This is a genomic window from Veronia nyctiphanis (assembly GCF_004116385.1).
Taxonomy (GTDB): Bacteria; Pseudomonadota; Gammaproteobacteria; order Enterobacterales; family Vibrionaceae; genus Veronia; species Veronia nyctiphanis.
Genome location: NZ_PEIB01000011.1, coordinates 1 through 56,795, shown reverse-complemented (window position 1 = coordinate 56,795; position 56,795 = coordinate 1). Strand labels below are relative to the sequence as shown.

Sequence of the window (56,795 nt, the reverse complement as noted above, 5' to 3'; positions counted from 1 at the left end):
TAGTGAAAACAACCGGGCAACTTGAACAAATGCTTTATGCGAAATGTAAGAGGCTGACTCTTTGGTTCTTGGGCACTATTGGTGTGGTGAGTGTCTGGCTTCCCATCATGTCAGAACCTATTGCTCAGCGCTGGTTTGCCTTCCCAAATTCGTTGCTCTTTTTCGTCATACCGGCGGTTTCTGCCGCTTGCGCTTACCAACTATGGCATTCGTTAAACAAGCAAAAACCTCTTCGAGCGTACTGTTGTACGCTGGGGTTATACCTAATGGCTTTTGCTGGTTTCGCTATCAGTGTTTTTCCGTATTTGGTACCCAGAGAAATCACCTTATGGGAAGCAGCTGCGCCCGATAACAGCCTGAAATTCCTTCTCGCTGGTGCAGTCATTCTGTTACCGATGATCATCGCCTATACCGCATATTCGTACTGGGTGTTCCGGGGCAAAGTCAGCTCAGATGAAGGGTACCACGAATGACAACGATGAAAATGAAACCTTGGATGTGGTTTGTTCTTCTTTGGGTTGGTGGGGTTGTCGCCTTTAGCAGCTTAGGTTACGCCTTCCGTTGGTTTTTCTTTTCTTTGATGCAGATAAGCTAGCGAAGTTGCTGTCCTCTGTAACAATCAATAAGCCCGCGAGAATCGTGGGCTTGTCGTTTCCGGGTTACTTAATTGAGGGTTATTTTACTTCGGGTTAGGGCGTTGTTGGGCTTGGCTTGAGTTCCGGCTCTCTTTGATAAAGGACAGTGAAAAGAGAAAAGCCGAGAATAGCAACGGTAGTATCAATACCCACGGATACAAGAATTGGTCCCTCTGTTGTTTGGGTACTCCAAAATACGCCTCCTAATACAGGGCCAAGAATTGCGCCCATGCTGCTCACTACAGATAATGCCCCAAGTCCATTCTCAACACGGTTTGGTGAGAGTTCAGAAACTAACTTAATCAGCAAGATTCCGACTGAGACAATGATGGTCGAATCAATCATGAACAGTAGCTGACTTGCCAAAGTGAATCGGTCTGAACCAAAAGCCAGCTGGAGGCTGCTCCCAAACCGCCGAAGACCGCGAAGAAACGGGCAGGTTGCATGTTATCAACCAGTTTGCCCAGTTTTTCTGCGAATAAGAGTGACAACATCGCTCCCGGTACGTATGCAAGGGACAATTGTGAAATATCAGTAATGTTTAGCTTTTCTAATAAGTGCATTTCGAGGAAAGGAGCGACCATTGAGCCGGAGGTGTGGCCCAATAGTACGAGCGCCAGCAAACCTGTGAGCAAAAGATTACCAACGTTTTTCTGTTTGCCCTGAACTGGTGTAGTTAACTGTTTGGTTTTGCCAGCGAGTGGCACTGATGGTGACATAGCTAATCGGCCGAATACTGCCGCCAGGCCGCTTGATACAGCAAACAGAATAAGCCCCGCAACTTGAGCGCTTTGAGGAAGAGCCAGATCATGACCGGCACCCATCAGGGTAAACGCCATGGTAGATCCTGCCATTTGGCTTATACCAATCCATTTAAAGCATCGACCAATCAACCGACCTTTATCACTGTCTCTCGCATTATCCGTAATCTCAGTTTCCCAGCAAAGAGTAAAAAGTGCTGAGCTGGCGCCAAGCACAATCAATGCAATTGCGATGGGCATCAACTCCTTACTTAAAATACCGAAAAACAAGGTCACATAAGCAAGACATTTAATAGCAGATGCTATTGATATAATATTTTTTCGGCTGAGGATTTTACTGAATATCAAGACAAAGCCAGCAGATGCGGAGCTGCGCCGACTGCTTGAAGACAAAAAACAAGGCCAAGTTGCCAACCGGATAAATTGAACTGTTGATGCATGACAACGGGAATGATGAAGTTAGCGAAGAATAGTCCCGGGGAATCGAGAAAGATTGCCGTGAGTAGTTTTTTGTTTGATTGCGTCATTTCTCTAACTCAGCGTTGGTTGATTTAATAGCTATGCTATCGGCTCATACGTCACTGAATGTTATGTTGCGATGAACGGGCATATGTTTCGATGAACGGTTCAATATCAAATTGAATGAATTTACTTTTTTTTAAAAGGGAACACCATGCGCGCATTTTTGTTAAATACACTGCAGCTTTGTTTATTGCCGCTACTGCCAGTGATCATTCATCAGGGTAAACGAGTAAAGAAGGACACGATCCGTTTGCCGGAAGCGTCTGGCAGCAGGACGATTGGAAATAGAGGTGACGTTTCAATACTTCATATTGGCGAAAGTACTGTCGCTGGTGTAGGTGTTGAAGATATTAATGATGGATTGACTGCCAATATTGTTAAATCTCTTGAGACTGAGGGGAATATTGAGGCAAAAGCGTACATTGTCGGACAGAACGGTTCGAAGATTTCTGACATACTGCGATTGCCGATGGTTGATGAACGGATAGATGTGTTGGTCATCACCTTGGGTGTGAACGACACCGTTGGTTTGACACCCGAGAAAAAATGGCGATTCCGGATTGACCAATGTGTAGAAAAATTTGGCAGGTCTCCCGCGCGTATTTTTATCACTGAAGTACCGGACATGACGAAATTCCCTGCTTTGCCTGCACCATTAAGTTGGTTCCTCGGGGTGAGAGCTAAGATGTTGAACCTTGTACTTAAGGATCTATGTCAACAGAAAGGCTGGTACTTTATCAGCTCAAATACGCCTATCACAACAGATTGGATGGCGATTGACGGATACCACCCTAATGGAAAAGGTTACCAAGCTTGGGGAGCCGCAGTCGGTGAGATCATCGGTAAAGAACTATCAAACAGGTAGAAAGACATTCTTTCTTCCAACACGACATCAACAAGGAGTGAAAAGTGACACTTAGCCTATGGTTTCTCTATGTGATCACATTTGGCGCAGCAATCGCATTGCCTGGCGCTAATGCGGCATATGCGATTGCTCAGGGAATGACAAACGGCGTGCGTGGAGGACTGATGGCAGCCTCCGGGTTTGCGCTGGCAACAGCCTTAAATCAGGGAATTGTGCTGGCAGGCCTCGGATTACTATTATCCAGCCATATGGATATTTTGATTTACCTTAAATGGGCCGGTGTGGCTTACATGCTTGTCTTAGCTACAAGGCATGGAGTGCGAAACCTTCAACTGAGCAGCAGGCTGAATCGATTAGTCGTGCAAGGATCTTCTTTACTGCCATTCTGGTGTCGCTATCTAACCCTAAGGTGATACTGGTAAATATGATGCTGCTTCCCGTTTATATTTCTGCCGACAAACCCCTGGCGACACAGGCGGTAACGATACTCTGTACGGGCGCTTTTATCTCATTTAGTGTCTACGCCAGCTATGCTTTCTTTGCGTCTAAGTTTATTACTCGGTTGAAATCGAAGGCAGCGAATAGTGTCGTTGCATCTATTTATGCCTCAGCGGCTGGTGCATTGGCCATGGTCAATCGGTGAGTCAACGTCGATTTTATTGCAAATGGTGTGGGGAAGTGAGCTTGAAAAATAATTACGTTGCGTTGTTCTCGTTTTTTATTTGTTTTCACGTGTACGCGGGTGAAACTTCTATTGATTGTGACAAGGCGATCTCGACTTATGACTTGGGTCAATGCGCACTCAAGGAAGTGGAGCAAGCAGAGCAACAACTTGAGAAGTATTTGGCTGAAGCTCTGGTCTTCAACCAAGAGGATAAAGAGTTAGTCGCAAGTATTAAAGTCGCGCAGGAAAAATGGCAGGTGTATGCGAAATCTCATTGTGATTCTGTATACACCCAATATCGACAAGGCTCTATTCGCGGAATGATGGCATTAGATTGCAAGAAAATGCTGATTAAGCGAAGAACTCATGATATTTGGTCTAATTTCCTCACTTATATGGATAGTTCACCTCCTGTTTTGCCTGAGCCAAAGTAACCAAATTATTCAAGGACGATTCAAGGATGAATCAAGATAAAGTTGTATTGGTCACGGGTGCTGCTCGTCGCCTCGGAAAAGTGATTACTGAGACATTTCATCAGGCCGGATTTAAGGTTGTTATTCATTGCCGTAGCTCATTAGAGGAAGGCAAGAGCTTAGCAGCTGCATTGAATGCTCAACGCGAAAACTCTGCGGTTGTTGTTCAGGCAAATTTGAACATAGATGACGATGTAAAGCGCTTAGCCGTTGAAAGTATCAGCAACTGGGGCCGTCTAGACTGCCTTGTAAATAGCGCGTCGATGTTCTATCCAACCCCTGTCGACTCTGCGACCTCAGAAGATTGGGATGTACTGTTTGACAGTAACCTTAAAGCACCTTATTTCCTCATTCAGGCTTGTGTTGCTGCATTGCGCGACTCAGGCGGCAGCATCATTAACATTGCTGATATTTATGCTGATCGTCCGTTAAACGAACATAGCCTGTATTGCATGGCAAAAGCTGCTAATGTGATGATGACGAAATCACTGGCCGTCGAGCTTGGGCCTGAAATTAGAGTGAATGGTATTGCCCCCGGTGCGATCTTGTGGCCAGAGAATGGCATGGATCAGGCAGAAAAAGAGAACATCCTCAATACAGTACCACTAGCAAGAAAGGGTACAGCTGAGGACATTGCAAGTGCGATACTTGATTTACAATCCAGCCGTTATATCACAGGCCAGATCATTGCTGTTGATGGCGGTAGAAGTCTGTCTTGGTAAGTGGATGCGCGTTCGGTAGCGGAGAGAAGGCTTTCCCTCCGCTTAATATTCTTATTCTGCTCTGACAACCACAGTCCCCGCTATGTAATCATGCAGGCCTCGTCGCTTTCTGTTGAAAAGTGGAAGCAGATATTTGGCTATATACAAACCAAGCAATAGAATTGATATTCCTATGTGGAATGACTGCCATACGGGAGAGTCGAGTAAGAGTGAATCCATTGGCCTCTGAACATCTATATTAACAAGCGCAACCAATGATGTTGTGACGAAAATAAATCCTGAAAATATATCTATGCTTGAGCGTCGAATTGACTGGGTCATAGAAATTTTCTTTTCGGTTTTTAAGTCAACAACGATGACGTTAAGGGCCATTTTTCCCAGTGTTTGTCCGAACTTGTGATGCATTAAAATGAAGTAAAGCAAGGGAATGAGGGCATTAATCAAATACTGAACGCTAAGTACAATCCAATATTCTGACATTAATTTTTGTTGACTTAGCGACGCGGCCTCAACTTTCTGCTGAAATTCGAGGACAGACTCCTGTGAAAGTGTGGCTGGTGGGCTTATGTCAGGTTGAGATGAAAGAGCACCAGGCAACATAATTGCACTTATTACCCACGTAACGAGCGAAAGTAGAATAACGTCCAATATTAGAGCAAAAAATCGTCGCCAGAAATTTTTAAATTTCGCTCTATCTAGCTCTGCCAATTCCTTTTCTACGACCTCTGTATTTTCAAGGCGTGCCTCAATGGCTTGCTCAAGTGCCTTAAGGCGGTCTGGGTATTCCTCGCCATCAATGTTATTTTTGGCGTCGAGCAACTCATCGAGGGAGTAATTGGCATAGTTGGGTGTTGGCATCATAAAGAGGGTACTTCTATTGTCTTACTTGCATGGTTCTGGAGATTTTTACTGTACCATTCTTTCGCGAGGCAACAGGTTTAGAGTGGTTGATTTGGGAACCGTTTTACGAAATCCTCCATCCAAAACGCTGGAGTCCTAATATAAAAAAAGCACTCTAAAGAGTGCTTTTAACGTAAAAGTCATACTGCCATCAGTTACTGATAACCTGCCTTGTCGTGACCAAACAGTACTTTTTAAATTGATCGGTGAGAAAGGCTTGCTTCCCTTCAATACGCTTACTTTTTAGCACGTACGTATGGTCGTTCAGCTTGCCCTGAAAATCCCACTTACTGAAGGCTTCGTGGCGTGCGTCGGCACAGGCGGTTTGTAACACATAACTCTCCGTGACAGAGGTGTCACATCCGCCGTTAATGTTTTTCACGCCATGGAAGGTGACGTGGCTGTCTCGGTCTCTGTAGCTGGTCACAGCCAGTGCGTTGAACAAATGAATATCATCAGATTTGTCGACGTAAGGCAGCATTCGGTGCGGGTTTTTTTTCAGTGTCGCTGAGGCGAGATCCCTGAGCTCTGCAGAGCAGGCACATCCTGACTCTCAAGAATGCTGTCCATGGATGTCTTAGCTTGCGCTGGAGTAACCAACACGGGCGCGGCAAATAAACAACCTAACAGAAAAGCTGATGATTTCATCGTTGCACCTCTAATCAATGTTTGTTCATTGGCATAACGGTAAGCAGAGTATCAAACTCTTTGCCGTTGTCAGCAATTAGAGTGACTTTGATAACCTGACCCGGTTCAAACGCGTCCTTAATGCCCATAAACATCAGGTGATAGCTGTGCTGCTTCAGCTCAACGGTTTCTTTCGGTGCGATTTCCAAGGCATCAATTTTTCGCATGGCCATTTTGCTGTCGCGCATGAACATACGATGAATTTCAGTGTGCTTAGCGACGGAAGATTTAGCGTTGACCAATCGAATGGTTTCGTCCGAGTCATTCGTGATCTTCATGTAGCCAGCGCTGACTTTTACACCGGGAATCGTGCTTTCGCCCTTGCACCTTCAACGGTCAGAGCATTATTGAAGGTCTGCACTTCCTGATAGGTTTGTGCTTCGGCAGGCGCTGATTCATGGTCACTACATGCATTCGCAACAGGTTGAAAAGCGGCCAGTGCTAACGCGAGAATTAATGCGGTCTTTTTCATAAATCTATTTCCAGAGTGTTTACTTCTTGGCGAGTCTGTTACCCAGAACTCGCTCTATCCCTGCTGCAAGCTCGATTGGTGTTGTGGTGTGGCTCATCGCATCAACCAACTTTCCTTCTGGGTTGATGATGTAGAAGCGAGAAGCATGGTCAACGGTATAGCTGAGCTCGGAAGACTCCATGTCCACGAGATCAAAATAGACACCATACTGGTCTGTCAGCGCTTTAATTTCTTCTTCTGTGCCTGTGAGACCTTGAATGCGTTTGTCGAAATATTTGGCAAATTTATTCAATGATTCTAAGTCGTCACGACCCGGATCAACACTGATGAAGAAGCCTTGAACGTTTTCATATTCTTCTGCTGGCAATAGTGAGAAAGCAGCAGACATAACGCTCATTGAAGAAGGACAAACCTCGGCGCAGTTGAGGAAACCGAAGTACAAAACAACGGTTTGGCCCTTGTATTGCTCAAGGCTCACAGTACCGTTAAGGCTATTTAACTGAAATTCACCGCCAAGGTCTTTAAGCTGCTTTTGCTTTTCGCCGATTGGGGTAGTGGTGTTGTACACATAGAGAGCGAGGATGCCTACGAGGGCGAGTGCTCCAATAAGGAGCACGATTTTAACAGGATTTTTAGTCATTAACTTTGCTCCATCAGGGCTGCCATAATCGCATTCGCCTGATAGCTGTCTGTCATGTTTCCAGATGAAAAGTCGAGAGAAATAAGTAAGCAGAACACCATGATGTTAGCGATTGAGCAAAGCAACATTTGCTTGCCCCATTGCGCATCTGGCACTTTTTGATAGCCGACTTTAGCAATGTATAACCAGTGAAGGCTGACAAGGCCAATGCCCAGTGCATACCAGCTACCTGCATAGCCTAGATAATTAAGGGCGAGTGCTGCAACCGCAAACGCAATGATGTAAGCAATGATATGTAAACGGGCACGTGCTACACCGATTTCGACCGGCAGTACGGGGATAGATGCCGCCTTATAATCATCAAATCGATAAATGGCGATGGCATAGGAATGCGGAAGCTGCCAGATACAGAAGGTGATAAACAGAATTGCAGCGCCAGCATCAAACTGACCGGTTACAGCGCAATAACCAATGACCGGAGGGCATGCACCAGACAGACCACCGATCAGGGTACCGTACACTGACTTACGTTTATAGTGGAGGCTATATAGGCCAACGTAGACAACAAAACCCAGCACGCCAAATTGGAATGCAATAGTTGAGGTAAATTGGCTAAGTAGGTAAAAGCCTGTAAGACCCAACAACGAAGCCCAAATAAGAGCGTTCGAGACAGGGATAACATTTTTCACCAGCTCCCGTTCACAAGTACGCTTCATTAGACGGTCGATATCTCTATCGATGACATTGTTGAAAACGCACCCAGAGGCAACGATAAGACTAGTACCTGCGCAAACAGCAAGAAGTAACAGCCAGTCAATGTTGCCTTGTGAAGCCAGAAGCACACCACCGATGGCGGCAACTAAGTTGCCGCCGATAATACCGGGTTTGGTGAGTTTAAGATAAGGTTTAAACATCTAATAACCCAATCAGTGCCCCATCAGCATGTTGTGGTTTAGGTGGTCCATAATCCACAGGGAGCCGACGAGAATAATAGCCACAATAACCACCACAAAGACTGCGGAAGAGGTATTCCACATTTGCTCTGATGAGGTGTTCATGTGCAGGAAGTACACAAGCTGAACCAGAATCTGTGCGACTGCGAAAATCATAATCACACCGACGATAAGCTGTTTAGAGCCAATCTCAGCCATTACCATGGCAAATGGCACCATGGTAAGAACGATTGAGAAAATAAGACCCTGAACGTACTCTTTTACGCTGCCGTGAGCCTGTCCGCCTTGGCCGTGTTCTGATGAATTAGCCATTACATTACTCCCATCAAGTAGACAACACTGAATACACAGATCCAGATAACGTCAAGGAAGTGCCAGAATAAGCTCAGGCAAGCCAGACGTGTTTTGTTGTCTTCAGAAAAACCATCACGCTTGAAGTGAACGAACAATACGATCATCCAAATCAGACCGGCAAAAACGTGCAAGCCGTGTGTCGCAACCAATGCGTAGAACGACGACCAGTATGCGCTGCTGTGGAACGTTGCGCCTTCATGCTAAAGTGCCAGAACTCGTAAAGCTCCATCACAAGGAACGAGAAGCCCAGGGCAAAGGTAATGCCCAGCCACTTAAACATACCTTGCATGTCTTCTTTGTTCGCTTTCAGCATTGCCATGCCGAAGGTGAAACTACTCAGAAGAAGCAGGGCAGTTTCACCTGCCACGAAGGTCAGGTTAAAGAGTTCTTTCGGCTCAATAAGGCCTGCAAAGCTGTTTGAGTAAACGGCATATACTGCGAACAGTGTACCAAACAACAAACAGTCACTCAGGATGTAAATCCAGAATCCGAAGATAGTATCGCCAGCGTAGTCATGATGGTCATGATCATCGTGATCATGACCGCCGTGTGACTGAGCAGCAACATTCGGGTCAAATGTATTTTTTACTTCTGTAGTCATAACTGCTCTCAGTCCCTTATGCCATTGAATCTGCAGGTTTCAGGTCAGAAGGTTTAGAATCGTCTTCTTCGCTGGTAATCGGCTGCTTGCCATGGACACGTGCAAGGTGTGCACGTTCAATGGCTTCAACCTCAGACACTTCAACGTAGTAGTCTTTGCTGCGTTCGAAGCTGTAAGCAATCCAAGATGCCAGCATAGCGACAGCACTGACGATAACCATCCACCAGATATGCCAAACAAAACCAAAGCCTAGAGACAGTGAGAATGCACTGATTACAACGCCAGCCCACGTGTTTTTAGGCATGTGAATACGCTTGTAACGCTCAGGCGCTTTGTATGCTTCACCTTTTTCTTTCATGTAGTGGTGTTCATCACGGTCATGAATTTTCGGCAAAGTAGCGAAGTTATAGAAAGCTGGTGGTGAAGAGGTAGACCACTCAAGAGTACGGCCATCCCATGGGTCACCAGTAACATCTTCGTTCAGCTTACGGTCACGGATACTGACGTAAACTTGATAGAACTGAGTCGCAATACCTGCTGCAATGATCATTACACCTACAGCAGCAATCCACAGCAGTGGTGCCCACTCTGGGTTATCAGCAACGTTCAGGCGACGGGTCATACCGTTAAAGCCAAGCACGTAAATTGGCATGAAGGTAACGAAGAAACCTACGGTCCACAGCACACATGCAATCTTGCCGTACTTCTCGTTTAACTTGAAGCCAGTTGCTTTCGGGAACCAGTAGGTGAAACCAGCGAAGTAACCAAACAGTGCACCACCGATGATAACGTTGTGGAAGTGCGCAATAACAAACAGACTGTTGTGAAGTACGAAGTTTGCTGCAGGTATCGCCAACATCACGCCCGTCATACCACCAATAGTGAAGGTGATGAGGAACGCGATGGTCCACCACATGCTTGAAGTAAATTCAACGCGGCCTTTGTACATGGTGAACAGCCAGTTGAAAATCTTAACGCCGGTCGGTATCGAGATGATCATCGTGGCAATACCAAAGAAGGCATTCACACTCGCTCCTGCACCCATAGTGAAGAAGTGGTGTAGCCATACAATGAACGACAGAACCATGATAACCGCTGTTGCCCATACCAAAGAGGTATAACCAAACAGTCGCTTGCGCGAGAAGGTTGCTGTGATTTCAGAGAAAATACCAAACGCTGGCAGGATGAGGATATATACCTCAGGGTGGCCCCACGCCCAGATCAGGTTGACGTACATCATCATGTTGCCACCCATGTCTGAGGTAAAGAAATGGGTGCCGATGTAACGGTCAAGCGTCAGAAGCGTTAACGTCACTGTTAAGATTGGGAATGCCAGAACAATCAGGGCGTTCGCACACAGTGATGTCCAAGTGAATACAGGCATTTGCATCAGTGTCATGCCAGGTGCACGCATGCGAATGATGGTAACCACGAAGTTAACACCCGTCAGCAAGGTACCGATACCTGAAATCTGAAGTGCCCAGAGCCAATAATCGACGCCGACCCATGGGCTGTATTCCATGCCTGAAAGCGGCGGATACGCTAACCAACCTGTCGCAGCGAATTCGCCAATGAACAGTGACATGTTGATCAGGATTGCACCAACAACGAACAGCCAGAAACTCAACGAGTTCAAGAAGGGGAAGGCTACGTCGCGGGCACCGATTTGAAGTGGGACAATCACGTTCATCAAGCCAACCACAAATGGCATGGCGACGAAGAAAATCATGATCACACCATGCGCAGAGAATACCTGGTCATAGTGTTCCGGTGGTAGATAACCGACCCCATCAATCGTTGCAGCAGCTTGTTGTGTACGCATCATAAATGCGTCAGCGAAGCCACGGAAAAGCATTACCGCCGCAACGATAATGTACATGATACCGATTTTCTTGTGGTCAACAGACGTGAACCAATTATCCCAAAGGTACTTCCACTTACCATGGTAAGTGATGGCACCAACGAGGCCCAGGCCTCCGAGGATTGCTGCCAGCATAACTGGCAGAATTACTGGGTCGGTGTAAGGAATTACATCCCAGTTTAATTTGCCGAAAATCGGATCAGGATCGGCGTACACGTCACCTTTATAGGCCATTTTGGACTCCCGCGTGTTTCTCAATAATATCTTTGAATCGGAGTGGATCGACGGAAGCAAAGTAAGTCACAGGGTGAGGTGTTTTGATCTGTTCTTTGGCATTTGCCTCTAGAACGTCATAACTGCCGTCGTTCAACACCTTATCTGATGCCTTCACTTTCTGAACCCACTGGTCGAATCCAGCGTCATCAACTGCGTGAGCTTTAAACTTCATGTTAGTGAAGCCGAAACCGCTGTAGTTGGCAGAGATGCCACGGTATTCGCCTTGCTCTTCAGCCATTAGATAAAGTCTGTTTTCCATTCCAGCCATTGCATAGACCTGGCTACCAAGCTGCGGAATGAAGAAAGAGTTCATGGTGGTGTCTGAAGTGACGAGGAATTCAACCGGACGGTTTACTGGGAGAGTCACCTCATTAACTGTCGCTATTTGTTGTTCTGGATAAATGAAAAGCCACTTCCAGTTCATTGCAACAACCTGAATAGTCAACGGCTTTTGCTCAGATGCGATTTCTTTGCGCGGGTCTAGAGAGTATGAGGTTTCATAAGTTATCCAACCCAATGCAAGAATAATCAAGCACGGAACTGTCCACACGATCACTTCGATTTTGGTGGAGTGTTCCCAATTTGGCTTATACTCGGCATCTTTGTTGCTATGGCGATACTTATAAGGAAAGTACACGGACATCAGCAAAACAGGGACGATGATAATGGCCATCAAAAGAACAGACGTAATGATCAGTGAAGATTGAGCCTCACCGATCGGTCCTTTTGAGTCGAACAGAACCATATTGCTACTGGTAAACAGAATCACTAAAAGTGCTATGGGAAGCACTGCAAGAAGAGTAAATGCAACTTTCTTGCTACGTTTTATTTTCATTTTTCCTCCCTGATTCCGAATTACTTTCATTGATTCCAGTAATAAAAATCAGAAGACTTTTCCAAAAAGAAAAATATTTGTTAAACGAATGTTAAATAAATTATCATTTAACTCTATTTTTGTTAATTTAAGTTATATTGTTAGAAATTCAAAAGTGACGACGTTCCTTCTACGAATAAGTGGATGGAAATTGCACACATTTTAGACGCACACAAAAAGTTGTGTAAATCTTGCGATTACCTTTTGTTACCAAATAATGATTGGTAGGTCGATTTCTCAGTAGCTACTACGTAGCACTTCCCATTATTGATCTTTTCTGTATGTCTTTAAAGCGTGCTTTAATATCAGTATGCCTAAAGTTTGAAGAGTTTCATAAAAAATGAACCGAAGTTACATTTTCAAAGGCTACGCGTTTCAAGAAGGTTCATTACTATGGTGGCAGTACTATTTGAAGACATTCCACAAGATTGATAGCGATGAGTACACTTAAAGCTTTTTCAATTTAAGCCTTTAATATCAATAATTTATTGTGAATGCAAGGCTTGTTCCTCGGTCTTATCATCATCAGGCGACGAAATCAAATACGGAGCATGCTGGCAGCTAACGGTTAGCTAGAAAATAATACATTCCATCTAAAAATTTACGCTTAAACACTATTGAGTGTTACTTGATATATCAAAGAAAATAGTCTTCTTTTAAACATAAATAACTGCCGCCTTAAAAATGATACTTTTGAGTTGAATTTCATAAGGCATTTGGTGGCTTTATGTATAAAACGTAAAGATAGATAATTGCTTTTGATGGCTAGTTATCAATGCTGGTAATATAGTCGCAAACATTCTTTAACCTTCTAATAACCCTATTTTCGTCTTTATATTAAACACCAGGCCTATGTTGGTTACCCTGCCTATCTTGGATATAATTTCCAATCTTTTATTGTCAAGTGATTATATTACGCTTCCCCTAAATAAATCTCTTAACGGACGGTTATGTTAAACCATGTTTGTTTTATCAGATAACGTCTGATGTAGTCGTTAACGATTACTATTCAGGACAGCGTAGACTAGGAAATAACCTGACCATCCTGCGATTAACTTCATAATGAAGCATTGAATACACAAGACCAAAAGAGTGTTGTCATATCGATACCACAAGAACTTTTCTGCTTAATCAAGCCAAGTGGTATGTACTAGTTATCAAAACAGAATCGCCAATGTGATCTTCTGCGCCATTATGGCTTTTGTCAGTTTCACTATCAGACAGAGAGCGGGGCGAATTTTGCGGAGCTTATCCTATTGTTAGAGGCTTTCTGGAGGGTTGTAAATATATCGTTACAGAAATTTAATTTGGCTGCATGTAGTACTGTTTTCTACAGCGGATAAAACGATATTAAAGGTCCTGATTTCGCAAATTATTTCATAAAAAACAAAAGATTATATTGATTGGATTCTGTTAGGTGACATCTTGTTTATTCTTGTGCTCTTTGTCACTAAATGTTTAATGCAGCCATGTTGTGAAATTGTAAATACCTACTCATATACCACTGTTTTTGTCCAAGCACCTTTACATTACTGGGTATTTCCAATTACTTCCGATACCTTCCCCTCATAGGTTTTTTGATTAATTATCTTCGCAACACAAAGGCAAAGTAAGCCGCACTTGTTACTGAAGGAATAAAGACAATGAGCGAAGTAAATAACCCACTTGGTCTGGTTGGTATTGAATTTACAGAGTATGCTTCACCAGATGCTGACTACATGCATAAAGTATTTTCTGATTTCGGTTTCTCGAAGCTCAAGAAATTCAAAGGCAAAGACATTGTTTACTACAACCAGAATGACATCCATTTCCTACTAAACAATGAGCGCGATGGTTTTTCTGCTGAGTTTGCACGTAGCCATGGTCCAGCTATTTGTTCAATGGGCTGGCGTGTTGAGAATGCACAGAAAGCATTCGAAGTTGCTGTAGACCGCGGTGCTAAACCTGCAACCGATTCAACGCACAAAGATTTACCTTACCCAGCCATTTACGGTATTGGCGACAGCCTGATTTATTTCATCGAAAACTTTGGTGAAGAAAACAATATCTACAAATCTGACTTTGAAGATTTGGCTGCAGACGACCAAAATGTTGTCGAGAATAAAGGCTTTATCCGTATCGACCACCTGACGAACAACGTCTACAAAGGTACGATGGACACTTGGGCTAACTTCTACAAAGATGTCTTCGGTTTCACTGAAGTTCGCTACTTCGACATCAAAGGTCAGAAAACTGCACTGCTGTCTTATGCACTGAAATCTCCTTGCGGTACCTTCTCGATTCCAATCAACGAAGGTAAAGACGACAACAATAACCAAATCGATGAGTATCTGAACGAGTACAATGGCCCGGGCGTTCAGCACCTTGCTTTCCTTACAGACGACCTTGTCGGTTCTTTGGACAAGCTGGACAAGTCTACTATCGCGACGCTGGATATTATTCCTGAGTACTACGAAACGATTTTCGACCGCGTTCCTTGGGTTAAAGAAGACCGTGAGAAGATCCGTGAGCACCAAATCTTAGTGGATAGCCAATCTGAAGATTGTTACTTGCTACAGATTTTCTCGAAAAACCTGTTTGGCCCAATCTTCATCGAAATGATCCAACGTGTTGATGATGGTGGCTTCGGTGAGGGTAACTTCCAAGCACTGTTCGAATCAATTGAGCGCGACCAAGAACGTCGCGGTGTGATTTAACATCGATTAAGCCAAAAAAATTAAAAAGCAGCTTATTTTTGAGCTGCTTTTTCACTTCTAGTAAGAACAATGTAGCGTTCATTTAGGTCAAGAAGGAAGGACCATGTCTCTGATTAACGAAACCCATGATGTAAACCTGAAAAGTTGGGTCGCGAGCGCCAACGTTGCAGGCACCGATTTCCCTATTCAAAATCTGCCATTTGCTGCCTTCCGCCGCAAAAACAGTGCAGATGCTTTCCGAGGTGGTGTGGCCATTGGTGATCAGGTTGTTGACCTGAAAGTTGTTGCTGAAGCAAACATTTTCTCTGGCGACGCTCAGCATGCTGCTGAAGCGGGTGCAGAAGAAAAACTCAATACTCTGATGGGTCTTGGTAATGCTTACTGGTCAGCACTGCGTCTGGCTGTGTCCAAGGCACTACGTGAAGGTTCTGAGCATCAGTCAGTGCTTGAATCAGCATTAGTGGCTCAAGATGACGTTGAGTACTCTGTGCCGTGTCACATTGGTGACTACACAGACTTTTACACCTCTATCTACCATGCGACAGCTGTAGGTCGTTTGTTCCGTCCTGATAACCCGTTGTTGCCTAACTACAAGTGGGTTCCGATTGGTTACCATGGCCGTTCATCGTCAATTGGTGTTTCAGGCCAATCATTCCCGCGTCCAAAAGGTCAGACAAAAGCACCTGACGCGACTGCGCCGTCTTTTGGTCCGTGTAAACGTCTTGATTATGAACTTGAGCTAGGTATTTACCTAGGGAATGGTAATGCACTGGGCGACACGATTTCTATCGAAGATGCAGAAGGCCATGTATTCGGTTTCTGTTTGTTCAATGACTGGTCAGCACGTGATCTGCAAGCGTGGGAATATCAGCCACTGGGCCCATTCCTTGCCAAGAATTTTGCATCGACCGTATCACCTTGGATTGTGACTACTGAAGCACTGGCACCGTACCGTGCTCAGTGGCATCGTGATGCTGAAGAGCCGCAACCACTTGAATATCTAGAGTCTGCTCACAACCGTGAAGCAGGTGCATTCGATATCCAGATGTCAGTACTTCTGGAGTCGGAAAAAATGCGTGCTGATAATCAACCAGCGGCCAAACTGTCTGAGTCTAGTTTCAGACATAGCTACTGGACAGTGGCTCAGATGGTTACTCACCACACTGTTAATGGTTGTAACTTCCAGCCGGGTGATATGTTGGGTTCAGGCACACAGTCTGGTCCTGAGCACGAAGAGGCAGGTTCGTTGCTAGAACTGTCTCGTGGCGGAAAAGAAACAATTACTCTCGCTAATGGCGAAGAGCGTAAGTTCCTTGAAGATGGCGATAAAGTCATCATGAACGGATGGTGTGAGGCTGAAGGCTATAACCGTATTGGTTTTGGTTCTGTTGAAGGCACTGTTCTTCCAGCAAAATAATATCGTCGCTTAATGCCTGATCAGTGAGACTGATCTGACGAAAAGAGGCCTTCCTTTGGGAAGGCCTCTTTTGTAAGTGCAATTAAACAAACCGAAAGCAAATTATTCAGCTTCAGTCTCTTACCCATAAGCTGCCGAATATTCTTTGATGCTTGAAACCGAAGGGAAAGGTTCAAGTCGTGCCTTTACATACTGTTTAAATTACTTCCGGCGGCGAAGTGACGTTTGGCTTATATCCGAGCCTTGTCACGCGTCAGCCAGAGCAGAAGTTGCTGATGCGTTGAGTGCCTCTCAAATTTATTAGTTAAAAATTTGTAAGTAATACAAAAAACTAACAGCTGTTTTATGATGTACTGGCATAGCCACCACTGATGTGAACACCATGTATAATCGGCTGGTTTCAGCGGCACCTGTTAGTGTCATTTAAGGTCGATGTTATGCCCCTACCGAACCTACAGGAGCTTGAATGAGCAACCCCCTAGTATCCCAATCTAATTTGCCCCATGGCGCGATTGATTTTGCCGCGCTGTCTTGCGAGCACTTTTTACCTGCTATTGAAAAAGGCATTGAACAAGCGCAATCCGCCATCAGCGCAATTGTGCAAAATACGCAAGCGCCAACTTTTGAGAACACCATCGAAGCGCTGGAGTGGTCACAAAACGCCTTGGGTCGCTCTGAGCAAACCTTCAGAAAGCTAACTGACTCAAATTCCAGCGATGACATGCAAGCTTTGGCTCCGCAAATCAGTTCGCTGATGAGCAATTTTAAAAGCGATCTGTATTTAAATACCGGTCTGTTTAAGCGCATCGAAGCGGTATACCAGCAGGCCGAAGAATTAGATTTATCCCCTGAGCAGAAAACTTTGCTACTAAATGCCTATGATAGTTTTGTCCGCCAAGGGGCCCAGTTGGATGAGTCAGCTCAAGCACAGCTGCGCGAAATTGACCAAAAATTATCAACACTTTGCACCACCTTTTCTAAAAACATCCTAGCCGCAACCAATGCCCATCAGGAGTGGGTCACAGATGAAGAGCATCTTTCTGGGTTGCCTGAAGCGGTCATAAAAGCAGCCAAACGCGACGCCGAGCAAGCAGGCGAAGACGATAAATGGCTGTTTACCTTAAGGGGTCACTCGATGGGACCTGTGCTGAATTACGCCGATTACCGTCCACTTCGTAAAGCGATAATCCAAGCTTTCGGTAAAGTTGCCAATGGTGATGAGTATTGTAACCAAGAGGTGGTCAAGCGTACCGCCGTGTTGCGCCATCAACGTGCGCAGCTTTTGGGTTATGACAGTTTTGCCCACTACCAACTGGCCGATCGCATGGCGCAGACGCCTGAGCAAGTGGGCAGTTTCATTGAAGCCTTGCAAGAAATAGCCTTCCCCAAAGCCAAAGAGGAGATCATTGAGCTTCAAGATTTTTTAGATCGTGAACAGATCCCTTATGAATTGGAAAACGGCGATATCGCGATATGGGATATTTTCTATTTCAGTGAAAAGCAGCGTCAGGCGATGTTTGATTTTGATGAGCAAGCGCTCCAGCCGTATTTCGAATATCGGCAAACTCTAAAAGGGGTGTTTGCTCATGCGACCCAATTATTTGGGTTGCAGTTTGAAAATCGCACTGATTTGCCCACGTGTCATGTCGATACTGAGGTTTTTGAAGTTTTTGATGCCGATGGCAGTCACTTGGGCTTGTTATACGTCGACAGTTTCACCCGTGACAGTAAAGCTCCCGGCGCCTGGTGTAGGGGTTATCAATATCAAGGCATTCGTCCAGATGGCAGCCAAATGCGCCCGCATGTATCGATAGTGTGCAACTGCACCCCACCAGATGAAGACGGGATATCACTGTTGACCTTACATGACACAAGAATGTTGCTGCATGAATTTGGCCATGCATTGCATATGCTGTTGTCAAATGTGCACTATCCTTCGTTGAGCTGTGCCAATGTAAAATGGGATTTTGCCGAGCTGCCCTCGCAAATTCTCGAAAACTGGTTACTTAAACCCGAGTCACTTGCCCTTTATGCCAAGCATTACCAAACCGGTGAAACCCTCCCCGAGGAGCTGATAGCCAAAGCGAAAGCGGCAGAGCAATTTCAATCAGGGTCATACATATTGGGCCAGTTGATGTACTGTCAACTCGATTTCCTTTGGCATACGCAGAACCCTTCAAATATTGACGATGTTGCGGCCTTTGAGCAAAAGGTTTTAGCACCATTTACAGTGACTCATGTCCCCACATATTGGTCTGAGTCGTGTCAATTTACCCACAGTTTTGGCGGGAGTGATTATGCCGTGTCGTATTACTGCTATCTATGGGCTAATGTGCTAGATGCCGACGCCTTTGAGTGCTTTGAGCAAGCGGGTATTTTTGATAAGCAAACCGCTTCGGAGTTCCGCATGCATATTTTAAGTAAAGGTGGCAGTGAAGCACCGATGGATTTGTACGAGCGCTTTGCCAAGCGCAAGCCCGACCCCAAAGCACTGACGCGCCGATTGGGTTGGGACGCTTAGTTCATTTCAGGGAGTTTCTGCGAATGTCGCTGTTTGCTGATGATTGAAAGAGGGGGTCACTTGGCTCTGCTGTTTCCTTGGAACAGTGGTTAATGCTTCCAGCCAAATAATACCTTTGCTTGATACCCCATCAGTTAGACTGATCTCACGAAAAGAGGCCTTCCTTTAGGAAGGCCTCTTTTGTATGTTTGGGTAATCAAACCGAATGTAAGTGACCATGCTTGAGTACCTCACCAGACAAGCTCTAGACGGCGATTATGATTTCCTTTTCGAACTGAAAAAAGCCGCCGAATACGATGCAGTAAAAGCGGTTTTTGGTTGGGATGAAAATATTCAACGTGAAATACACGCTGATGAATGGGAAGAGGCGAGACCAAATATTATTGAAGTTGACGGTAATAGGGTCGGGAGTTTTCTTCTTCTCGACAAAGGCGACCATTTTTACTTCTGCCGATTCTTCTTGATGCCGAAACTGCAGGGTAAAGGTCTGGGTAGTCGTGTTCTTAATGATTGTTTAAGGCAAGCCGATGATGAAAGGAAGCCTGTTCGTCTTTGTTATCTTCAGGGACACCATGTAGGCAAACTCTATCACAAGTTTGGCTTTTCACGTTGTTCCGAAGATGCACAGTTTGTATACATGGAAAGAACGTAACCCAAGAGGAAAAGCTATGACTGACAGAGGACTGACGGAAGACGGCTACATAAAAAATTATGTTTCATTGGATAACGTCCAGCGCGAATTTAAACCTGTGCTTGAAGCCACTGTAAATGCATTGAAATCCGAATTTCAAAGCTATATTCATTCTGTCTACTTATATGGCAGTGTAGGGCGTGGCAACGCGACGCCTTATCAATCTGATTTGGATATTTGCATCGTAACTCATGAGCCATTGTCAGAAAGCCTTAGTTCAGAACTTGAAGAGGTAGCCTATGAGTTGAACAATACCTTTAACATTATTAGTAAGTTAGAGTTCGATATCGGTCATTACGAAGAAGTCATGATCAAAAATGACTTTGAATGGCAATGTTGGCTCAAACATTTTTGCACGTGTATTTGGGGTGATGATCTGACGAAAGTTATCTTACCCTGTAAACCCAAAACCGCTGTTTTCTGCGAAATGAATAAAGATATTCAACAACGTTTAGATAAAGCGTTTCAAGTCAATCCCATTGATGCAGACTTTAAATCTCTGGCCAAGAAAATTCTTCGCACAGACTATGGTCTTGTTGCGGAAGAAGACAACAGTTATTTTACTGAGCTCGAGGAGATCGTGGGCGTCCTGCTCAATGAGGACAGAGACAAAGATGTGATACAGCAGGCACATAAGATTGCGGCCGGAAAATGCTGTGACGCTGAAATGGCAAAGAATATATTGGCTAATTACGGAAAAAAAGTGGCTGATAGTGTTTATTCGTATCTTTCACCAAAAGAAACATCGTAAACAAGCGGGTGTAATTTATTGGTGCTTCTGTTTAATGACTTAGATATAAGTTAATAATATCTAGTACTCCTATCTCCTTTAATGTTTTAAACCGTTCCTAGTGTAAATATTCTAATTGCCAGTCTTAGTTTTGAGTCAAATGCTCTGCAGTCTAATCTCGTAATATCAAACGTATATTAGCAACTTTACATCGAGTGTAAACGAGCACTCATAGTGTGTCTGCAATTTTTTCATATCGAGTTGATATGAATCGATGACATTTCAAGGGATAGAAGTGAGAGTACTTTTTGGCATCAACTTTATTAGGGGCTTGCTCAAAATGCCGTTACATTGGCAAGGGTGGGTGGCAGTATTAGTATTAGTAAACGGTATCATTCCTCTGTATTTCCTTCCGCACCCAATCGCCATTGTTACTTTGGTTGCGTTTGTTAGTGGAATGTATATTGGCTTTATGATCGCTGAGATCCATGGCTTTACAAAACTGTTATCGATAATGCATGGCTCTTGGATTCCTCTCTTGGCATTCCAAATGATCACACTGGTTAGTGATTCATCGAGTATTGATGGTCTGCTTTATTTATGGCTGCTGGCCAGCACTACGGTGACTTTTCTATCTTTGGTCTTCGACGTGTTTGACTTTATTTCGTATACACGCGGCAATCGCCATGATCTTTTAGAAAGCTGAGCGCTTGTTGTATTACATGCATCGAGAACCAACCTCCTTTCTGAGCCTTTTTGTGTCTAATATGAATATAAGGCGAAGTCTTTTTAAAGACAAAACATAAATAAGTCTAAATAAATCGGGGTGATTCAAAGAGTTAATTTGAATAGTGGGCCCTTTTTCACACAGGTAATTAAGAGTTAGTCATGAGTATTTGTAAATTAGAAACAATCGGTAACGTCGCAGTAATAACAATGACGAATGGCGAGAACAGGCATAATCCTGAATTTGCAAAGAGCTTGCAGTCAACATTAGATGAAGCGATTGCAGATGAAAACCACAAGTCTATTGTTTTGACGTCCGACGATGAAAAAAGTTTCAGCCAAGGTATTGATATCGAGTGGTTGTTACCTGCAATGAAGCAAAAGAAATTCGAAGAGATCATGGCATTTATGCATGCAATGGATGGAGTCTTTAAAACATTGTTGCTTGCACCTATTCCGGTAATCGCGGCGATTAATGGACACGCTTTCGGTAATGGCGCGATTTTAGCGTGCGCTTGTGATTTCAGATTGATGCGCGCTGACCGAGGCTTCTTCTGCTTCCCTGAGGTTGATCTCTCCATTCCGTTTTTACCGGGCATGATTGCCTTCGTTAAAAAAGCAGTGCCGTACTACCGTTTCAATGAGATGAAACTCACTGGCCGCCGTGTTACCGCCGATGAGCTGGAAAAGGATCACGTCATTGAGCGGGCGTTCGAAGATGCAGCATCGTTGCGAGATGGTGCGATCTCTTTTGCTGAGACATTTGATAAGAAGCGCACAATTTTCGGTGAACATAAAAAACGCCTCCATAAGGAAATCATCGAGACCATTGAGTCGGAGAACCCTCCACTCATCAACACAATGCAATTAACTGTTTAGTAGCCCAATACAAGGAACATAGAGGAATAAATCTATGAGTAATACATTTGATTTTTCAGGGAAAACGTTTTTGTTGTCGGTGGTACCAGCGGAATTAACTTTGGTATTGCCTGCGGTTTTGCACGTTGGGGTGCAAAGGTTGCTGTTGCATCACGCAAACAAGAGAAAGTAGATACTGCCGTCCACACACTCAAAGAGTTGGGTGCTGAGGCATTCGGGATCACGTTTGATGTTAGAGATTCTGAGGACGTCGAGAAAGGCTTTGAAGCCGCAGTGAATTTTTTCGGCGGTCAAATTGATGTGCTAATTTCGGGTGCAGCAGGCAACTTCCCTGCAACAGTGAATGACATGTCAGCCAACGCAATTCGCTCGGTTGTTGAAATCGACCTGCTGGGCACTTACCACGTCATGAAGGCATCTTTCGAGCATCTTAGAAAACCGGGTGCAAGTGTTATCAACATTTCAGCACCACAAGCCTTCTTGCCAATGAGCCACCAGGCACATGTGTGTTCTGCGAAAGCGGGTGTAGACATGGCGACAAGAACCCTCGCTATTGAGTGGGGAGCGTCTGGTGTGAGAGTTAACTCTATTGTCCCTGGCCCAATTGACAAAACAGAGGGAATGGAACGTCTGGCTCCAACACCACAGGTTGCGCAATTGGTCACGGAAAGTGTTCCGCTGGGCAGACTTGGCTCGGTAGATGATGTTGCCAATGCTGCAGGCATGCTGTCTTGTGACTCAGCGTCTTACATTTCTGGCGCAATCTTGCCTGTGGATGGTGGTTGGAGCCAATCTGGTGCTACCGCAGCGATGGCAGCCCTTCCTAAATTTTTAGCAAGCCAGAAGAAATAGCGCCACGTTGACATCTAATCTGCGTCACTGAGAAATTAATATTAATCAGTGGCGCTTTGTTTTATTCCGTGTCTTCCAGCAGACGTATCAAGTTATGCAGTGTCAATCGAAGCTCCGCCGCTTCTTTGTTGTCTGCTGCACTTGCTAAAGGTTCGAGCAAGCAAAAGGCGTCATCTTGTAATTTGTTCCCTTTGTCAGTCAGTGATATCAGCACTTGGCGTTCATCTTCTGGGTTCCGCTCTCTGCTTACTAAGTCGAGTTGTTGCAGTCTTTTTAACAGCGGAGTCAGTGTATTGCTGTTAAGAAAAAGCTTTTCACCAATTGCAGTGACCGTTTGGCGGTTTTCTCCCCAAAGCACCATCATCACCAAATATTGTGGATACGTTATGCCAAGCTTTTCTAGCATTGGCTGGTATTTTCTTGTCATCAACCGTGATGCAGCATAAAGCGGAAAGCAAAGCTGATCTTCTAAATTTATTTTTGCCATGTACTTCTCCAAGATTATCGCGCGCGATTATATCACATATGCTTGCTAATTCTGTTAGCAAGTATCGAATTTGTGATCTTATCTAAAACCTGAAAACTAAGTCTTGCGATATTAAATCGTGCACGATATAAATAATGCAACTTAATTGAATCGGAGTCACCATGAAAGACCAATTATTGAATTCGACCTTTAAAATTGCCGGTAAACAACACAGCCTGTCAGATTGGCAAGATAAGCCTATCCTTATCATCAATACTGCGACTAAGTGTGGTTTGGCACCGCAATTCGACGGCTTGGAGAAAATTCATCAGAAGTATAAAGACAAAGGCTAAAGGTGATTGGTTTCCCTTGTAATCAATTTGCCAATCAAGAGCCAGAAAGTGATGAAAGCATGGCAGGCGCATGTCAGATAAACTTTGGTGTGACGTTTGATTTGACTGAGATTGTAGATGTAAATGGGGATGAGGCTCACCCTGTGTATCAAGCACTTAAGACGCTTGCGCCAGGTGCGTTGGGAACAAAACGTATTAAGTGGAACTTCACGAAGTTTTTGGTTATGCCGGGAGCGAAATCAGTTAAACGTTACTCTCCAACCACCAAACCTGAGCAAATCGCGGCTGATATTGAAGCGTTGATTGGCTGATTAATACCTAATTCCTAGGCAGCGCTGTTAGAGTGAACAGCGCTGCCTTTCTCAACGTTTTTGTTTCTCCCTGCCTAAAACCTGCTTTCGTGCTCCCAACAAACAGCTTCTATTTGTAATCCTAAATCACTGTTCTTTGACATACTTAATTTCTCATCTAGAGTATATGGTCTATATTTCATACGTAGCCCGATGAGTAAGGATACTCTCAATGTCGAAAGCCGATATGTCATTCGTTCGCGTGCCTTTTCCCGCGCCAGTCAGCCTTATGGATAGTGATGGGAAGCCGAAGTTAGGCTATTTTGACACTGAAGTCGGCCATCTCAGTCTCGATGCCTTCCAATACCAAAATGTCATGGACAAGCCTGCATCACGTTGGGCGAAACATTTCCACTATAAGCAGTTTCAGTTTGTTTCTATCGTGACGCCTGACTACATAATTGGGTTTGCGATTGCCGATATTCGCTATCTAGCAAGTGGCTTCGCTTACGTTTATGACCGAGAGAAGGATAGTTATGAAAAGTATGAATGGGTGAAACCAAAAGGCGTGGGATATTCTACTGAGCCGTCTCCTTCAGAAGGGCGGGCATTCTTGGGTAATACAAGCAAGTATTTGGAATTCTCTATTGTCCGAGGACAATGGTCAGCCAACATCAACCTGCCTTTTATAAAATGTTCAATTTGTTTACAGAGACCGGAAGGCTCAAAGCCTTTAGCGCTGTGTAACCAAACGGGCTATAACGGATGGACCTACACGCAAAAGCACAACACGCTCACTGTCTTAGGTGAAATGATTGTGCATGGAAATCCCATCTGTCTCGATAACGCGTTGGCAAACTATGACTTCTCTGCTGGCTATATGCGGCGAGATACCAGTTGGCGATGGGCGTCGCTCAATGGGCGCACGGAAACTGGCACAGTGGGCTTTAACCTTGCTAACGGCGTCAATGAAACTGGCTTAAACGAGAATGCGCTTTGGATTAATGGCGAAAGACACCTATTGGGTCCGGTCGTGTTCGATTTTGATCGTGGAGATGTATCGTCACCTTGGCGAATATACAGTTTTGATGGGCGACTGGACTTGTCTTTTCAGCCAGCTAACTTCCGTAAAGAAAAGCTCAATTTATGGCTATTACGCAGTAATTTCCGTCAGTTTGTTGGAGTATTTTCCGGCTATATTCATGACAGTGATGGGAATAAGTATGTTCTGGACGACATGGTAGGACTGACCGAAGATCACTACGCGCGTTGGTGACAGTAAGTTGTTGTCGCATATGAGGAATGAAAATGGATTTTATTGTTGAACACCCAGATTATCTTTTGCTGTTACTTGGCCCTCTGTTTGTCACCTGTATGGTGCTTGAGTGGCTACTCGGTGTGAGAGCCGGAAAACTGCCAGCGACAGCGACGTACCAGCCAAGAGAAACGTTGTGTAACTTCATTCTTGCAGGCATGCATCAAGCCTCGGAAGTCCTGTTCGGTTTGATGGTTATCAACGTGTACATTTGGCTGTTTGACTGGCGACTATTTGATATCAAGATGTCAGTAAGTATGTTTCTGGTCCTGCTTCTCGCACAAGACTTTTGTTACTACTGGTTCCATCGCGCAAGTCACCGTATCCGCTGGTTCTGGGCAGCACATTCAACGCATCATAGTTCTGAAAGCATGAATTTCAGCACTGCATTCCGTCAAAGTCTTATGTACCCAGTGGCGGGGATGTGGCTGTTTTGGTTACCGCTTGTTATCGTGGGCTTCCCACCAAACTGGGTGATTTTTGCGGTACTTCTCAGCCTTGGACTGCAGTTTATTATCCACACACAGTGGATTAGAAGTTTTGGCATTTTTGATTGGGTATTTAATTCACCGAGCCATCACCGTGTTCATCATGGCCGTAATCCGCAATACATCGATAAGAACTATGGCGGAGTACTGATCATCTGGGATCGTCTCTTCGGAACTTTTGAGCCTGAGGTTGAGACAGTGGATTACGGCATAACAACACCGATAGACAGTGGTAACCCGCTGACGTCAACGTTTACTGAATGGCAATCTATGTGGCGAGAGGTCTCAGCGAGCAATGCGTCGCTGAGAGAAAGGTTACATGCCGTCATCGCCCCACCAAAAACAGGCAACGAAAAATAACATTTCAGTGCGCGTGGATTAACTGAGGCGGTAGTTTTGGTAGGCAATCAACATCAGATATAACACCGCGTAGACAGTGACCGGAATGATGAGGTAAGGGGGCAGGAATGCCAGATAGTCAATGAATGTCCCTTCACCGAATCTTTCTGTGTTTAACGCTAGTCCGCGGTTAACACTGGCAATGCGGAAAAAGTAAAATAAGGTATTACCCCAGCACATGAGTATCATGGCATAGCTGATATGACGCGCCTGCCTGTCTGTTGGAGCGAGAATTGACAAGCACAGCATAACCGCAATACACAATGCGCCATTAATAATTGGCCCTGTGTGTGCGCTTCGCCAAAGGGCTGTATCTCCGGGCAAGACGACTTGCCATGTTGCGAGCGGCCAAATTTGTATTTCACCAATCACTGAGAATGTCAGAAAAATCCCGCCGATGAGCCCTATTAGAACTGTAAATGCACCATGGAAAATACCAAGGTACTGATATCGCTTTACATTTTTCATCTCTAACCTGCCCCTTATAAGTAAGCTTGGTCCGCTAAACATCGACGGTGTTGTTAGGTGAATAACCAAATGACTGATATAGCGATGTTTTTAGTATAGATAACGAATCTCGCTCTTGGCTTTCTCTTAGAGCGATTATTCTATCCACACTTTATAGAGTGTTTTTTAGGGTTGGTTTGTTCCGTAAGATCTTTACCATCAGGCCAGCGCAATCGGGTTTGCATAAACGATTTGATTACGCCCCTGACTTTTGGCGTCATAAAGCGCGTTATCTGCCTTCCTCATCAATTGATCGAGTGTCAGGTTTTGATCCCAACTCGCTGAACCGATTGAGATGGTTACACTCATTACCTGCTGGTTATGGGTGAATTCATTGTTTTCTATAGCGAAATGTAAGCGTTCAGTGAGCTTTTGTGCCTCAGAGTCCGTCACCCCCTCCATGACGATAGCGAACTCTTCGCCGCCAAGTCGTGATATTAAATCGGTACACCGCACCACGCCTTTTAAGATCTTCGCAACGTCATGCAATATTGCATCGCCAGCGGCGTGTCCGTATGTATCGTTAATCCTTTTGAAATGGTCGATATCGATCATCAGTAAGTACACCGAGGGATCATTCTTACGCCTTGATCGCAACAGAAATGCCTGTGCGTTTTCGAAGAAAGATCGCCTATTAGGCAGGCCAGTGAGAGGGTCGGTTCTTGCTTCTCTTTCGGCACGCGTTTTGGCAATGCGTAATTGTTGAGTTTGTTCATTAACTTTTTCTTCTAATACACGCGCTGCGTTTACAAGGTGCTGACGGTGTTCGCGTTCAATCACCAGTTTCTCATGTTGCATGTGTCGGAAGCGCAGCACTAGCACTGTCGTCAGAAGGAAGATTTCAACAAAACCACCGAAGTAAATCAGCCACTCTGATAATGGTGTATTGGCTATGTAACCACGGTAACGAAGAGAGGCCAAAACCATTCCGACAATAAATATCAGCCAACTACATGAAAACAATAACGCGTGGGGAACACGTTTTTTATGCGCATAGAGCCCAAGGGGAATAAGAATGAAATAACCAATCGCTGTGTAGTCGATAATGATTCGAGACAGATAAGGTTTACCAAATAGGTTTAGTAGCACACCGATAACGTCTATCGCAACAACAAGCAGCAAAAACGTATTCACCTTAGGCAAATGCTCTGCGATATTGAGGAACTTTCTGACAAACAAAATCGCTGTGATTTGACAGATATTGATTTGTAAAACGACCATGCACAGTTGGTAATGCTCAGTCATGACAAAGTAGCCCCAGATACCGCTCAAGGATGCAAAGAGAGACGCGGCTGAAAACGCAAAGGCGGTGTAATACAGAAATAATCTATCGCGTGTTGAGAAGTAAGCGATTAAGGTGGCTAAACCCATTGAAAGCTCGGTACACAGCAAGATCATCAACAGCGATAGTTCGATATTTCCTGTGCGGTAGAATGCCTTTTCTTCCCAAATTCGCATCGTGTCAAAACGATGCATTGGAAACACATTCCCCTGAAAGAGTCGGTAGAACACTTCAATATTTGAATTAGCAGGCACCGTAATTGAGAAGGCTGGTCGATAAAATGAGACGCTCCGGCCCTCAGATGCTGCGTTGTATGAAAAGTGCTCATGGTTGAAATCTTCTCTACTCCCTTTTAATCGGTAGTAAAGATCGATGGTTTCTGCAGAAGCGTCGACGTACTCAACGACAATTTTCTTGTCGGTGTCGGTCGGATTGTTCAAATCGAATGTTATCCAAGAAGGATAATCTGAAAACCCGCGATTGGTCACGCCGGACTCGGGTGATATCCAGTCTGAGGACTCTGCAATCGAATCAATCGCTAGTTTATATGTGTGATCCTCAATAAATTGGAATTTATCAATGGTCGAATCGCCGCTTTTCCAGTGAGATAAATCAATAACCGTGCTTGCCTGAGCGGCATTAATTACGCTCATCAGAGGTAACGCATATACAAATAATAAGAGTATTCTTAAAGCTGTTTTCTTCGGCATTGAACTTCTCGGATATTTTTCAGGTGTCGATTGAGAGGGTCGTTATATTGATGGGAACATCCCCCTCTCAACGATTCGTCAAATACTTATACTGTTTGGAATTTACGAGTGTAATTGCATCACATAGGGCATAGGGTAAAGAGGGAATATTAACGACTTGATGCAGGGGCATGGTGCAATCTCCTGAATGATACTACTTTGCCAGAAGCTATCTCTCACTAAAGAGGGTAATGTATAGTGAAAGTCCATTTCGATGATAGCAAAGCAGAAAATTATTATGAGAGCTATCAATGAGCGTTTGATCCAAAAAAATCAATTAAGTCAGGGATTTTAAAGTAAGAGGGAGCATATGGATGTAGTAGCGCCAAGCCAGCCCTGCTCTTTGTTCACGATAACCAGAGATTTGAATACGATCTAAAAAGCTATATTTTCAGCGCACAAAGGGTTTGTTTAGGCCTACTCACCGTTATACGCCAATGTTAGTGTGAATTTTGGCTGTTTAGCCAGTGTTTTATGACGAAAGAGGCGAAATATGAAAAAACCTTCTGCGCTGAAGAAAGGCGATGCGATTGCAATAATTTCCCAGTCATGGGTGGGGCAACAGCGTTCCCCGATGTTTTCCGGTCTGGCATTCAGAATCTGGAAAAGCTGGGGTTTCGGGTTGTTAAATTTCCAACTACAAAAATGACAGCGGAAGAAGTATTTAAAAATCCTGCAGCGCGTGCAGAAGACATTAATAAGGCATTTGCCGACCCAGATATCAAAGGCATTGTTTCGTCTATCGGCGGCTCTGATTCAGTACGCATCCTCAAATACTTAGATGCCGAAATAATCGCAGCGAACCCTAAGTTCATTATGGGCTACTCAGATTTCACAACGATTGCTACCTACCTTAATCAACTCGGTGTCGTCACCTTTTTAGGACCTTCGGTAATGGCGGGTCTCGCCCAATTTCACAACGCCCCCAGTGAGTATCAAGCGTATTTTTCTGCTTTCCTGGCAGGAGAAAACCATCTCGAGAACTGGCCAGTGTTTCCCGTCTACTCCGATGGTCATGGCGGTTACCCCGACTGGGATGACGAAACTTATACTGGCAAATTCAACACGTGGAAGGATGCAGGGAGACCGCGTTTTATTCAGGGCTCGGGAAAAGTAAACGGTAAGCTATTTGGGGGGTGTATTGAAGTACTCGAGATGATGAAAGGGATACCTTTTTGGCCTCAGGCCGATTTTTGGCAGGGGAAAATCTTGGTCCTTGAGACCTCAGAGGAAAAACCTAGCATTGATTATGTTCGGTATAGCTTGCGGAATTTCGGTGTGATGGGAGCGCTCGAACGATTGTCGGCTATATTTTTGGGCAGGCCGACAGGTTACTCGGAGACAGAAAAAAGACAATTGGAAGATACGATTCTGTCTGTTCTTAATGACGAATTTGGTTTATCGGAGTTACCTGTGGTAACAAATTTGAGTTTTGGGCATACCGACCCACAGCTTGTGTTGCCTTTTGGTATCGATACTGAAATTGATTGCGATAACCAATCGATTAGATTACGCGAGTCCGCGTTCCTCTGACACGTAAGCTTTCATTGCAATGTCTACCCCATTGAACCCGAAATTGTCGGGTTCAAACACATATTTTTTCTTAAATTCCGTCAATCTTGAAATTGAGATTATATAAGCAACGAGTTTTTTATCGACCTTCAATATTCGATTAAATTCAATCAGTTAAGCGTTTTTTAATAAACCATCAATCCAATAAATCTCTGCTTATTTTTCATTTTAAACTGGTCGGATGAGTTGATAATGTCCAATAATTCCCTTAGCGTGGCTAGGTGTCTTGTTAACGGCTTGTGCGAGATTGTTAAAACTTGAAAGCGCAAGTAATGATTATTTCTTGAGGTCTTTTCATGGATTGCAAAACTGAATCTCAGAATGAGTGGAAAAAAACAGCGTGTATTTTGTGTAGCTTGAATTGTGGTCTGGAAGTAAAAACTGGGCCTGTCGAGAACAGAGAGATCATTGGTGTGAGAGGTGACAAAGCGCACCCTATTTCCCAAGGCTATTACTGTGAAAAGGCGAAACGCCTGAGTTATTATCAATCAACGGCTGATAGATTAACCTCGCCAATGAGAAGGAAACCCGATGGTACCTATGAGCCTGTTGACTGGGATACTGCAATCCGAGAAGTGACGGAACGGTTCCTTGCAGTGAAGAAAAAATTCGGTGGGGAATCTATTTTCTATTACGGCGGAGGTGGCAAGGTAATCACCTTGCTGGCGCTTACGCGCAAGGTTTCTTGAAGACGTTGGGCGTGAAGTACCGCTCAAATGCTTTGGCACAGGAAAAGTCTGGTGAGTTCTGGGTGAACGGCAAAATGTTTGGCACCTTTATCCATGGTGATTTTGAGCACTGTGATGTTGCACTTTTTGTCGGAAAAAACCCATGGCAATCACATGGCATTCCACGTTCGAGACTTCTGCTCACCGAGATGAAAAAGGACCCAAACCGGAAACTGATTGTCATTCGACCCCCGAAGGTCAGAGACTGCTGCAATGGCTGATTATCATCTTCAAGTTAAGCCGGGGCGCGATGCTTGGTGTTTACTCGCGTTGGTAGGGGTACTTTTTGAACAAGAATTGATCGCTAAAGATTGGCTTGCATCCCATTCTCGCGGCCTTGAAGACATTCGGCCCTTTTTTGAATCATTAAACATCGATGAATACGCCACATTCTCTGGTGTGGACCCTCAAGTACTGCGCGAAGTCGCGTCGGTCATTGCGAAAGCGAACAGTTTTGCGGCTATGGAAGATCTCGGGCTGCAACAGAATGTTAATTCAACTCTCAACAGTTATCTTAAAAATCTGTTGTTTGTACTGACAGGTAACTTTGCCAAAAAAGGCGGAATGAATACGCCGATACCTTTCTTCAGCCTCTCTGCGGGAAGCCGTGGGAGTGTTTCAGGTAAAGGTGGGGGAAAGCGAAAGAAAAAGGCGACATCTCCTGTCACGGACTCAAGAATCGTAATGGGCTCTATTCCAGCCGTTGTCATCCCTGATGAAATATTGACTGATCATCCGGATAGATTTCGCAGTATGTTGATCGTCAGTTCAAACCCGGTTCACTCTCTGGCTAACAGTGAGAGAATGCGACAAGCAATGAGAGCGCTTGAATTCTCGGTGGTTGTTGATGTTGCGATGACAGAAACAGCACGTCAGGCTGACTATGTATTGCCCGCGAGTAACCAGTTCGAAAAAGCGGAATCGACCTTCTTTAACGTAGAGTACCCGCGTAACGCCTTTCATGTTCGGCAGCCACTTTTTTCTCCGCTTGAGGGGACACTGTCAGAGGCTGAAATCTTTGCGAGGCTGGTGGAGAAAGCAGGAAGCCTTTCTGAAGATCGTCACTATAAATGGTTAAGACGTGCGTTAAAGCTCAACCGAGCTGTCTTTGCTGCGGTACTGGCGGCGATGATTGCCCGAGAGAAACATTTAATGGACTCTCTCCCCATTATGTTATACCGAACTTTTGGGCAAACGCTCCCTAAAGGTAGTGAGACAGCGGCAGTGATCTGGGCATTTTCTCATGTCTACAGGATGAATCAGAAAGAGTATGCGGCAAATGCTGGGTATACAGGTCTTAAAGGTGCTGAGCGACTCTTTTCTGATTTGATGACGAAAGATACCGCTGTCGAATTTTGTGATGCAGGGAGTTATTCCGAGAGTTTTAATCTCATGGGAACTGAGGGCAAAAAAATCAATCTCCACCTCCCTGAACTGTTGGAGAAAATTGCTCCTCTCGCCAAGATGGAGCCAAGGATAAACGATAAATACCCGTTCTTCTTAGCTGCGGGAGAGAGACGTGCCGAAACATCGAATACGATTATTCGTAACCCAGGATGGGACAGAAAAAGTCAAATTGGTGTACTGAGAATGTCTCGCGCTGATGCGGAAGAGCTTGGGGTTAGTTCGGATGACAGAGTGGTCGTCAAAACCCGTTTTGGGGAGGTTGAAGCCAGTGTCAGTGTTTCACCTATGATGGCGAAGGGAAATATCTCTTTGCCGAACGGAAGTGGGTTAGATTACCTTGACGAGAACGGCGAGATTAACCGTTATGGTCCGTCTATCAATGAGCTTACAGGCAATATAGACCGCGATTCACTGGCGGGTACGCCAAATTATAAGTCAGTGCCAGCACAAGTTATCCCTGTGAATGATAAGCAGCCAAGTCAAGTTGCTTTAGGGTAACAATGACGGCGGTTCGGACCTTAAACGACGGGTTTGGGTTGATATTGTTTTCTAAACTCGCGAGGTGACATCCCTTTGTATTGCTTGAACTGCCGATTGAAGTTAGAAAGGTTGTTGTAACCAACTGCTTCAGAAATGATGGAAACAGAGTGGTGTGTTGATATGAGCTTATCGCAGGCTACGCCTAATCTGAACTTTCGCAGATAGCAGGAAAATGACTCACTGAAATGGGTACTAAAAAGGCGATGAATACTGCTTTCGCTGCAGTGCATCGCCTTTGCTATATCACTCAATGTGATCGGATGGTGATAGTGTTTAGCAATATAATCACAGACTTTTTCTATTTTTGCCCTGCCCGTTGAATCAGTGCCTTCACTGGTATGTATATGAGTGAGTAATGTGCTGCTTTCATTGTCATTGGTGATTAGGGAAAGAACCCGTATTAGCGTTGCTAATTGTTCGAGGGGAGTGCTGTTTTGCTCATCATTGACCAGAGTGAAAACCTTCTCGGCAACGGTTTCCGAAAATACCACGCACTTCTGTGCGCGTTTAAGTAATGACGTTAACCGTCGAAACTCCTCACAGTTGTACATCATGTCGTTGATCCATTTATGGCTGAACCAAAACATGTGCCTCTCGCTGTCATCGTTTTGAAGTGACGGGTCAATAGAGTGAGGGATGTTTGGACCGATGAGCATAATATGGTTATGGCTTATCGTTTCTTCGACATTTCCTATTCTGGCCGTCGCCAAAAGATCGCGGTGAAGAACCAGTTCATATTCATCGTGGCAGTGCCAGGTACAAAAAGATTGCGGGCCTTTCATGTAGCGATAACGCCACGAAAACCCCCTACGTTTTGGGGTCACTTCGAGAGAAGGTTTATGTATTAGTTTTTCCATATTTCACATTTATTTGATCGTCATCAATATGAGGGCCAGTAAAATATACATAGGCCGTCCAATGTTTGAGATATCGTATCACTATATGCAGAGAAAGTATCAATTTAAAGACGATTTAGGGATATAGTATTACTCATTCGAATAAGGATGCTTCGACAATAAGTGTAGGGAAATCAATGCTTTTTGCTGACTGGTCTGATGACTTAGAAAGTGGAAAGCAAAAAAGCTGACACAGTCAGTGGTGCAATACCATAAATCCAATACCCCTATGTAAAAGCCAAAAATGGCCAAAGAAAAAACGCTGGAAGGGCACTTTCGCTTGCTGCCGAAATGACGATCAGGCATCTGATTGTTACCAGTAAAAAATATATTACTACTCTAGTTTGCCGGAGGTTTCCTCCGGCTTTTCTTTTTCTTCTTCGAATTTATACTATTACCCTGCTTATTTGTCAGATGCGGCTTGCAGTTCACCACGTTTAGCTTTTGTCATATTCTTCACGACTAAATCGTAGGAGTAATTAATCAGATCCTCTACCAAAGCATCTTGTACGTTGCTTCGGAGTTTAATCGTTACCCAATGTCTTTTGTTGAGGTGATATCCCGGCGAAATACCCACAAATTGGCTGGTGAGCACTTCTAAATCTTCTGGTTTACCTTTTACACTCAAGTAGTCTTCGCCTTCACGTGTGCCTAGAATGGCAAACATTTTATTAAGTACTTTAAATACCATGGGTTCGGGACCAAAAGGATAATCGAGCCGTGTGCCTTTCGTCGCATTCAACAATCTTTCAACTTCTGTGTTCGTCAAAGCATCACTCAAGATTTTTTGTTGATAATGTTAATTGGCAGGTGTGGATGAATCAAAGCCCCATTAATTTCCACCCTGCATTGTTAATCTATTACCCATATTTTTCACAACCAATATGCACTCTATTGCATAATTTAAACGTCTAATTATTGTGTGCAATATGTATTTGTATTCAATCGAGTAATGTAGCTCTAATTGAGAAAAAATACTTAGTCATTTGGTTTATCATTATGATTTATATATTTTATTTTAGTTTTCATTATGCGTTACTCTGTTTTTTTATTATACTGTTCCATATTTTTTATTTACTATATTTGGTTCGTTTTGTTCACAATGAGTGCGTAAAGGAGAAATATGGATGTCTGACTCTCAAGGAAGTACCCATATAGATCCCGTCAACGAAATGATGCCTTTGGGCAAGTTAGTTCCGCTTGGCCTGCAACATATTCTCGCTATGTTTGTAGGAAATGTTACCGTTCCGATAATTATTGCTGGCATCATCGGCGCTGATGCAGCAGAAAAAACATTCCTCATTCAGGCGCAAGGCTGCCTGTAGTGCAAGGAACAAGTTTTGCGTTTTTACCCATACTTGATCCCCTTAGCGAAAAACTACGGAATGGATGCTGTCATTGGCGCGTCTATTTTTGGTGGCGTGGTGCAGATAATTTTGGGTTGCTATATTGGCCATCTGAAAAAATGGCTCCCTCCTCTTGTCACAGGGATCGTTGTCGCCGCCATTAGACTCACACAGATAAAAGTCGCTTTTTGGTATGCGGGTGGCGGTAATGGTTTAAGGGTTAATAACCCAGAAGCTTGGGCTACGCCAGATCAGGTTGCTATTGCCATGCTTGTCTTGGTCGTGACACTTGTTGTCAGAGAGCTGTCATCGGGTATTTTACGGCAGGCTTCTGTCTTAGTAGGGATGGCTGTTGGTTATCTTGTTGCCGCAATGATAGGTATGGTAAATGGCCAAATCATTATGGATGCAAACTGGGTATCAGTACCTCAGCCCTTTTTCTACGGTCTAGAGCTACCTGCAATTGCGATTGTTGGTATGGTCGTGATGGCGTTAGTTACCACGGTCGAGACGGTAGGTGATACTAATGGTATCACCAGTGGCGGGGTAGGTAGGGATGCAACACCTAAAGAGCTAAAAGGGTCAATCTTGGGTGATGCGGTGGGTACAATTATTGGTTCCTGTCTCAACGCTCTACCCAATACGTCATACACCCAGAATGTAGGGCTTGTTGCTTTGACTGGTGTCATAAGCCGATGGGTCGTTGTCGTTGGTTCTATATTCCTAATTCTTGGCGGTTTGATTCCTAAACTCGCCGCTATTGTTGCTGCAATGCCGGCTTGCGTGCTTGGTGGCGCAGCTATTTTCATGTTCGGTATGGTCGCAACGGCAGGTTTGAAACTGATGACGCAGGAGGGCTTTTCGTCCAGAGAACTTGCTATTGCAGCCTTGTCATTAAGTTTCGCTATCGGGTTGAACTCAGTACCAGAGTTTCTCAGTAAAGTTTTCAACAAAGATAATGGAATTGATTGCTCAATTGCTTACATCAGGAATCATTCCTGCAGCAATTCTAGCTATTGCACTGAACATCTTCATTAGAAAAAGAGATGAGGTCGAAACTCACTGACCGTTTACGCGAAAAATGCCAGTCAGCCGTCTCTGGCTGGCATTATTTATGTGGGTGAGTCAAAGTTACTTGCCCAAAGATAGAAAGCCGTAAGCGCATCGATATTGCCTAGCCGGGCTCGAGTGGTGCGAGTGACGACGCCATTTTTTTCAAGTTCTTACTGCTTTGTGCTTTCTTGAGAAGCTTGAGCAGCGCCTTGTTAGACCATGATTTTTTCTCTGGGCAAAATGCGGCATCTTGAATCTTGTCTATCTCTGCATCGAGAGATTTCTGAAGCGCAACCGGTAAATGGCTGCGAGCCCACAATGGGTAGAGCGTGCCTATTTTCACCGCGTCTTTCTCTACTGCAGCTTGATACAAAGATGTCAGTCTGTCTTCCTGTTCAGCAGCAATGGGTGAGGGAGAATAGGGTGTGTGAGACTGTTTCCGGCTGCGTAGCCAAAGAATGGTCGAGAGTACCCAAAGTATGGCAAATATCACTGTCAGGAACTGCCATAGTGAAAGGCCGATATTTTTTGGTATGGTGGGAAGAACATCAGATAAACCGGCAAACAGGGTATTCGCTTGGTCATTGTTGCTCTCTCCAGAGGTATCCTCAGGTAGTGCCCCAGACGCCCCGTTAACCACGATTTTTTTCGCCGGAATTTTGGTGGTTTTTACGGTGTCTTGATTAGTGTTCCACCAACGAAGTGACAAGCCGGGCAGGGTAATGGTTCCCCCTGCTCTGGGTATAAGTACTTGTTTAAAGCTCATCACGGTATAGCCATTGTGTAATTTATACGTCGGCTTCTCGTCATAGACCCTGACCGATGATGGGTAATCAAACTCAAACTCAGGTAATTGACTTTGTGCTAACCCTTTGGCTTTCAGCTCAATGACTCTTGTGATGGCATCACCTACTTTGACTTTATCGTTGCCGTCGGATTGCCATGACTGGCTCAATGACAATGAGCTTGCGGGTAGCCAGACTCCCTTACGAGCAGGCGGTTTAATCGATAATAAAATGTCATTGCCTTTACGACGAAGCGGCACATTCGTCACCCCGCCATTTTTCACCACGAAGCCTTTAAATGACGCGCCTGTCAGCCTCACATTTCCCGTATCTTTTGGTGTGATGAGATAAGTGCGTGTGACGGTGATTTGCGGAATGCCGTTTACCAGCTCCTCAGACTTCACGTCACCATTTTGTTGGGTGACGTCTACCTTATTTCCCGATGGAGGCAGAATTTCGGTTTGCGTCAGATTGGTGCGAATAAACACCTTAATTTTGTAGGTGAGAACCTCGCCAATATAGGCACGCTTGCGGCTGATAGAAGTCTGAACGGTGGCCGGAGACTGTTTTTTCTTCAGGGCCGGACTGTTTCTCGGTAGCACCTCAATGGTAATGCTTTCTGTTCTTTGCGATCCGATTTTAAGAGCAGGTATTCTCAGTTTTCCCGTTCTTTTCGGCCCGATCGTGACGCGCCATACCGTTTCGAGAGTCTCCTTGCCTGCTACTGTTCTCGATGTGACATTTGAGTTCACTTTTCCAACGTAAAAATCCTTTTTTAAAGGCGATAAGTTGAGGATATGGCGTTTATACGTCCCCTCTGCCTGAACGGTCAGTCGTATGGTCTGGTCTTCAGAAACGACGTTGTCGGTGACAATGGCGTCAGCAGCGAATACTTTGCCCACCGATATCAGGCAAAGCAGTAATACAGAAATAACAGAATGCATGCTGCGTCTCATGCGCCATTTATTCATTGGTTCACCATGTATTTTCAGTCACCTCTGGCAGGTCGCGTTTTTGGGATTGCAAAAGCATCTGGCTCTTAAAAGTCGCGAGGGGTCGTCAGGTATTTGTTCCAGCTTCTTGATCACTATGTCGTTGTTGGCCTTTGCGTATGCCTGACCGGTTTTACCCTTCTCTGATGCAGTGATGCGTTTACTTGCGCTGCCCTGAGTTGTTTTTGCTTGCTGATCTTTTTGCAAGATATTGTTTTCACCACGTTGGTTCTGTTGTCGATTGTCTGCTGTTTCGTCGGGAGCAGATTGAGACTTTGTTGAACTCGATGCGCGTTCTTCACCATTCCCTTTTTTGCCACCACCTGAGCGATTTTCTCTGTCAGCGCTTTGCGATGCTTTGGTTTGCTTGCTGTTTTGCTCAGTTTGTTTGTCGCGATCGTTGCCTGAATGGGCTGCCACCTTTTCATCACTTCGGCCCAGCGCATCCAGTAACATATTGAGATTGTATATAGCAGAAGGATGAGACGGCTCTTTTTCTAACACTGCCTGATAAGATGAAATCGCTTTTTCAAATTCACCCGCTCTTACGTACGCGTTACCCAAGTTGTATTGCGAGATAACATTGCTGCGGCCTTCGAGTGTTTTTATGGCCGCATCAAATAACCCGAGTTTGTAGAGTGCGATGCCGCGCCAGTCAGGGTCTGAAAACAAAAGTGCTGCCTCGTCATATTGCCCGTTTACATAGAGCTGATAAGCACGCTGATCATCGTTGGTAAAATGCGCCGAGATAGAAGTCGGCACGAGCGAAGTTGATGCTGCAGATACGTTCTCAGGTAACACAGTGAGCACAAAGAAAGGAAATGCAAACAGGGTGAGGCCTTTTCGATAACCCAACGTTGCTACAACAAGCAAGGGGAGCAGTAACCAAAACCCGGCATTGATTTGTTGGTCTAGGGTCTTCTGTCGCTGGCTTTTATAGGCCGCAATAGGCGTTTTGGTGAGATTAATCAGAGCTCTTACGTCACTGTCATCAGGTCTGAGTGTTTCAACAATGCCTCTGTCTTCGCAGCCAGCGTTTTGAGGTTTTTCAGGCTCAGTCGTGAAATGACGGTTTTGTCGTCCTGCAAAAATATTGAGCCGTCAGAGTGTCGCACGGGTCCACCTTCTGTGGTGCCGATTGCCAGCGATGAGACTCTGAACGGGTTATCGGAAAGTAAAGACAGCGACTCAGCGAGTTCTTTGTCGTTTATACCGTCTGTGATCAAAATGATATCAGCCTGTCGATAGCCAGCTTGTTTAATCAGCGATATGGCTTCTTCTATGCCTTTAGCCGCGTTGCTACCAGCAAACGGCATTATCCCCGGTGATAATGCCGGGATCAGGGAAGTCAGCGTACTGCTGTCATCTGTCAATGGGCTGATGAGATAGCCATCACGCGAGTAGGCGACCAAGCCTGTGCTGCCGTCTGTCCACCCCGGCAACAGATCGAGTGCTTTGAAGTGTGCTTGACTCAGTCTGTTTGGCTTGATGTCTGTGGTGTACATTGAGTGTGACATATCCATGACTAACACACGTGCACCTGCGAGCTGGAACCCCGGAATGCTGTTTTTTTCCCAGCTCGGCCCTGCCAGTGCAATCACTGACAAAACCCAGCAAACTGCCAGTACCCAGCGCGGCCATGAGGGCCGTGAGGCTGCACCTGTTTGCATTTGACGGAGTAAGTGGGGAGCAATAAGTGACGTGACCACGGATTTGGGTTTTCTATTCCGAAGCAGATAAGCCATGGGTATCAATGCGAGAAACCATGCCGGATAAAGAAACTGAAAATCACCCATGGCTTTCCCTCGCAAATATCATCAAGCCACTGATAAGGCCAGAGCAACAGCAAGTGGAAAGCGAAATAGCTCGTCTCTGGGGCGCCATGTCTGCGTCGCATCGGAAACAGGCTCAAGTTTTTCTATTAATTGATAGATGGTGTCCAGCTCTTCGGGATCACGCGCTCTGAAATACTGGCCGCCAGTATCCTTCGCGACAGCGGTCAGCGTTTTCTCATCGATTTCAAGCGCGGGATTTCCAGCACGTTGACGGAACACGGTGTCTTTAGGGCCTTCATCAGAACCAACACCGATAGTATAGATAGTGACGTCGTTTTGCTTCGCGTGCTTCGCGGCTTCCATAGGTGTGAGTACACCAGAGGTGTTGGCGCCATCGCTGAGTAAAATGATCACCCGTTGTTTGGCTTCAGTATCGATAAACGTTTTTGTGGCGATGCCAAGTGCTTCGCCGATCGCGGTTCTGTCGCCAATCAGACCGAGTACTGCCCGGTCGAGTTGTTGTTCCACCGTCTTTAAGTCAAATGTCAGCGGCGTTTGCAGATAGGCATGGTTTGCAAATATGACTAGTCCAAGCCGATCCCCTTGTCTGCGGCTGATAAAGTTCTTAAGCACTGTTTTGACGGCGTTCAGCCTGTTCACCGTATTGTCGTCGGCATCCTTCATGTCTTCGGTCTCCATTGACCGGCTAAGGTCAACGGCAATCAGAATGTCTCTGTGTTCGACATCCAACCTGACTGGTTCACCTACCAAACAGGGCGAGTTATTGCAAGAATGAGGAATAACCATATTGCACCCATCACCACATAAATCAGGCGGCTGGCGGTATAGGCGGTCCCCACGCTGGCTGGAAATCTGGGAATGCGAATACGGGGCGGAGGCGGCACTTCTGGCCAAAGCTGATATAACAGCCATGGAAGCGGCAAAAGAACAAACAAAACGGGCCAGACGAATTCAAGCATTACCCGTCTCCGGCTTATTCTGTGTGGGTTTATCACCTTTTATTAACGCGTTCACTGAGTGTTTACTGGGCGGCAGGGCATGCTCCAACCACAGCAATGCCTGTGATTGGCAGACTGTGAAAACTTTTTCGTCAACGCCCGTACCACTGTAGTTAGCGGTCATCCAGTAGTCGGCGAGGTTGATAAAGTTCCTGTGCTCTGTCGGTAGCCCCAGATCGAGAAATCGTAGCCATTGCTCTTCGACTAACCCGGCGACTTTTTCTCTGGGGTAGTAGGTCATGGCTGCCTGGCGGAGCAACTCAGTGATCTCGCCTACACCGTCTTTTGCTGTCATGCGTTTTAGCTTCTTGATTGCTTCCTTTCTTGCGCTGGGTGATTTTCTGGCAGGTGCGAGTGATAGTTTGAAGGAGACTTTCCTGACGAAGACTAACCACAGCACTAACAAAGCGATCACTGAGAAAATGATCAACCACCACCCCATCGCCAGAGGCCAGAAACCTGGTGGGTCTTGTAGCTGAATGCCCGCAAGCGGTAGTTGAGTGATCTTATCCATCACTTTCTCCCAACAGAAATGGGTTCAAGCTGATCGAGGTGACTTTGCAGCGTCTTACTGGCTGAGATTTCGTAAAGGGGAATGGAAAGAGAGCGCGTAAACTCTGTTAGATAATTCACGTGATCCGCATGCTGTTTATGGAGAGCATGGCGTGGCTCCGGTTTTGAGAAGTCCACCTGAACTGTCGCTTTGTCATCGGTAATGTTTTCTTTTCCGCGAAATGAGGTGTAGCCCTTTTCTAGGGGGTCAGAAACATGAACAAAAAAGACTGATTATGTTTTCTCAAGTCATCGAGCAAGCTATGGCTCGACTGCTTTAAAGCATAAAAGTCACTTATGATGACAATGTCGCTACCTTTGGGACACAGATAGCAAAGCTGTTTGATAGCTGCTGACATGATGAGCTTGCCCGGCTTTTGATGAAGGCTCTCATAGTGAGACTCAATCATGGTGTGAATGGCTCGAAGCGGACCTTCCTGCCGTGCCGTTGGCCTGCAGTCGCGCAAACGGTGACCGTTATAAACGACCATACCTATGCGATCTTTCTCTCTCGCCGCTATCCATGAGACAAGGCTGGCAAAGTGGGCTGCCTGCACCGATTTCAGTAATAAGGTTGACCCGAAATGCATGCTGCCGCTGTTATCAAGCAACAGCATCACCGGACGCTCTCGCTCTTCTGAAAACAGCTTGGTGTGAGGTTTGCCTGTTCTGGCCGTGACCCGCCAGTCGATAGCGCGAATGTCATCACCGGGCTGGTAGAGGCGTACTTCATTGAAATCCATTCCTCTGCCTATGTGTGCGCTTTTGTGTTGCCCTGCGAGTGCTGACCACAGGCTTTTGGTGGGGGTTGACCAAAACACAGCCTGATTCTTGTAGGCTAGCAATTCCTCCATCGAGAGGTTTACACCGTCGGCGTGCAAAGGGAGAGAAAGAGACGCTGTCATGCCGCAGCAACCCGCTGTAGTAGTTCATCAACGACATGGTCGGGCGAAATGCCGCTGGCGGTTGCTTCATAGGTCAAAATCAGACGATGACGCAACACGGATCGCGCCATTTTCTGTACGTCTTTCGGAGTCACAAACTCTCGACCTGCCAACCAAGCGTGTGCACGAGCACAGCGATCAAGTGCCAATGTGGCTCGCGGGCTAACACCTAATTGCAGCCACTTACCAAGCTTATCGCCATATACGCCCGGTTTTCGTGTCGCCATGGTTAGGCGAATAATGTACTGCTCAATTTTGTCGGCCATGTGGATATCAAGGACTTCATTTCGAGCGTCGAAAGTCTCTTGTTGAGTCACCTTCACAGGATCACTGACCGCCGTACCACGTGCTTCACCGCGATTAATTTTCAAAATGTTCAGCTCGCTGTCGGCCTCGGGGTAATCCACGTTGAGCTTGAGCAGAAAACGGTCGAGTTGGGCTTCCGGTAGCGGATAAGTGCCTTCTTGCTCTAGCGGGTTTTGCGTTGCCATCACCAAAAACAGAGTGGGAAGCTGGTATGTTTTTCTGCCCGCGGTGACCTGCTTTTCCGCCATTGCTTCAAGCATGGCAGCCTGCACCTTCGCTGGGGCACGGTTGATTTCATCAGCCAGTATGAGTGAATTGAAAATTGGACCGGGCTGGAAAACAAATTCACCCGTTTCTGGGCGATAAATATCAGTGCCCGTCAGGTCTGCGGGCAAGAGATCAGGTGTAAATTGAATGCGGTGAAAACTGCCTTCTATACAGCAGAAAGCGCTTTAACGGCGCGCGTTTTTGCCAGTCCCGGTGGGCCTTCCACCAGAATGTGTCCGTCTGCAAGCAAAGCGACAAGCAACTCTTTCACCAGTTCGGGTTGTCCGACAATTTGACTGTTCATGTATTCGCTGAGACGCTGGAAAAGAGACACCAACATAGTCGCCAGAATCCTTAAATTATTGGGTTAATGTGAATTACTGGTGGCTTAAACAAATATTCCGAACAGAATCCTGAAAAAACCCTGAGTCGCCAGTTAACAGACTGATACTTGATATAGATTTTAGGTCGAAAAACAAGGCTGTGTTGGTTCGATCTCTGTGATTTCGAGTATTGGTTACGGCTGATGCTTTGCTGGGCGGGTGTTAGCCTTTTGAGAATGCGCATTCTGAGTGAGACGAGGGTTGTTCTCGTCAACTAAAGGCAGGTTGCTCATAATTAGATGCTTTTGAGCGGTACGCTATGCTTGAAGGGAAAACGTCAATGCACTGACTCCTCTTCTTTACGTCTTCAAGGCGACAAAAGTCGTGTTAAATCAGCGAAAGAACGGATGCCAAGAAAACAGTCAGTTTTGGCATGTCCAACAGTTTGGAGCTAACTATGCCGAAAAAGGGTGAACAACCGCCGCAGTCTGAAATGGAGCCATCGCCAGAAATACTCTCAGATATTGAGATAGCCACCTCTGTTAGACCTGAATCTATCCTTGATGTTGCGGAGAAACGTTTGGGTCTAACGCCGGATGTTCTTATTCCCTACGGGCATCATATTGCAAAGCTAAATATCAGAGCATTCGACAACCCAGTAACAGAGCTCAAAGGGAAGTTGGTACTCGTCACAGCGATGACGCCCACGCCAGCCGGAGAGGGGAAAACAACCACCTGCATCGGCCTTTCAGATGGACTTAATCGGCTGGGTATCAATGCCAGTGCGTGTATCCGCGAACCTTCATTGGGTCCTTGTTTTGGCATGAAAGGAGGGGCTGCTGGTGGGGGACGTTCACAGGCGATCCCGATGGCGGATTTGAACTTACATTTCACCGGTGACTTCCATGCTGTGACTGCGGCCCACAACTTGCTGGCTTCGCTGGTGGATAACCATCTCCATTGGGGAAATAAAGTAGGGCTTGACCCGAGACGTATCAGTTGGCGGAGAGTAGTCGACCTCAACGACAGAGCACTGAGAAACCTTATTATAGGCTTGGGTGGCGCTGCTCATGGCATTCCGAGGGAATCAGGCTTTGACATTACTATGGCCTCTGAGGTGATGGCAGTGCTGTGTTTGGTCACATCTATCGATGAGCTTCAACAACGGTTGGGTGACATTATTATTGGTGTGAACTACGACGGTTTGCCAGTAACAGTTCGCGATCTTGGTGCTGATGGTGCGATGACCGTGGTGCTTAAAGACGCAGTTATGCCCAATCTGATTCAGAGCCTTGAACATAATCCTGTCTGGGTGCATGGCGGACCATTCGGGCACATTGCGCATGGTTGTAATTCAGTTATCGCGACTCAACTTGCGCTTACATTTAGCGATGTTGTGGTCACTGAGGCAGGATTCGGCGCAGACTTGGGCGCTGAGAAGTTCATTGACATCAAGTGTCGTCAATCTGGGCTTCGCCCGCATGCGATAGTGTTGGTTTGTACGTTGAGAGCGTTAAAAATGCAGGGTGGGGTGGTGAAAGAGTCAGTGGCTCTGCCTGACAGCAAGCACCTGAAAAAGGGATTGGCAAACCTTGCCAAACATATCACTAATATTCAGCAATTTGGCATTACCCCCATCGTTGCGATCAATAGGCACCCAGGTGATTTGGAAACCGAACTTGAGACCGTCAAAACCTTTGTCAGCAAACATAATACGCATGCGGTTATTGCCGACAATTGGCGAGATGGTGGAGAGGGAGCCGAAGCGCTTGCGTTGTCGGTCAAAACGGCAGTAGATGGCAAAGCGCCTGACGTGGAAATGCTGTATCACGATGACATTGCTGTCGAGAACAAAATTCACACTTTAGCGACGAAACTCTACGGTGCTAAGGCGGTTGAATTCAGCATTCAGGCCAAGAAGCAGCTGGCTGAAATTCAGAGAGCGGGCTTTACGACATTGCCGGTGTGTATTGCCAAAACGCCCTATAGTTTCTCCGTCGACCCTAAACAATTAGGTGCGCCAATAGGGCACGTACTGACTGTCAGAGAACTCCGCTTGCTCGCTGGCGCAGGCTTTATTGTGGTGATTTGTGGCGACGTCATGACGATGCCAGGTTTACCCCGACGGCCCGCTGCGATGAATTTTAGTATCGACAACAATGGTAATATCAAAGGCTTGTTTTGATTGAGCACGTCGACAGAGTGTTACGACTCGTCACTGCCTTTATTGGCTTTTATCGGTTCAAGAATTAGTCTATTCTGCGAGCCGCAAATGATGCGATTGATTGCTCTGTATACGGCATAGCCCGCTGCCAGTGAAGTGAAAGCCAAACTCGTATTGCTATCTTGGTCAGTCATAAAAAAATACAACATGACAGTGCACGCGAGAACACCCGATACAATGGCCAGATTTGAGCGAACTCGTACGGCCACCTTTTCTCTGAAGAAAGTTTTGCAATTTGGGCAACCCAGCTTGCGCTCTGGATTGCTCCAGTCTTCACAATAGAGTGATTGTGAGTCGAATTTGTGGCCGCACTCGGTGCAGTCATACTTGAACATCAAAACTAAAACCTTCGAGGAATGAACAGCATTATACTTATTCCGATTTCACTCAACGTGTACTTGATGTGCAATGGATAAAATGCCAGGTAGACATGGCGAGCGAGCTTATCAAATCAGCCAAACAAAACGTAATTTGCCTCAGTGAGCTTGGTTCAATCGTCAGATGACGTTAAGAGATGAGTGATGATTTTTGCGAGGCGACCCCCAATCTAAAAGGATTATCCTAAATGGAAGGTCGCCTGAACTATTTGCCCAAAATACTCCTACTTCAAGCGAGCATTCCATTTGCCATCATGCTGGTTAAGGCAGTTTTCCTCGGTATCAAAACGAACATGGCGGTTAATGTCTTTGACTTGAATGTCGATAGTGCCCAAAGAACGCTGAATGAGTGAACGAATGGCATCGCAATCCGCGTTAGCGCAGTTTTCATTTGTATCGAATACACAAATGATCGACAAAGAGCGAGGAAAGTCGTCGTAGTTAACGAGATGAGTTATCCACTCAAAGCCCTGATGCATCGCTTGAGCAGTATCACACACATCCGTTAACACTGTTCGCAGTGCATTTTCTCTTTTCTTATCGGTTTTTCTCATGTTGCTTATTGTCCGGTATAGCGTCAATCTTCATCGTTTTTTTTATGAATAGACGGCACGAGTATCTTGGTGGGTATGGTATCTAGCTCGACAAGCAATGTCGAAGAGCTTGTTCTCCGGTTTTTGTAATAATGACCGACTTATCGCTTTTCACTGCATTGAGCTTTTCGAGCAGTTCTGGTTTGAATTTATTTGGATAGTCTCAGAGGAACTTAATGAACTCAAAATCCAGCTTTTCATCACAGCCTTCGGCCATATCTTTTCGTTCCCGGCTTAATAGCGATCGTTTAACGGCGCGATAAATACAGGTGTAACGATTTACATCGAGGAAAATCACGGTATCACACGCTGCTAACCTAATATCTGGTGTGCTGTGGTAATTACCGTCGATGATCCAACATTCTTCGTTACAAAGGCTTTTTTGCAGTGCAATCCAGTCGTCTTTTTTCGGTTTCACCCAATTAGGCTTCCAATAGAGCCTATCGAGATGATGAACTGGCAAGTTCAGCGCTTTGCCCAGCTCAACCGAGAATGTGGATTTCCCTGAGCCGCCAGAGCCAATAATTGCTATCCGTTTCATGTAATTTTCGTCGTCCTGTATATCGTCAGAAAATATTGTTGCGGGGTGGCCACAGCGATGAAGAGGTAACATTACGTCAATCTTCGGGTCTATTAGGTTTATTTTGCTCGTCTTTGGAAATAGGTTTGTGGTGAAACAGTGACTTTTTCGTTGATTTTTAGCGCTTGGTTGTACTCTGGTTTAGCCCCAGTTCTTTTTGTAATTTCTTGGTCAAGCCAAGTGAAACCAAGCGGTGTGATTCCGTGATGTAATATTCTAATTCCTCGTTTTCGTCGTTAATGGTTTTGTACTGCTGTATCCATTTCATACCGCGCGAGGCCATGTAAGGTGCGGGTCTAAAACCCTCTTCCTCTTGCAGTATGTGGTAGTTCAAATCGGATGTCTTGAAAGTAAAAGCGGGTTCTTCTAACTTCTCCCAACCTCCGATAGCAAAGACTTTTCCTCCTACCTTCCATACGAATGCATTTCCCCATTGCACAACGCAGGTTGTAGCAGGCAGAGACTGGCAAAAATGGTTGAACTCATCATAGGTCATGGTATTTCCATTAATAGTTTCTTTCGCATGTGAAGAGAAAACAAGGCTATATTGTGCCGCTGCTCTGTCTAAGCCTATAAATATCATAAAGGGAAGAACTGTTGCGCCATAGGCTGGTCAGTAGCTTTTCGGTGTATATCAACCTGATGAATGTGGTGTCGCGCTGTAAGTTACGAATGTATAGTCAGAGGCCAAATTCGTCATTGTGAATTTTGAATACATTGACCATAGGTTCTTCCCAGCCAAGACATACCTTCAGTTTTTCTATAAGTGGCTTGACCTGGCTTCCTGCTACGTTGATTTCAATTTTGAGGAGCGAGTAGCGTTCAACACCTCCTTTTGAACCAAACACTGGGTTCGAGCCTTCGAGTGCTCGATGAGAACCTGTCACTGAACCAATAGCCCAGCAATGATCATAGTTGCCGACCCGGTCTACGCCGGATTCATGCAAGGTGCTAAGGACTAACTCTTGCTGCTCGGGTTTGCAGAATATCTCCAACTTGTACACGAATTTTTTCCCCTGAGTGTTTTTAAACGAAAGTATTGTCTCTGCTGAGCTGATGTGTCTAACTTTGCTCAGCGGGCAAGTTTCTTGTCGAATTTAGTAACAGCATTTGAGTGTGCTTCCGTAAGAAGTGGTAACAGGCGTTCAAATGAAGAGTTGCTTGGGTTTAATATTTGTACCCAAGACATCCATCCATAAATCGGGTGGGCATGAGCTCATCGAGTGCGGTGAAATCATGATGAGTGTCAATAATGCCGCCTTTGGGTGGCCTTTTAGGGCGGCAACCGAAATGAGCTTCGTAAGTCTCTTTCGAAATACCAATACTCAGCCTGAAAACGCCATCACGATCAAGATATAACGACTTGTCGTTGTCTCCGTTCTTCTCTTTCAGCGTGCAAAAATATACCCGTTGGGGAGTTGTTTGCCGGGATTATAGAATAACGAAGTTTCTCCCCAACTCGCCTTGGGGACAACGCCGTAAAATTTACTCTCGATTTCATTAATGATGTCGTCAATTTTCATCTTATTTCCATTGAGTGTCTGGCAATCAGCTGATGAATAAATGATGTATTGTGGCGCTTTGGTAAACTGAATGCAGAGTTAGCCTCTGCTGGCGGTTGAGAGCACGGCGCCTGCGCTGACAAACACAGTGCCCGTCAGTTTGTTGAACACCCTCGCCCGCCCTTTTGCCATTAACCATTTTGATGATTTGGAGCCAAGGAAGGAGTAGGTTAACAACCAGCTTAATTCCAGCGTAATGAACGTCGTGGCAAAAACGACGTATTGCGGTAAAAGTGGAGACGCTGAATCGATAAACTGAGGGAATAGGGCGGTAAAAAACAAGATAGCTTTGGGGTTACTTGCACCGACGATAAAGCCAGAAACAAATGATTGCGTTGTTCGTTGTCGATGAGGGCCAGAAGCAGGGTCGACGTCATAACTGTCTTGTTTGGACAAGAAAGCTTTCACACCAAGGTATATAAGATAACCTGCGCCCACCCATTTAATGATATTAAATACCCACTCTGAAGACGCAATGATAACTCCCAAGCCTGTGAACGACAGTGAGAGTATGGCCGTTATTGCCGTTAGACTCCCCAACGCGGTAAAGATGCCTGACTTTAAACCCGAGGTCACAGATACCGTCATACACAGTAACGAACTTGGGCCCGGAGAAGCCGTCAACACGAGCACTGCCAGTGCGTAATAAATCCAAATATCAACGTCCACGATTACTCCCGTTCACAAAGCAGATACCCTGCTATTCGTCTCGATGACTATTGAAGAAACAACAACGTGATGATGAATTCAACTGCCTGATCAGAAACTCAGACACAGAACACATGGGAAGAAAACGAGCGATGTTCTGGTCTGGCTCTGACAACAGAATTATCAGGTGTTTTTTATAGTCGTCAGGCGCGAACAACCTTACAACTGAAGCAGCCCTGCTTGGCATTGTGGATGTGTATATATTCAATCGCTGCATTATCAAATAAGCAGTCGATGACAGACTGAACATCGGCACCTTCGGTGACATCTGCATCAAGCATCTCACCATTAGCAGCGTAACCGCGCAACGACAGTAATCGATGGCGTAGCACTGGTGGAACTTCATTGACAGAAAGCGTTACTGTTTTTGCCTGCTCTCTGACGAATATTGGACCCGTTGCTTTGTAAGGTGATTCTGTTTCGTGATGACAGAACGTTAAAAGAAGAACACGCTCTCCGACTTTTGCCTCTTCTAGTGTCACGCGGCATGGAAAAGCGGGGCGTGAATCGACCTCAACCCATCTCGCGCCAGCCGCCATCAAAGTGGCTTGGTGTTCTTCAGCAAAAAGGTTGCCATCAAGCGGCAAAATTAAAAAATCATTTTTCATAACGTATCCTCCAAGTTGAAAAGGGAATTTTTCCAATTTACTCAAAGGCTAACAACCGAAAAATGAACGACTAATTGGTAAGAGGGAATATTTAACTCGTTCAGAATGAGAAAGGCGGGAACAGCCTAAAGCCACTGTTCTTTCATTCTTATTATGATAGTGGTAGAGACTTTCACGGGTAAATCGACCTACCTCTTTTATTAATATTCCAAACAAGTTCAGGAAAATGACTACCAACCCGTCAGCCTTTGCTGGATTCCCACTCGTCATACGCCGGAATGTCTGATGGATAAGTTAACCAAGGCACTTCGTGAGAGGACCATATCCGAAACTGAGGTTTTAAATTCGGATCGTCGTTAAGCGTTGCGACACGAAGCGATAGTTGCCCCTCATTCTCTTTGACTAATTGGGTTCCACATTTTGAGCAAAAGAACCGCTTTTTGCCTGGAGATGATTCAAAGTGTGAAAGCAAAGCATCGCCCTTTAACCAGCGGAAATCACTTTTTAAGACAGCGGCTGTGGAATTAAACGCCGCTGCATGGGCCTTTCTACATGTATGACACGAGCAATGCTGAATGGGTGAATCCAGCTTGTTCACCTCATATTCTATTTCGCCACAGAGGCAACTTCCTCTCATATTGTTTCCTTGTTGTATCCCTTCGTCATGCCACGGGTGACAAAAATAATGCCCCTCAGAGCCATCATTGATTGGCTAAGTTCCGTGTTTGAATAATTATCACATTGAGTAAAAAAGTTATGTAACTGGCTGATCGCGATAGTATTGTAAGGCTCTAGTCGCATCCTTCAGCAATATAAGTTGGCTCTTTGTGCTGTCATGCCGAATTGCAAATAGCGGTTGTGCATCTGGGTCTTTGAGAAACGCTTTCGCCTTTTCTGGGGACGGAAACTCTAAAATGACAAGCCTTTCTGGGCTCCAGTCTCCCTCCATGGTTTCCGGCACGACACCTTGAACAATATACTTGCCGCCGTGCTGGTGAATAAATTGGGGTATTTTTTCGATGTACTCTTTGAAGACATTGAAGTCTGTAATTGAGAAATCCAGTACAAGATAACCTTTCATTACGGTGCCCATGCTCCTATTAAACAAAAATCAACGGCGATTGTTCTCGTATCGTTTGTTCAATTAGCGCTGGCTTTGGCCTTGTCAATTGCCATCTGCAGTTCAGGCTTAACAGGTAGCTTTTTGAAAGGACTAATGTTGGAACCGCCAGTGTTACCTGCTGGCACCAAGTTCATTGCTGTCTTCGTTGCTGCGCCAAGAATACGTAAAATTTGCCCAAAGCACTCTTTCATATCCCTCTGGCGGATAGCCAGAGAAACATTAGTAAATGCACTTTGACATGCCACCACGTCGACTCCTGCCCTAAGACATGTGCATTTTCTAGATGCTGGAAGGACTCAGAAATATGTCCACTTGCTTCCGATGCCTCTGCCTGTGCAATTTCTGCTTGTACATCAGCTGCAATGTTTTTTGAAAATTTGCTCATCATATTTTCTGCGCTCCTCAACCCTGAAAAACTAAAAAACAATAATAAAGATCGAAATTCAAATGACTGTACAGAAATTCGGGCAAAGTACACAAATAAACTTGATGATTGAGCAGAAAAAGGCTGGGTCTCAGAAATAGATGCTCAGAAGTTTGATTGCTGATAAGTGTTGTTAAAGGCATTTTGGTCCTTTGCCAATATGCCCTTTAAACGGGGTGCTATTTGAGGCTTCCGTACATAATGTGCTGAGGGCCGTGTGGGCCACCCAAATACTTTTCGTGAGTATCAATAAAGCCACCTTTTTGGTAGCAGTTGAAAGCCCCGGGATTTTTACAGTTTACGGTTAGATAAATGGCGTGATATTGCGAGTAGTTTTCTTTTAGATAAGGGAAAAGCGCCTTAACAGCTTGCTTACCAATGCCTTTTCCTTGCTGATTTCTATCGACGACGAACGATCTCAAACCGAGGCTACCCTCAGGGCTAAAGGAATATTGAGACGGGTAGAGCGTGTCCAGCTTGAAGAAACCGACGACATTGCCATCAGACGTTATCACATGTAAGTGAACCCCAGCCTCATCATTATTCACAAATTCTTCAGCTGATGCTGCGAACTTTACTTGTTCTGCGCCCAAAGCAATGGCCTTTACCGAATCAATATGGGTGCTGTTTAGCTTTTGTACTTTGATCATGAAAAATCCGTTTAATGTGGTTTTTACAACTCAACGCTGAATATGATTGATAGGGGTATTATAAGGCTCGTCCCGTTGTTAAAAAATGCGCCCAGTCTTCTCGATTTCTATATTTTGCAGCGGCGGCGGCTTCTTGGAATGCATATGGCACTTTGATGTGTTCAACTGCCCACGCACCCTCGAAATCATTAATTACGGCATAACTTGCATGGGGACGAAAGGTTTCCATCGAGTGTGGCACTGGCTCATCATCTGTGTATACAGGCAAACCCACACTTCCGGGGTTGATTATCAACTGTCCGGTACTTAGCGATACTGCTCTTGGCGTATGAGTGTGACCACATATAATAATATTCGAGGATTGGCCTTCGAGCAGTTGAACGATCTCTCTGTCAGTTCGAACCTTGGCATACCCACTGTCAACGTCCTCCAGCAGATAAACCAAGTCATTATTCGGCGTGCCATGACACAGGAAAACGTTGTCAGTAAGTTGATAACTGGCGGGTAAACCTCTCATCCATTGCAGAGGCTCGTTGCCTAACTCTTCAATGATGAATTGCATCGTTGGATTAGCGTCTATTTCTTGTCTGGTTGCTTCATAAATCTGCCGATCTTGATTGCCCCTGATCGTAACTATTTCATGCTGCATGAGAAGCTTATAAGTCGCTAGAGGAGCGATAGGGCCGTAGAGGATATCTCCAAGATTAACGATTACATCAACCTGACGCTTTTTGATATCAGCCAACACCGCTTCAAGCGCATAGACATTAGTATGAATGTCAGAGATTGCCGCTATTTGCACAATAACCTCTTGGTAAATTGATGATTAAAACTAAAACCTAACATGAGTAACTCAGGGCTGGTATTTTACGTGCTGATAGTTGATATACTCACAAGTCTAACCTTGTGAGTCTTTACTGGACCTAATACAACAACGCTGCATGTTTTTTTACTGTAAACACAGCTTTTTCATTAGCTCATTCAGACATTCATTAATACTTCTACTCGCGGTATCAATAGTAATGACGTCAGAGTTCCAAGGTTCATAGACCCGGTTTTGAATTTTATCCCAACTAGGGGGTTGGAGGTTCTCGACAGATGTTTTACGCGTTCTGGCTCTTCTCTCATGCTCTCGAGGGTTAGAACATATGACTTCAATATTGACGAAGTTTGCTCCAGATTTTGTCGCAACCTGTTCCCACTCGCGCCGAACAAACTCTTCGGTATTACAAGAGTCAGAAATCACACTCAGGCCCAGCGAGAGGTTATCATGAATGATTCGATAGCTGAGTTGATAGCCTTCGCACTCTACGTTTAAACCGCATAGATCCCTGAGCCCTTGTTCAACGGTATCAATACGAATGTACTGAACGCAAAGCTGCTTCGACAGCAATTGTGCGAGCGTTGATTTACCGACTGCTGGCAGGCCAGAAAATATATACAGTGTTGGCGTTTTCAAGTTGGCTCTCCCAGTCGTTCAGTATTCTCAGTGTCTAAGCATTCTCGTAGTCTTCTGGCCTTTAGCTCTGTCATCAATAGTGAAGTAAAGCCTAAGACGCAAAGCCCAATCATTACGGCGGCAAAGAAGTTAAATGAAGAAAGGCCACCGTATAAGTTTGTGGTCAATATAAGCGTGTACAGAATACCGAGCGGGAGGTCGTGGGTATCCATAATATATTGATTACTGGCAAGGTCCTGTTTAATTGCAACCGGATTGCTTAGTCCACCAAGATTAACAATGGCTTTCGCGCCTCTAACTTTTACATTGAACCCTTGCTGGATTAGGCGTTCAGCTAGTCTCTCCATCTATATTTCCTTATCACATCTGATGCCTGCTTTTGCAGGATAAAAATTACAGTACTTTCTTGACTAAGGCCTGACTCTTACTTGCTAAGAAACAGCAAGTTAGTAGTGAATTCAAATGTGTGATCAAAAATTTCGGAAACATCACACAAACAATAGGGACTCGGCGGCATTGCTGCTTTTCTGGGCCTACGAAATGGTCTTGTTCGAGCGTAGTAAGGAATCTGCTGACAACCTGAGAAAGCGCGACTGTGCGTCGCGCATTGTTGTTTGTTTAAACATTTATCAAGTTGATAAACTTTTTGATTTCCTCTTCCATCATTTCCTTCCCTGGGCTCTCAATAGGGAAATGACCGCAATTCTCGAGGATGACTTTGCATTTATTTGCACCGATCCGATCGAAAAATAATTCACTGATAAATGTAGGTGTCCATTTGTCATCACCAGGGTGCACTAATAAAACAGGCATGTCGGTAAATTGCTCCGGTTCCTTCTTTGGAATACTTTCCATCATAGACAACAGAAAGCCAATTTCGACGTTATTTCCAGCACATCGTCGGTCTTTTAAAAGCACTTTAAGGATACTTTTATCATTAACAAGGCTATTCATATTTGTGACTAATGAGATAGGTATTTTTATTTTTTAATAATTGAGGGCATAAACTTCAGTATATTTAGCCCATACTTTGCTTGAAATTTATTTCTGGCTGAGTACTCACGAATAATATCTATTCGATTATCTAAAATATTTGTGACTATTAATCCCTTAATTTCTTTAAAATGACAAGCAACATTGTATGCCAGCATACCACCAGCACTAAGGCCAAGTAACACAACCTTCTTGTTATCATTAATTTTTGACCGAACTATCTCACAGCCTATACGAATCCAATCATTATATGACGGGTATCTGTCGTACTCACTAAATCCGTAGCCTGGTAAATCTGGGCATATTACTTCATATCCTGCTCTGAAGAGAGGAGCTGCCATGAAGGAGAGTAACCGGCCATTACCACCGACACCATGAAATACAATGACGCAGATCTCAGACTCTTTAATAGGTAAATACTCATCAACATAAATTTTATAACTCAATATTTCATATTTTTTTCAGATGGCTTCAGTCCATCGGTAAACCTATTTTCTAATGGTAAATGCTGTTGTAATTCTTTCCATGATGGATCCGTAATATACATATCTATATCCTTGAAACCCTATGTGGACAATAACTCCTAAAGTTTCAAATATAAATTCTAGTAAGCCTTTATTATATTACAGTAGTAATATTTGCGAGCTTCTACACGTAGGGAATACATCTATAATTTGATAAAGTATCTTTGGGTCTAGATATGTGATGTTTAGACTCACATAGGGAGAATAGAATATTAAAGGGTTATTAATGAATTATTGATGCTGTTGATAAAATTATTATTTTACGTCGTTATATTTTCTACAGGATGTGCCAAATTCAATAAAAAGGCACATCCAGAATATTTATAGATTCTTATTTTGAGCAGTTATATGCTTTTCCAACAGCGGTTGTATTGGTCGTTCCAAGAGATTCAAACCCACCAGAACTTTGCAAACTTTGCATATAAACAACGTTACCACCCAATTTAAATGCTTCATTTCTCAGCTCGTTCCTAGCGCCCAGCATCAGGTCTTTGTTTGAGGTGAAATCACCCGTAATCCAGTTTCCTTGACTACCGAATATTTCGCCCAAGAATTTACATTTCTCTAAATCTGGTTGCTCATTAACGATTTCAATTGATTGTGCTTGCGGTATTATCGGTTTCGCTGCACAGCCCGCTAAAAATGTTATGGCTAAAACTGATGTCAGTAGCTGATATGTTCTCATTGTATATTCCCTTTTTAAAAAGTAAAAATCACCCAAAAGGCGAGAAATAGTAGGCTACAGTTAGTTATTAAAAGCGAGGCCCACCGTTTTTGTTGTCTATAAAACATCTTATTTTTGTCACCAACTTTCATATTTTATGACTATGCTGGTGCAATTACTCTAATGGAAGGGGTGGGAAAAATAAAACTCTAAGATTAGGAATTACTACTTAAACAAAGCGCATTCTCAAATTTGCAACATGAAAATATCATCGTCTTGGAAGCGACAAATCCATGCTATCTATTGAATATACCGATACTTGGAATAGTGCTGACATTACTTTGCATCTGGTCGTAGACTGGGCAACCAGCCTTAAAAATACGTAACGTCTTGAAGCTCGATTAATCTGCCTTTTTCGCTGGTTTAGGTATTGTGTATATGTCTCTACTTAGGCCATCATTAAATGTTTCTCGTCTAGATTTTTTGCCGCCAAGTTTTTCTACTAGAGCTTTGGCTGCCGTATTTTTGTCATTCATATAGGTTTCGACAATTTCCCATTTGAATTCGTTGAAAGCATGTGACACTGCAGCAATTGACGCCTCAGCCGCTATTCCCTTTTCACGTGCTTCAGGTAATACCCACCAAGTAAGCTCTTTAGGCCAGTCTCTCCCTTGCCAAAAACCACAGGTGCCGATGTAACTATCATCAGACTTTAATTGGATTGCCCAAACACCGAACCCCAGTAAGTGCCAAGACCCTATATCAGCCTTTAATCTGGCCCACACTTGCTCTTTTCCGATTGGGCCTCCATACATCTTTGATGCTCCCTCGTCGGTATAAAATTTTACATATGCATCAAAGCACACCATTTTCGGTGGTACTAATCTGAGCCTTTTCGTTTCTATTGTTGGTATCATACTTTCCTCAAATGCTTAATGTTTTGGTAACTGCCTGACTCGCGACCATCTAAGTGCTTTCCTTTGACACCCATAACTCTTCAACCTTTGATTGAGTCTCTTCATAAGATCGATCGCGCCACAGCGCTGTCGTAGGCTTATTTGACTAAATCGACTTTCAGCTAGCCTGAACTCTGTAAATTAAATTCGCACGAAATCTCCGTGAAATTGTAGTGGTTTAATGAACCCGGACACCATTTAAGGTGGTAAAGTCTCCACCAAAG

Annotated in this window: 59 protein-coding genes and 8 pseudogenes (1 of these 67 running past the window's edge); 23 read left to right on the top strand and 44 right to left on the bottom strand. The window is 44.8% G+C overall.

All coding sequences use genetic code 11. The annotated features are described in order from the left end of the window. Window positions 1-473, top strand: partial view of a cytochrome d ubiquinol oxidase subunit II gene (gene cydB / locus CS022_RS10715; protein ID WP_129122274.1) — the 3' portion only. It extends 526 nt beyond the left edge of the window; only the last 473 of its 999 coding nucleotides appear in the window; its start codon lies beyond the left edge, outside the window; the stop codon is at window positions 471-473. Window positions 474-689: 216 nt separating this feature from the next. Here the strand turns inward: cydB and CS022_RS10710 are convergent, their stop codons facing one another. From CS022_RS10710 to CS022_RS10700, 3 genes are all read right to left on the bottom strand, one after another. Beyond that, entirely contained in the window at window positions 690-980 is a 291-nt protein-coding gene (locus CS022_RS10710; RefSeq protein ID WP_129122273.1) for a hypothetical protein, read from the bottom strand. Further along, window positions 977-1,636, bottom strand: a complete 660-nt coding sequence (locus tag CS022_RS10705) for a hypothetical protein (protein ID WP_129122272.1) — start codon at window positions 1,634-1,636, stop codon at window positions 977-979. The genes CS022_RS10710 and CS022_RS10705 overlap by 4 nt, the downstream gene beginning before the upstream one ends. Window positions 1,637-1,740: 104 nt before the next feature. Continuing rightward, window positions 1,741-1,923 carry a hypothetical protein gene (locus CS022_RS10700; RefSeq protein WP_129122271.1) on the bottom strand — a complete coding sequence of 61 codons (183 nt, stop codon included), beginning with the start codon at window positions 1,921-1,923 and terminating at the stop codon, window positions 1,741-1,743. Between the two features lie 146 nt (window positions 1,924-2,069). On the opposite strand from CS022_RS10700, the gene CS022_RS10695 reads away from it, so the two are divergent. The 4 genes and pseudogenes from CS022_RS10695 (at window position 2,070) to CS022_RS10675 (ending at window position 4,642) form a co-directional block, all read left to right on the top strand. Further along, window positions 2,070-2,783 (top strand): SGNH/GDSL hydrolase family protein, encoded by a 714-nt coding sequence (locus tag CS022_RS10695; RefSeq protein ID WP_129122270.1) that lies wholly within the window; start codon window positions 2,070-2,072, stop codon window positions 2,781-2,783. A 137-nt stretch (window positions 2,784-2,920) separates the two neighbouring features. Then, window positions 2,921-3,426, top strand: a pseudogene (locus CS022_RS26270) (LysE family translocator). 41 nt (window positions 3,427-3,467) lie between these two features. Beyond that, window positions 3,468-3,881, top strand: a complete 414-nt coding sequence (locus CS022_RS10680; protein ID WP_129122267.1) for a lysozyme inhibitor LprI family protein — start codon at window positions 3,468-3,470, stop codon at window positions 3,879-3,881. Between the two features lie 26 nt (window positions 3,882-3,907). Then, the gene (locus CS022_RS10675) at window positions 3,908-4,642 is read left to right on the top strand and encodes a pteridine reductase (protein WP_129122266.1); all 735 of its coding nucleotides are present in this window, start codon (window positions 3,908-3,910) and stop codon (window positions 4,640-4,642) included. 51 nt (window positions 4,643-4,693) lie between these two features. Here CS022_RS10675 and CS022_RS10670 read toward each other — a convergent pair whose 3' ends face one another. The 11 genes and pseudogenes from CS022_RS10670 to cyoA form a co-directional block, all read right to left on the bottom strand. Beyond that, on the bottom strand, window positions 4,694-5,503 hold the full coding sequence (locus CS022_RS10670) for an RDD family protein (RefSeq protein WP_129122265.1): 810 nt from the start codon (window positions 5,501-5,503) through the stop codon (window positions 4,694-4,696). Window positions 5,504-5,693: 190 nt separating this feature from the next. Further along, window positions 5,694-6,023: a hypothetical protein gene (locus CS022_RS10665; RefSeq protein WP_235869437.1), complete on the bottom strand. Its 330-nt coding sequence runs from the start codon at window positions 6,021-6,023 to the stop codon at window positions 5,694-5,696. 17 nt (window positions 6,024-6,040) lie between these two features. Next, on the bottom strand, window positions 6,041-6,190 hold the full coding sequence (locus CS022_RS26265; RefSeq protein ID WP_235869430.1) for a hypothetical protein: 150 nt from the start codon (window positions 6,188-6,190) through the stop codon (window positions 6,041-6,043). Between the two features lie 14 nt (window positions 6,191-6,204). Then, window positions 6,205-6,507, bottom strand: coding sequence for a copper chaperone PCu(A)C (locus CS022_RS26260; protein ID WP_235869423.1), 303 nt, complete (start codon window positions 6,505-6,507; stop codon window positions 6,205-6,207). Between the two features lie 17 nt (window positions 6,508-6,524). Then, window positions 6,525-6,701 (bottom strand): hypothetical protein, encoded by a 177-nt coding sequence (locus CS022_RS26255; RefSeq protein ID WP_235869421.1) that lies wholly within the window; start codon window positions 6,699-6,701, stop codon window positions 6,525-6,527. Window positions 6,702-6,720: 19 nt separating this feature from the next. Beyond that, entirely contained in the window at window positions 6,721-7,341 is a 621-nt protein-coding gene (locus CS022_RS10655; protein WP_129122264.1) for an SCO family protein, read from the bottom strand. Beyond that, entirely contained in the window at window positions 7,341-8,255 is a 915-nt protein-coding gene (gene cyoE / locus CS022_RS10650; protein WP_129122263.1) for a heme o synthase, read from the bottom strand. Before cyoE ends, CS022_RS10655 begins: the two co-directional genes overlap by 1 nt. A 12-nt stretch (window positions 8,256-8,267) precedes the next feature. Further along, window positions 8,268-8,606 (bottom strand): cytochrome o ubiquinol oxidase subunit IV, encoded by a 339-nt coding sequence (gene cyoD, locus CS022_RS10645; RefSeq protein WP_129122262.1) that lies wholly within the window; start codon window positions 8,604-8,606, stop codon window positions 8,268-8,270. Beyond that, window positions 8,606-9,249: pseudogene (cyoC, locus tag CS022_RS10640) on the bottom strand (cytochrome o ubiquinol oxidase subunit III). The gene cyoD and the pseudogene cyoC overlap by 1 nt, the downstream one beginning before the upstream one ends. A gap of 16 nt (window positions 9,250-9,265) precedes the next feature. After that, the gene (gene cyoB, locus CS022_RS10635) at window positions 9,266-11,305 is read right to left on the bottom strand and encodes a cytochrome o ubiquinol oxidase subunit I (RefSeq protein WP_235869471.1); all 2,040 of its coding nucleotides are present in this window, start codon (window positions 11,303-11,305) and stop codon (window positions 9,266-9,268) included. Window positions 11,306-11,333: 28 nt separating this feature from the next. Next, window positions 11,334-12,221, bottom strand: a complete 888-nt coding sequence (cyoA, locus tag CS022_RS10630) for a ubiquinol oxidase subunit II (RefSeq protein WP_129122260.1) — start codon at window positions 12,219-12,221, stop codon at window positions 11,334-11,336. 1,682 nt (window positions 12,222-13,903) lie between these two features. Here cyoA and hppD point away from each other — a divergent pair. From hppD to CS022_RS10590, 8 genes and pseudogenes are all read left to right on the top strand, one after another. Next, window positions 13,904-14,956, top strand: coding sequence for a 4-hydroxyphenylpyruvate dioxygenase (gene hppD, locus CS022_RS10625; protein WP_129122259.1), 1,053 nt, complete (start codon window positions 13,904-13,906; stop codon window positions 14,954-14,956). Window positions 14,957-15,059: 103 nt separating this feature from the next. Further along, window positions 15,060-16,373: a fumarylacetoacetase gene (fahA, locus tag CS022_RS10620; protein ID WP_129122258.1), complete on the top strand. Its 1,314-nt coding sequence runs from the start codon at window positions 15,060-15,062 to the stop codon at window positions 16,371-16,373. A 466-nt stretch (window positions 16,374-16,839) separates the two neighbouring features. Then, on the top strand, window positions 16,840-18,894 hold the full coding sequence (locus tag CS022_RS10615; RefSeq protein WP_129122257.1) for a M3 family metallopeptidase: 2,055 nt from the start codon (window positions 16,840-16,842) through the stop codon (window positions 18,892-18,894). Window positions 18,895-19,111: 217 nt separating this feature from the next. Continuing rightward, window positions 19,112-19,546, top strand: a complete 435-nt coding sequence (locus CS022_RS10610; RefSeq protein WP_129122256.1) for a GNAT family N-acetyltransferase — start codon at window positions 19,112-19,114, stop codon at window positions 19,544-19,546. A gap of 16 nt (window positions 19,547-19,562) precedes the next feature. Then, on the top strand, window positions 19,563-20,336 hold the full coding sequence (locus tag CS022_RS10605; RefSeq protein ID WP_161569606.1) for a nucleotidyltransferase domain-containing protein: 774 nt from the start codon (window positions 19,563-19,565) through the stop codon (window positions 20,334-20,336). A gap of 274 nt (window positions 20,337-20,610) precedes the next feature. Then, entirely contained in the window at window positions 20,611-21,021 is a 411-nt protein-coding gene (locus CS022_RS10600; RefSeq protein ID WP_129122254.1) for a hypothetical protein, read from the top strand. A gap of 182 nt (window positions 21,022-21,203) precedes the next feature. Next, window positions 21,204-21,920, top strand: a complete 717-nt coding sequence (locus CS022_RS10595; RefSeq protein ID WP_129122253.1) for an enoyl-CoA hydratase/isomerase family protein — start codon at window positions 21,204-21,206, stop codon at window positions 21,918-21,920. Window positions 21,921-21,992: 72 nt separating this feature from the next. Beyond that, window positions 21,993-22,772: pseudogene (locus tag CS022_RS10590) on the top strand (SDR family oxidoreductase); the annotation flags it as partial. 61 nt (window positions 22,773-22,833) lie between these two features. On the opposite strand, the gene CS022_RS10585 reads toward CS022_RS10590, so the two are convergent. Beyond that, the gene (locus CS022_RS10585; protein ID WP_129122251.1) at window positions 22,834-23,259 is read right to left on the bottom strand and encodes a MarR family winged helix-turn-helix transcriptional regulator; all 426 of its coding nucleotides are present in this window, start codon (window positions 23,257-23,259) and stop codon (window positions 22,834-22,836) included. A 161-nt stretch (window positions 23,260-23,420) separates the two neighbouring features. On the opposite strand from CS022_RS10585, the pseudogene CS022_RS28070 reads away from it, so the two are divergent. The 3 genes and pseudogenes from CS022_RS28070 to CS022_RS10570 all read left to right on the top strand — a co-directional run bounded on the left by CS022_RS28070 (window position 23,421) and on the right by CS022_RS10570 (window position 26,044). After that, window positions 23,421-23,902: pseudogene (locus tag CS022_RS28070) on the top strand (glutathione peroxidase). 211 nt (window positions 23,903-24,113) lie between these two features. Continuing rightward, window positions 24,114-25,157, top strand: coding sequence for a DUF2804 domain-containing protein (locus CS022_RS10575; protein WP_235869411.1), 1,044 nt, complete (start codon window positions 24,114-24,116; stop codon window positions 25,155-25,157). A 26-nt stretch (window positions 25,158-25,183) separates the two neighbouring features. Further along, on the top strand, window positions 25,184-26,044 hold the full coding sequence (locus CS022_RS10570) for a sterol desaturase family protein (RefSeq protein WP_129122250.1): 861 nt from the start codon (window positions 25,184-25,186) through the stop codon (window positions 26,042-26,044). Window positions 26,045-26,062: 18 nt separating this feature from the next. Here the strand turns inward: CS022_RS10570 and CS022_RS10565 are convergent, their stop codons facing one another. Continuing rightward, window positions 26,063-26,551, bottom strand: a complete 489-nt coding sequence (locus CS022_RS10565; protein ID WP_129122249.1) for a hypothetical protein — start codon at window positions 26,549-26,551, stop codon at window positions 26,063-26,065. A 198-nt stretch (window positions 26,552-26,749) separates the two neighbouring features. After that, window positions 26,750-28,525, bottom strand: a complete 1,776-nt coding sequence (locus CS022_RS10560; RefSeq protein ID WP_235869408.1) for a sensor domain-containing diguanylate cyclase — start codon at window positions 28,523-28,525, stop codon at window positions 26,750-26,752. A gap of 570 nt (window positions 28,526-29,095) precedes the next feature. Between CS022_RS10560 and CS022_RS10555 the strand changes: the two genes are divergently transcribed. The 4 genes from CS022_RS10555 (at window position 29,096) to CS022_RS10550 (ending at window position 32,826) form a co-directional block, all read left to right on the top strand. Further along, the gene (locus CS022_RS10555) at window positions 29,096-30,154 is read left to right on the top strand and encodes a S66 family peptidase (protein WP_201746255.1); all 1,059 of its coding nucleotides are present in this window, start codon (window positions 29,096-29,098) and stop codon (window positions 30,152-30,154) included. Between the two features lie 335 nt (window positions 30,155-30,489). Further along, window positions 30,490-30,882: a molybdopterin-dependent oxidoreductase gene (locus CS022_RS25310; protein WP_201746254.1), complete on the top strand. Its 393-nt coding sequence runs from the start codon at window positions 30,490-30,492 to the stop codon at window positions 30,880-30,882. Then, complete coding sequence (locus CS022_RS25305) at window positions 30,879-31,142, top strand: hypothetical protein (protein ID WP_201746253.1); 264 nt, start codon at window positions 30,879-30,881, stop codon at window positions 31,140-31,142. Before CS022_RS25310 ends, CS022_RS25305 begins: the two co-directional genes overlap by 4 nt. Further along, window positions 31,135-32,826, top strand: coding sequence for a molybdopterin dinucleotide binding domain-containing protein (locus CS022_RS10550; RefSeq protein WP_201746252.1), 1,692 nt, complete (start codon window positions 31,135-31,137; stop codon window positions 32,824-32,826). Before CS022_RS25305 ends, CS022_RS10550 begins: the two co-directional genes overlap by 8 nt. 20 nt (window positions 32,827-32,846) lie before the next feature. Here the strand turns inward: CS022_RS10550 and CS022_RS10545 are convergent, their stop codons facing one another. Continuing rightward, window positions 32,847-33,725, bottom strand: a complete 879-nt coding sequence (locus CS022_RS10545; protein WP_129122247.1) for an AraC family transcriptional regulator — start codon at window positions 33,723-33,725, stop codon at window positions 32,847-32,849. A 442-nt stretch (window positions 33,726-34,167) separates the two neighbouring features. Beyond that, window positions 34,168-34,533 (bottom strand): MmcQ/YjbR family DNA-binding protein, encoded by a 366-nt coding sequence (locus tag CS022_RS10540; RefSeq protein ID WP_129122246.1) that lies wholly within the window; start codon window positions 34,531-34,533, stop codon window positions 34,168-34,170. Between the two features lie 358 nt (window positions 34,534-34,891). Here CS022_RS10540 and CS022_RS10535 point away from each other — a divergent pair, with 358 nt between their 5' ends. Both CS022_RS10535 and CS022_RS10530 read left to right on the top strand, forming a co-directional pair. After that, complete coding sequence (locus tag CS022_RS10535; RefSeq protein ID WP_129122245.1) at window positions 34,892-35,089, top strand: solute carrier family 23 protein; 198 nt, start codon at window positions 34,892-34,894, stop codon at window positions 35,087-35,089. Window positions 35,090-35,104: 15 nt separating this feature from the next. Further along, on the top strand, window positions 35,105-36,148 hold the full coding sequence (locus tag CS022_RS10530; RefSeq protein ID WP_129122244.1) for a uracil-xanthine permease family protein: 1,044 nt from the start codon (window positions 35,105-35,107) through the stop codon (window positions 36,146-36,148). A gap of 136 nt (window positions 36,149-36,284) precedes the next feature. On the opposite strand, the gene CS022_RS10525 is transcribed toward CS022_RS10530, so the two are convergent. The 7 genes and pseudogenes from CS022_RS10525 to CS022_RS27300 all read right to left on the bottom strand — a co-directional run bounded on the left by CS022_RS10525 (window position 36,285) and on the right by CS022_RS27300 (window position 43,143). Further along, window positions 36,285-37,919, bottom strand: a complete 1,635-nt coding sequence (locus CS022_RS10525) for a BatD family protein (protein WP_129122243.1) — start codon at window positions 37,917-37,919, stop codon at window positions 36,285-36,287. A 21-nt stretch (window positions 37,920-37,940) separates the two neighbouring features. After that, on the bottom strand, window positions 37,941-38,813 hold the full coding sequence (locus tag CS022_RS10520) for a tetratricopeptide repeat protein (protein WP_161569605.1): 873 nt from the start codon (window positions 38,811-38,813) through the stop codon (window positions 37,941-37,943). Between the two features lie 104 nt (window positions 38,814-38,917). Beyond that, on the bottom strand, window positions 38,918-39,736 hold the full coding sequence (locus CS022_RS10515) for a vWA domain-containing protein (protein ID WP_129122241.1): 819 nt from the start codon (window positions 39,734-39,736) through the stop codon (window positions 38,918-38,920). A 21-nt stretch (window positions 39,737-39,757) separates the two neighbouring features. Beyond that, a pseudogene (locus tag CS022_RS10510) lies at window positions 39,758-40,695 on the bottom strand (VWA domain-containing protein). Beyond that, complete coding sequence (locus CS022_RS10505; RefSeq protein WP_129122240.1) at window positions 40,688-41,248, bottom strand: DUF4381 domain-containing protein; 561 nt, start codon at window positions 41,246-41,248, stop codon at window positions 40,688-40,690. The pseudogene CS022_RS10510 and the gene CS022_RS10505 overlap by 8 nt, the downstream one beginning before the upstream one ends. 238 nt (window positions 41,249-41,486) lie before the next feature. Beyond that, a complete protein-coding gene (locus tag CS022_RS10500; RefSeq protein ID WP_328590344.1) occupies window positions 41,487-42,191 on the bottom strand; it encodes a DUF58 domain-containing protein in 705 nt (234 codons plus the stop codon). After that, window positions 42,188-43,143 (bottom strand): annotated as a pseudogene (locus tag CS022_RS27300) (AAA family ATPase). Before CS022_RS27300 ends, CS022_RS10500 begins: the two are co-directional and overlap by 4 nt. Before the next feature lie 440 nt (window positions 43,144-43,583). On the opposite strand from CS022_RS27300, the gene CS022_RS10490 reads away from it, so the two are divergent. Continuing rightward, complete coding sequence (locus CS022_RS10490; RefSeq protein WP_129122239.1) at window positions 43,584-45,311, top strand: formate--tetrahydrofolate ligase; 1,728 nt, start codon at window positions 43,584-43,586, stop codon at window positions 45,309-45,311. A 640-nt stretch (window positions 45,312-45,951) separates the two neighbouring features. Here the strand turns inward: CS022_RS10490 and CS022_RS10485 are convergent. From CS022_RS10485 to CS022_RS10405, 18 genes and pseudogenes are all read right to left on the bottom strand, one after another. Continuing rightward, entirely contained in the window at window positions 45,952-46,281 is a 330-nt protein-coding gene (locus tag CS022_RS10485) for a hypothetical protein (RefSeq protein WP_129122238.1), read from the bottom strand. A 202-nt stretch (window positions 46,282-46,483) separates the two neighbouring features. Next, window positions 46,484-46,861, bottom strand: a complete 378-nt coding sequence (locus tag CS022_RS10480) for a P-loop NTPase family protein (RefSeq protein WP_235869406.1) — start codon at window positions 46,859-46,861, stop codon at window positions 46,484-46,486. A gap of 157 nt (window positions 46,862-47,018) precedes the next feature. Further along, window positions 47,019-47,396, bottom strand: coding sequence for an MmcQ/YjbR family DNA-binding protein (locus CS022_RS10475; RefSeq protein ID WP_129122237.1), 378 nt, complete (start codon window positions 47,394-47,396; stop codon window positions 47,019-47,021). Window positions 47,397-47,580: 184 nt separating this feature from the next. Further along, window positions 47,581-47,904 (bottom strand): hypothetical protein, encoded by a 324-nt coding sequence (locus CS022_RS10470; protein WP_129122236.1) that lies wholly within the window; start codon window positions 47,902-47,904, stop codon window positions 47,581-47,583. Between the two features lie 68 nt (window positions 47,905-47,972). Continuing rightward, window positions 47,973-48,423, bottom strand: a pseudogene (locus tag CS022_RS28065) (DUF6194 family protein). 78 nt (window positions 48,424-48,501) lie between these two features. Beyond that, entirely contained in the window at window positions 48,502-49,131 is a 630-nt protein-coding gene (locus CS022_RS10460) for a LysE family translocator (protein ID WP_129122235.1), read from the bottom strand. A 182-nt stretch (window positions 49,132-49,313) separates the two neighbouring features. Continuing rightward, window positions 49,314-49,778 (bottom strand): DUF1203 domain-containing protein, encoded by a 465-nt coding sequence (locus CS022_RS10455; protein ID WP_129122234.1) that lies wholly within the window; start codon window positions 49,776-49,778, stop codon window positions 49,314-49,316. A 241-nt stretch (window positions 49,779-50,019) separates the two neighbouring features. Then, a complete protein-coding gene (locus CS022_RS10450) occupies window positions 50,020-50,415 on the bottom strand; it encodes a GFA family protein (protein ID WP_129122233.1) in 396 nt (131 codons plus the stop codon). Window positions 50,416-50,532: 117 nt separating this feature from the next. After that, window positions 50,533-50,859 carry a DUF1330 domain-containing protein gene (locus CS022_RS10445; RefSeq protein ID WP_129122232.1) on the bottom strand — a complete coding sequence of 109 codons (327 nt, stop codon included), beginning with the start codon at window positions 50,857-50,859 and terminating at the stop codon, window positions 50,533-50,535. A gap of 59 nt (window positions 50,860-50,918) precedes the next feature. Further along, window positions 50,919-51,286: pseudogene (locus CS022_RS26230) on the bottom strand (DUF3703 domain-containing protein). A 218-nt stretch (window positions 51,287-51,504) separates the two neighbouring features. Next, window positions 51,505-51,975: a GNAT family N-acetyltransferase gene (locus tag CS022_RS10435; RefSeq protein ID WP_129122231.1), complete on the bottom strand. Its 471-nt coding sequence runs from the start codon at window positions 51,973-51,975 to the stop codon at window positions 51,505-51,507. A 58-nt stretch (window positions 51,976-52,033) separates the two neighbouring features. Next, window positions 52,034-52,777 carry a metallophosphoesterase family protein gene (locus tag CS022_RS10430; protein WP_129122230.1) on the bottom strand — a complete coding sequence of 248 codons (744 nt, stop codon included), beginning with the start codon at window positions 52,775-52,777 and terminating at the stop codon, window positions 52,034-52,036. Between the two features lie 147 nt (window positions 52,778-52,924). After that, window positions 52,925-53,434 (bottom strand): AAA family ATPase, encoded by a 510-nt coding sequence (locus CS022_RS10425; protein WP_129122229.1) that lies wholly within the window; start codon window positions 53,432-53,434, stop codon window positions 52,925-52,927. Beyond that, window positions 53,431-53,781 (bottom strand): hypothetical protein, encoded by a 351-nt coding sequence (locus CS022_RS10420; protein WP_129122228.1) that lies wholly within the window; start codon window positions 53,779-53,781, stop codon window positions 53,431-53,433. Before CS022_RS10420 ends, CS022_RS10425 begins: the two co-directional genes overlap by 4 nt. 271 nt (window positions 53,782-54,052) lie before the next feature. Next, the gene (locus CS022_RS25290; protein WP_201746249.1) at window positions 54,053-54,388 is read right to left on the bottom strand and encodes an alpha/beta fold hydrolase; all 336 of its coding nucleotides are present in this window, start codon (window positions 54,386-54,388) and stop codon (window positions 54,053-54,055) included. A gap of 26 nt (window positions 54,389-54,414) precedes the next feature. Next, window positions 54,415-54,873: an alpha/beta hydrolase gene (locus CS022_RS25285; RefSeq protein WP_201746248.1), complete on the bottom strand. Its 459-nt coding sequence runs from the start codon at window positions 54,871-54,873 to the stop codon at window positions 54,415-54,417. A 409-nt stretch (window positions 54,874-55,282) separates the two neighbouring features. Continuing rightward, entirely contained in the window at window positions 55,283-55,636 is a 354-nt protein-coding gene (locus tag CS022_RS10410; RefSeq protein ID WP_129122227.1) for a DUF4156 domain-containing protein, read from the bottom strand. Window positions 55,637-56,016: 380 nt separating this feature from the next. Further along, window positions 56,017-56,532 carry a GNAT family N-acetyltransferase gene (locus CS022_RS10405; RefSeq protein ID WP_129122226.1) on the bottom strand — a complete coding sequence of 172 codons (516 nt, stop codon included), beginning with the start codon at window positions 56,530-56,532 and terminating at the stop codon, window positions 56,017-56,019. Window positions 56,533-56,795: the final 263 nt, after the last annotated feature.

Excerpts from the sequence above, each read along its gene's own strand:
- CS022_RS10710 (WP_129122273.1), bottom strand. The coding sequence starts at position 980 with ATGATTGATTCGACCATCATTGTCTCAGTCGGAATCTTGCTGATTAAG.
- CS022_RS10705 (WP_129122272.1), bottom strand. The coding sequence starts at position 1,636 with ATGCCCATCGCAATTGCATTGATTGTGCTTGGCGCCAGCTCAGCACTT.
- CS022_RS10700 (WP_129122271.1), bottom strand. The coding sequence starts at position 1,923 with ATGACGCAATCAAACAAAAAACTACTCACGGCAATCTTTCTCGATTCC.
- CS022_RS10695 (WP_129122270.1), top strand. The coding sequence starts at position 2,070 with ATGCGCGCATTTTTGTTAAATACACTGCAGCTTTGTTTATTGCCGCTA.
- CS022_RS10675 (WP_129122266.1), top strand. The coding sequence starts at position 3,908 with ATGAATCAAGATAAAGTTGTATTGGTCACGGGTGCTGCTCGTCGCCTC.
- CS022_RS10670 (WP_129122265.1), bottom strand. The coding sequence starts at position 5,503 with ATGATGCCAACACCCAACTATGCCAATTACTCCCTCGATGAGTTGCTC.
- CS022_RS10665 (WP_235869437.1), bottom strand. The coding sequence starts at position 6,023 with ATGCTGCCTTACGTCGACAAATCTGATGATATTCATTTGTTCAACGCA.
- CS022_RS26265 (WP_235869430.1), bottom strand. The coding sequence starts at position 6,190 with ATGAAATCATCAGCTTTTCTGTTAGGTTGTTTATTTGCCGCGCCCGTG.
- CS022_RS26260 (WP_235869423.1), bottom strand. The coding sequence starts at position 6,507 with ATGAAGATCACGAATGACTCGGACGAAACCATTCGATTGGTCAACGCT.
- CS022_RS26255 (WP_235869421.1), bottom strand. The coding sequence starts at position 6,701 with ATGAAAAAGACCGCATTAATTCTCGCGTTAGCACTGGCCGCTTTTCAA.
- CS022_RS10655 (WP_129122264.1), bottom strand. The coding sequence starts at position 7,341 with ATGACTAAAAATCCTGTTAAAATCGTGCTCCTTATTGGAGCACTCGCC.
- cyoE (WP_129122263.1), bottom strand. The coding sequence starts at position 8,255 with ATGTTTAAACCTTATCTTAAACTCACCAAACCCGGTATTATCGGCGGC.
- cyoD (WP_129122262.1), bottom strand. The coding sequence starts at position 8,606 with ATGGCTAATTCATCAGAACACGGCCAAGGCGGACAGGCTCACGGCAGC.
- cyoA (WP_129122260.1), bottom strand. The coding sequence starts at position 12,221 with ATGAAAATAAAACGTAGCAAGAAAGTTGCATTTACTCTTCTTGCAGTG.
- hppD (WP_129122259.1), top strand. The coding sequence starts at position 13,904 with ATGAGCGAAGTAAATAACCCACTTGGTCTGGTTGGTATTGAATTTACA.
- fahA (WP_129122258.1), top strand. The coding sequence starts at position 15,060 with ATGTCTCTGATTAACGAAACCCATGATGTAAACCTGAAAAGTTGGGTC.
- CS022_RS10615 (WP_129122257.1), top strand. The coding sequence starts at position 16,840 with ATGAGCAACCCCCTAGTATCCCAATCTAATTTGCCCCATGGCGCGATT.
- CS022_RS10610 (WP_129122256.1), top strand. The coding sequence starts at position 19,112 with ATGCTTGAGTACCTCACCAGACAAGCTCTAGACGGCGATTATGATTTC.
- CS022_RS10605 (WP_161569606.1), top strand. The coding sequence starts at position 19,563 with ATGACTGACAGAGGACTGACGGAAGACGGCTACATAAAAAATTATGTT.
- CS022_RS10595 (WP_129122253.1), top strand. The coding sequence starts at position 21,204 with ATGAGTATTTGTAAATTAGAAACAATCGGTAACGTCGCAGTAATAACA.
- CS022_RS10585 (WP_129122251.1), bottom strand. The coding sequence starts at position 23,259 with ATGGCAAAAATAAATTTAGAAGATCAGCTTTGCTTTCCGCTTTATGCT.
- CS022_RS10575 (WP_235869411.1), top strand. The coding sequence starts at position 24,114 with ATGTCGAAAGCCGATATGTCATTCGTTCGCGTGCCTTTTCCCGCGCCA.
- CS022_RS10570 (WP_129122250.1), top strand. The coding sequence starts at position 25,184 with ATGAAAATGGATTTTATTGTTGAACACCCAGATTATCTTTTGCTGTTA.
- CS022_RS10565 (WP_129122249.1), bottom strand. The coding sequence starts at position 26,551 with ATGAAAAATGTAAAGCGATATCAGTACCTTGGTATTTTCCATGGTGCA.
- CS022_RS10560 (WP_235869408.1), bottom strand. The coding sequence starts at position 28,525 with ATGAGCGTAATTAATGCCGCTCAGGCAAGCACGGTTATTGATTTATCT.
- CS022_RS10555 (WP_201746255.1), top strand. The coding sequence starts at position 29,096 with ATGACGAAAGAGGCGAAATATGAAAAAACCTTCTGCGCTGAAGAAAGG.
- CS022_RS25310 (WP_201746254.1), top strand. The coding sequence starts at position 30,490 with ATGGATTGCAAAACTGAATCTCAGAATGAGTGGAAAAAAACAGCGTGT.
- CS022_RS10550 (WP_201746252.1), top strand. The coding sequence starts at position 31,135 with ATGGCTGATTATCATCTTCAAGTTAAGCCGGGGCGCGATGCTTGGTGT.
- CS022_RS10545 (WP_129122247.1), bottom strand. The coding sequence starts at position 33,725 with ATGGAAAAACTAATACATAAACCTTCTCTCGAAGTGACCCCAAAACGT.
- CS022_RS10535 (WP_129122245.1), top strand. The coding sequence starts at position 34,892 with ATGTCTGACTCTCAAGGAAGTACCCATATAGATCCCGTCAACGAAATG.
- CS022_RS10525 (WP_129122243.1), bottom strand. The coding sequence starts at position 37,919 with ATGAATAAATGGCGCATGAGACGCAGCATGCATTCTGTTATTTCTGTA.
- CS022_RS10515 (WP_129122241.1), bottom strand. The coding sequence starts at position 39,736 with ATGGGTGATTTTCAGTTTCTTTATCCGGCATGGTTTCTCGCATTGATA.
- CS022_RS10505 (WP_129122240.1), bottom strand. The coding sequence starts at position 41,248 with ATGGATAAGATCACTCAACTACCGCTTGCGGGCATTCAGCTACAAGAC.
- CS022_RS10500 (WP_328590344.1), bottom strand. The coding sequence starts at position 42,191 with ATGACAGCGTCTCTTTCTCTCCCTTTGCACGCCGACGGTGTAAACCTC.
- CS022_RS10490 (WP_129122239.1), top strand. The coding sequence starts at position 43,584 with ATGCCGAAAAAGGGTGAACAACCGCCGCAGTCTGAAATGGAGCCATCG.
- CS022_RS10485 (WP_129122238.1), bottom strand. The coding sequence starts at position 46,281 with ATGAGAAAAACCGATAAGAAAAGAGAAAATGCACTGCGAACAGTGTTA.
- CS022_RS10480 (WP_235869406.1), bottom strand. The coding sequence starts at position 46,861 with ATGAAACGGATAGCAATTATTGGCTCTGGCGGCTCAGGGAAATCCACA.
- CS022_RS10475 (WP_129122237.1), bottom strand. The coding sequence starts at position 47,396 with ATGACCTATGATGAGTTCAACCATTTTTGCCAGTCTCTGCCTGCTACA.
- CS022_RS10455 (WP_129122234.1), bottom strand. The coding sequence starts at position 49,778 with ATGAAAAATGATTTTTTAATTTTGCCGCTTGATGGCAACCTTTTTGCT.
- CS022_RS10450 (WP_129122233.1), bottom strand. The coding sequence starts at position 50,415 with ATGAGAGGAAGTTGCCTCTGTGGCGAAATAGAATATGAGGTGAACAAG.
- CS022_RS10445 (WP_129122232.1), bottom strand. The coding sequence starts at position 50,859 with ATGAAAGGTTATCTTGTACTGGATTTCTCAATTACAGACTTCAATGTC.
- CS022_RS10435 (WP_129122231.1), bottom strand. The coding sequence starts at position 51,975 with ATGATCAAAGTACAAAAGCTAAACAGCACCCATATTGATTCGGTAAAG.
- CS022_RS10420 (WP_129122228.1), bottom strand. The coding sequence starts at position 53,781 with ATGGAGAGACTAGCTGAACGCCTAATCCAGCAAGGGTTCAATGTAAAA.
- CS022_RS25290 (WP_201746249.1), bottom strand. The coding sequence starts at position 54,388 with ATGAATAGCCTTGTTAATGATAAAAGTATCCTTAAAGTGCTTTTAAAA.
- CS022_RS10410 (WP_129122227.1), bottom strand. The coding sequence starts at position 55,636 with ATGAGAACATATCAGCTACTGACATCAGTTTTAGCCATAACATTTTTA.
- CS022_RS10405 (WP_129122226.1), bottom strand. The coding sequence starts at position 56,532 with ATGATACCAACAATAGAAACGAAAAGGCTCAGATTAGTACCACCGAAA.